The 56846-nt window shown below is 71.4% G+C and carries 51 protein-coding genes, 3 tRNA genes and 1 pseudogene; 26 read left to right on the forward strand and 29 right to left on the reverse strand.

Features of this window, described 5'->3' with window-relative positions; genetic code table 11:
- The 9 genes from E6R62_RS40300 to E6R62_RS24085 all read right to left on the reverse strand — a co-directional run.
- Positions 1-209 (reverse strand): hypothetical protein (locus tag E6R62_RS40300; RefSeq protein WP_206308829.1); only part of this gene is annotated, 209 nt, incomplete at its 3' end.
- Complete coding sequence (locus E6R62_RS24050) at positions 206-763, reverse strand: RusA family crossover junction endodeoxyribonuclease (protein WP_136215607.1); 558 nt, start codon at positions 761-763, stop codon at positions 206-208. The genes E6R62_RS40300 and E6R62_RS24050, both read right to left, overlap by 4 nt.
- Positions 763-1521 carry a hypothetical protein gene (locus tag E6R62_RS24055; protein ID WP_136215608.1) on the reverse strand — a complete coding sequence of 253 codons (759 nt, stop codon included), beginning with the start codon at positions 1519-1521 and terminating at the stop codon, positions 763-765. Before E6R62_RS24055 ends, E6R62_RS24050 begins: the two co-directional genes overlap by 1 nt.
- Positions 1514-1753: a hypothetical protein gene (locus E6R62_RS24060; RefSeq protein ID WP_136215609.1), complete on the reverse strand. Its 240-nt coding sequence runs from the start codon at positions 1751-1753 to the stop codon at positions 1514-1516. Before E6R62_RS24060 ends, E6R62_RS24055 begins: the two co-directional genes overlap by 8 nt.
- Positions 1750-2481 carry an exonuclease domain-containing protein gene (locus tag E6R62_RS24065; RefSeq protein ID WP_136215610.1) on the reverse strand — a complete coding sequence of 244 codons (732 nt, stop codon included), beginning with the start codon at positions 2479-2481 and terminating at the stop codon, positions 1750-1752. The genes E6R62_RS24060 and E6R62_RS24065 overlap by 4 nt, the downstream gene beginning before the upstream one ends.
- A 98-nt stretch (positions 2482-2579) precedes the next feature.
- Positions 2580-3575: a recombinase RecT gene (locus E6R62_RS24070; RefSeq protein ID WP_136215611.1), complete on the reverse strand. Its 996-nt coding sequence runs from the start codon at positions 3573-3575 to the stop codon at positions 2580-2582.
- A gap of 2 nt (positions 3576-3577) precedes the next feature.
- Positions 3578-4642 (reverse strand): YqaJ viral recombinase family protein, encoded by a 1065-nt coding sequence (locus tag E6R62_RS24075; RefSeq protein ID WP_136215612.1) that lies wholly within the window; start codon positions 4640-4642, stop codon positions 3578-3580.
- Between the two features lie 23 nt (positions 4643-4665).
- A complete protein-coding gene (locus E6R62_RS24080; protein ID WP_136215613.1) occupies positions 4666-4980 on the reverse strand; it encodes a hypothetical protein in 315 nt (104 codons plus the stop codon).
- Between the two features lie 87 nt (positions 4981-5067).
- Positions 5068-5418, reverse strand: a complete 351-nt coding sequence (locus E6R62_RS24085) for a helix-turn-helix transcriptional regulator (protein ID WP_136215614.1) — start codon at positions 5416-5418, stop codon at positions 5068-5070.
- Between the two features lie 221 nt (positions 5419-5639).
- Here E6R62_RS24085 and E6R62_RS24090 point away from each other — a divergent pair, with 221 nt between their 5' ends.
- Positions 5640-6026 (forward strand): hypothetical protein, encoded by a 387-nt coding sequence (locus E6R62_RS24090; RefSeq protein WP_168714156.1) that lies wholly within the window; start codon positions 5640-5642, stop codon positions 6024-6026.
- Between the two features lie 118 nt (positions 6027-6144).
- The gene (locus tag E6R62_RS24095) at positions 6145-6960 is read left to right on the forward strand and encodes a hypothetical protein (protein WP_136215616.1); all 816 of its coding nucleotides are present in this window, start codon (positions 6145-6147) and stop codon (positions 6958-6960) included.
- A 424-nt stretch (positions 6961-7384) separates the two neighbouring features.
- Here E6R62_RS24095 and E6R62_RS24100 read toward each other — a convergent pair.
- The 3 genes from E6R62_RS24100 to E6R62_RS24110 all read right to left on the reverse strand — a co-directional run bounded on the left by E6R62_RS24100 (position 7385) and on the right by E6R62_RS24110 (position 7783).
- Positions 7385-7458 (reverse strand) — tRNA-Ile (locus E6R62_RS24100).
- Positions 7459-7632: 174 nt separating this feature from the next.
- Positions 7633-7705: transfer RNA gene (locus E6R62_RS24105), tRNA-Asn, on the reverse strand.
- A gap of 5 nt (positions 7706-7710) precedes the next feature.
- Positions 7711-7783 (reverse strand) — tRNA-Asn (locus E6R62_RS24110).
- A 145-nt stretch (positions 7784-7928) separates the two neighbouring features.
- On the opposite strand from E6R62_RS24110, the gene E6R62_RS24115 reads away from it, so the two are divergent.
- The 4 genes from E6R62_RS24115 to E6R62_RS24130 all read left to right on the forward strand — a co-directional run bounded on the left by E6R62_RS24115 (position 7929) and on the right by E6R62_RS24130 (position 13589).
- Positions 7929-8231 carry a YtxH domain-containing protein gene (locus tag E6R62_RS24115; RefSeq protein ID WP_136215617.1) on the forward strand — a complete coding sequence of 101 codons (303 nt, stop codon included), beginning with the start codon at positions 7929-7931 and terminating at the stop codon, positions 8229-8231.
- A gap of 120 nt (positions 8232-8351) precedes the next feature.
- Positions 8352-9815 carry an FGGY family carbohydrate kinase gene (locus E6R62_RS24120; RefSeq protein WP_136215618.1) on the forward strand — a complete coding sequence of 488 codons (1464 nt, stop codon included), beginning with the start codon at positions 8352-8354 and terminating at the stop codon, positions 9813-9815.
- A gap of 121 nt (positions 9816-9936) precedes the next feature.
- A complete protein-coding gene (locus tag E6R62_RS24125; protein WP_136215619.1) occupies positions 9937-11670 on the forward strand; it encodes an ABC transporter ATP-binding protein in 1734 nt (577 codons plus the stop codon).
- Positions 11667-13589, forward strand: coding sequence for an ABC transporter ATP-binding protein (locus E6R62_RS24130; protein ID WP_136215620.1), 1923 nt, complete (start codon positions 11667-11669; stop codon positions 13587-13589). Before E6R62_RS24125 ends, E6R62_RS24130 begins: the two co-directional genes overlap by 4 nt.
- A 101-nt stretch (positions 13590-13690) precedes the next feature.
- On the opposite strand, the gene E6R62_RS24135 is transcribed toward E6R62_RS24130, so the two are convergent.
- From E6R62_RS24135 to E6R62_RS24150, 4 genes and pseudogenes are all read right to left on the reverse strand, one after another.
- Positions 13691-14878 (reverse strand): RNA polymerase sigma factor, encoded by a 1188-nt coding sequence (locus E6R62_RS24135; RefSeq protein WP_240801855.1) that lies wholly within the window; start codon positions 14876-14878, stop codon positions 13691-13693.
- 114 nt (positions 14879-14992) lie between these two features.
- Positions 14993-17074 carry a molybdopterin oxidoreductase family protein gene (locus E6R62_RS24140; protein WP_136215622.1) on the reverse strand — a complete coding sequence of 694 codons (2082 nt, stop codon included), beginning with the start codon at positions 17072-17074 and terminating at the stop codon, positions 14993-14995.
- A gap of 196 nt (positions 17075-17270) precedes the next feature.
- Positions 17271-18046 (reverse strand): annotated as a pseudogene (locus tag E6R62_RS24145) (glucose 1-dehydrogenase).
- Between the two features lie 41 nt (positions 18047-18087).
- The gene (locus E6R62_RS24150; RefSeq protein ID WP_136215623.1) at positions 18088-18786 is read right to left on the reverse strand and encodes a vancomycin high temperature exclusion protein; all 699 of its coding nucleotides are present in this window, start codon (positions 18784-18786) and stop codon (positions 18088-18090) included.
- Between the two features lie 379 nt (positions 18787-19165).
- On the opposite strand from E6R62_RS24150, the gene E6R62_RS24155 reads away from it, so the two are divergent.
- The 4 genes from E6R62_RS24155 (at position 19166) to dnaG (ending at position 24570) form a co-directional block, all read left to right on the forward strand.
- Positions 19166-19879, forward strand: a complete 714-nt coding sequence (locus E6R62_RS24155; RefSeq protein ID WP_240801856.1) for a sirohydrochlorin chelatase — start codon at positions 19166-19168, stop codon at positions 19877-19879.
- A 67-nt stretch (positions 19880-19946) separates the two neighbouring features.
- Positions 19947-21275, forward strand: a complete 1329-nt coding sequence (locus tag E6R62_RS24160) for a deoxyguanosinetriphosphate triphosphohydrolase (protein ID WP_136215625.1) — start codon at positions 19947-19949, stop codon at positions 21273-21275.
- A gap of 93 nt (positions 21276-21368) precedes the next feature.
- The gene (locus tag E6R62_RS24165) at positions 21369-22643 is read left to right on the forward strand and encodes an NAD(P)/FAD-dependent oxidoreductase (protein ID WP_136215626.1); all 1275 of its coding nucleotides are present in this window, start codon (positions 21369-21371) and stop codon (positions 22641-22643) included.
- 34 nt (positions 22644-22677) lie between these two features.
- Positions 22678-24570, forward strand: coding sequence for a DNA primase (gene dnaG / locus E6R62_RS24170; protein ID WP_136215627.1), 1893 nt, complete (start codon positions 22678-22680; stop codon positions 24568-24570).
- A 7-nt stretch (positions 24571-24577) separates the two neighbouring features.
- On the opposite strand, the gene E6R62_RS24175 is transcribed toward dnaG, so the two are convergent.
- Positions 24578-24994 carry a gamma-glutamylcyclotransferase family protein gene (locus tag E6R62_RS24175; RefSeq protein ID WP_136215697.1) on the reverse strand — a complete coding sequence of 139 codons (417 nt, stop codon included), beginning with the start codon at positions 24992-24994 and terminating at the stop codon, positions 24578-24580.
- Between the two features lie 370 nt (positions 24995-25364).
- On the opposite strand from E6R62_RS24175, the gene E6R62_RS24180 reads away from it, so the two are divergent.
- Entirely contained in the window at positions 25365-25907 is a 543-nt protein-coding gene (locus E6R62_RS24180; protein WP_168714157.1) for a hypothetical protein, read from the forward strand.
- Between the two features lie 127 nt (positions 25908-26034).
- Entirely contained in the window at positions 26035-26670 is a 636-nt protein-coding gene (locus E6R62_RS24185) for a class F sortase (RefSeq protein WP_136215628.1), read from the forward strand.
- Between the two features lie 44 nt (positions 26671-26714).
- On the opposite strand, the gene E6R62_RS24190 is transcribed toward E6R62_RS24185, so the two are convergent.
- A complete protein-coding gene (locus E6R62_RS24190) occupies positions 26715-27491 on the reverse strand; it encodes a TSUP family transporter (protein ID WP_136215629.1) in 777 nt (258 codons plus the stop codon).
- Positions 27492-27673: 182 nt separating this feature from the next.
- On the opposite strand from E6R62_RS24190, the gene E6R62_RS24195 reads away from it, so the two are divergent.
- The 3 genes from E6R62_RS24195 to nirD all read left to right on the forward strand — a co-directional run bounded on the left by E6R62_RS24195 (position 27674) and on the right by nirD (position 31853).
- Positions 27674-28924, forward strand: a complete 1251-nt coding sequence (locus E6R62_RS24195; protein ID WP_136215630.1) for an NAD(P)/FAD-dependent oxidoreductase — start codon at positions 27674-27676, stop codon at positions 28922-28924.
- 104 nt (positions 28925-29028) lie between these two features.
- Positions 29029-31518: a nitrite reductase large subunit NirB gene (nirB, locus tag E6R62_RS24200; RefSeq protein ID WP_240801861.1), complete on the forward strand. Its 2490-nt coding sequence runs from the start codon at positions 29029-29031 to the stop codon at positions 31516-31518.
- The gene (gene nirD / locus E6R62_RS24205) at positions 31515-31853 is read left to right on the forward strand and encodes a nitrite reductase small subunit NirD (protein WP_136215632.1); all 339 of its coding nucleotides are present in this window, start codon (positions 31515-31517) and stop codon (positions 31851-31853) included. The genes nirB and nirD overlap by 4 nt, the downstream gene beginning before the upstream one ends.
- A 19-nt stretch (positions 31854-31872) precedes the next feature.
- On the opposite strand, the gene E6R62_RS24210 is transcribed toward nirD, so the two are convergent.
- From E6R62_RS24210 to dusB, 4 genes are all read right to left on the reverse strand, one after another.
- On the reverse strand, positions 31873-32283 hold the full coding sequence (locus E6R62_RS24210; protein ID WP_136215633.1) for a VOC family protein: 411 nt from the start codon (positions 32281-32283) through the stop codon (positions 31873-31875).
- 166 nt (positions 32284-32449) lie between these two features.
- Positions 32450-33502, reverse strand: coding sequence for a helix-turn-helix transcriptional regulator (locus E6R62_RS24215; RefSeq protein ID WP_136215634.1), 1053 nt, complete (start codon positions 33500-33502; stop codon positions 32450-32452).
- Between the two features lie 443 nt (positions 33503-33945).
- Positions 33946-36654: a pyruvate, phosphate dikinase gene (ppdK, locus tag E6R62_RS24220; protein ID WP_136215635.1), complete on the reverse strand. Its 2709-nt coding sequence runs from the start codon at positions 36652-36654 to the stop codon at positions 33946-33948.
- Between the two features lie 376 nt (positions 36655-37030).
- Positions 37031-38173, reverse strand: coding sequence for a tRNA dihydrouridine synthase DusB (gene dusB, locus E6R62_RS24225; protein WP_136215636.1), 1143 nt, complete (start codon positions 38171-38173; stop codon positions 37031-37033).
- A 64-nt stretch (positions 38174-38237) separates the two neighbouring features.
- Here dusB and E6R62_RS24230 point away from each other — a divergent pair, with 64 nt between their 5' ends.
- The 4 genes from E6R62_RS24230 (at position 38238) to E6R62_RS24245 (ending at position 42359) form a co-directional block, all read left to right on the forward strand.
- Positions 38238-39644, forward strand: coding sequence for an MFS transporter (locus E6R62_RS24230; protein ID WP_136215637.1), 1407 nt, complete (start codon positions 38238-38240; stop codon positions 39642-39644).
- Positions 39645-39798: 154 nt separating this feature from the next.
- Positions 39799-40854, forward strand: coding sequence for an aldo/keto reductase (locus tag E6R62_RS24235; RefSeq protein WP_136215638.1), 1056 nt, complete (start codon positions 39799-39801; stop codon positions 40852-40854).
- A gap of 21 nt (positions 40855-40875) precedes the next feature.
- On the forward strand, positions 40876-41469 hold the full coding sequence (locus E6R62_RS24240) for a TetR family transcriptional regulator (RefSeq protein ID WP_136215639.1): 594 nt from the start codon (positions 40876-40878) through the stop codon (positions 41467-41469).
- Between the two features lie 179 nt (positions 41470-41648).
- Positions 41649-42359, forward strand: coding sequence for a VC0807 family protein (locus E6R62_RS24245; protein ID WP_136215640.1), 711 nt, complete (start codon positions 41649-41651; stop codon positions 42357-42359).
- A 90-nt stretch (positions 42360-42449) separates the two neighbouring features.
- On the opposite strand, the gene E6R62_RS24250 is transcribed toward E6R62_RS24245, so the two are convergent.
- Positions 42450-43832 (reverse strand): glycine--tRNA ligase, encoded by a 1383-nt coding sequence (locus E6R62_RS24250; RefSeq protein WP_136215641.1) that lies wholly within the window; start codon positions 43830-43832, stop codon positions 42450-42452.
- Positions 43833-43986: 154 nt separating this feature from the next.
- Between E6R62_RS24250 and E6R62_RS24255 the strand changes: the two genes are divergently transcribed.
- From E6R62_RS24255 to E6R62_RS24270, 4 genes are read left to right on the forward strand one after another with little or no spacing between them, the layout of a single operon-like run.
- Positions 43987-44952 carry a metal ABC transporter substrate-binding protein gene (locus E6R62_RS24255; protein ID WP_136215642.1) on the forward strand — a complete coding sequence of 322 codons (966 nt, stop codon included), beginning with the start codon at positions 43987-43989 and terminating at the stop codon, positions 44950-44952.
- Between the two features lie 32 nt (positions 44953-44984).
- Positions 44985-45776, forward strand: a complete 792-nt coding sequence (locus E6R62_RS24260; RefSeq protein WP_136215643.1) for a metal ABC transporter ATP-binding protein — start codon at positions 44985-44987, stop codon at positions 45774-45776.
- The gene (locus E6R62_RS24265) at positions 45776-46642 is read left to right on the forward strand and encodes a metal ABC transporter permease (protein WP_136215644.1); all 867 of its coding nucleotides are present in this window, start codon (positions 45776-45778) and stop codon (positions 46640-46642) included. The genes E6R62_RS24260 and E6R62_RS24265 overlap by 1 nt, the downstream gene beginning before the upstream one ends.
- A 51-nt stretch (positions 46643-46693) precedes the next feature.
- Positions 46694-47131, forward strand: coding sequence for a Fur family transcriptional regulator (locus E6R62_RS24270; RefSeq protein ID WP_168714158.1), 438 nt, complete (start codon positions 46694-46696; stop codon positions 47129-47131).
- Here the strand turns inward: E6R62_RS24270 and E6R62_RS24275 are convergent.
- From E6R62_RS24275 to leuA, 6 genes are all read right to left on the reverse strand, one after another.
- Positions 47128-47655 (reverse strand): hypothetical protein, encoded by a 528-nt coding sequence (locus E6R62_RS24275; protein ID WP_136215646.1) that lies wholly within the window; start codon positions 47653-47655, stop codon positions 47128-47130. The two genes, E6R62_RS24270 and E6R62_RS24275, sit on opposite strands and share 4 nt — an antisense overlap.
- A gap of 87 nt (positions 47656-47742) precedes the next feature.
- Positions 47743-48567, reverse strand: coding sequence for an isoprenyl transferase (locus E6R62_RS24280; protein ID WP_136215647.1), 825 nt, complete (start codon positions 48565-48567; stop codon positions 47743-47745).
- An 11-nt stretch (positions 48568-48578) separates the two neighbouring features.
- Positions 48579-49325, reverse strand: a complete 747-nt coding sequence (recO, locus tag E6R62_RS24285) for a DNA repair protein RecO (protein ID WP_136215648.1) — start codon at positions 49323-49325, stop codon at positions 48579-48581.
- Between the two features lie 99 nt (positions 49326-49424).
- Positions 49425-50969 carry a nucleobase:cation symporter-2 family protein gene (locus E6R62_RS24290; RefSeq protein ID WP_136215649.1) on the reverse strand — a complete coding sequence of 515 codons (1545 nt, stop codon included), beginning with the start codon at positions 50967-50969 and terminating at the stop codon, positions 49425-49427.
- 501 nt (positions 50970-51470) lie between these two features.
- The gene (locus E6R62_RS24295; protein ID WP_136215650.1) at positions 51471-52166 is read right to left on the reverse strand and encodes a TerB family tellurite resistance protein; all 696 of its coding nucleotides are present in this window, start codon (positions 52164-52166) and stop codon (positions 51471-51473) included.
- Positions 52167-52397: 231 nt separating this feature from the next.
- Positions 52398-54161, reverse strand: a complete 1764-nt coding sequence (leuA, locus tag E6R62_RS24300; RefSeq protein ID WP_136215651.1) for a 2-isopropylmalate synthase — start codon at positions 54159-54161, stop codon at positions 52398-52400.
- Between the two features lie 376 nt (positions 54162-54537).
- On the opposite strand from leuA, the gene E6R62_RS24305 reads away from it, so the two are divergent.
- From E6R62_RS24305 to E6R62_RS24315, 3 genes are read left to right on the forward strand one after another with little or no spacing between them, the layout of a single operon-like run.
- On the forward strand, positions 54538-55602 hold the full coding sequence (locus E6R62_RS24305; protein ID WP_136215652.1) for a M4 family metallopeptidase: 1065 nt from the start codon (positions 54538-54540) through the stop codon (positions 55600-55602).
- Positions 55603-55612: 10 nt separating this feature from the next.
- Complete coding sequence (locus E6R62_RS24310; protein WP_136215653.1) at positions 55613-55882, forward strand: protealysin inhibitor emfourin; 270 nt, start codon at positions 55613-55615, stop codon at positions 55880-55882.
- A 55-nt stretch (positions 55883-55937) separates the two neighbouring features.
- Positions 55938-56759: a GNAT family N-acetyltransferase gene (locus tag E6R62_RS24315; RefSeq protein WP_136215654.1), complete on the forward strand. Its 822-nt coding sequence runs from the start codon at positions 55938-55940 to the stop codon at positions 56757-56759.
- The last annotated feature ends 87 nt before the right edge of the window (positions 56760-56846 follow it).

A 56846-nucleotide genomic window follows, 5' to 3' on the forward strand; every position in this document is an offset into this window, starting at 1 on the left:
TGGCCGCGCCAGGCGACGACGGGCGTGCCGCGGTGGCCGGTCGCACCGGTCCAATGAAGATGGCCGCCATCGACGGCGACGGTCCGCAGCGCGAACGCGTCCTCCCACGAGGCGGCTGAACCGGGACGGCCCCGGCCGGGCGCAGCAGCGCCCGGCCGGGACTCGCCGGCGGAGTCGAGAGCGGCAGCGGTCTCCCCGGAGGTGGTCACGCCTCCACTGCCTTTGGCTGCTCGATGCGCCAGAGGCGGATGGTGCAGCCGGGGCCGTCGAGGACGCCCGGCACCAGTCCGTGGTCGGTGGTGTAGAACTTCCCGAGCTGCCGGTACTCCACGATCAGCGCGTCATCCCGGTACACCCCGGAGGTCGTCAGCGCGTCCTCGGTAGCCCGGACCAGCTTGGACAGGTCCGGAGTGACGTCCGGCCGCATTGGCGCCGACGGGCGCACGAGGCCGGCGTTCCGGCCGGTGCCCATGTGGCCCTTCGGCCGGTCGAAGCAGAACACCATGTCGGCCGCCAGGGGCCCGTCCAGCTTCGTGAAGCCCTTGATCTTCTGCCGGGCCGCGACCGCCATCCACACCACGGACTCTCGCCACGGCTTGACCTTCGCGGAGGACTCGATCATGCGTCCGCCGCCGACGTGCCGCTTACTGCCCTGGGGGCCAGGCAGGCCGCGAACAACGACCTCGAACGCGGGCGCCTTGGGCGCTTCGTCCTCGACCGCGGGGGCCGGGGCGTCCACCGCGAACAGCGGAACCGTCTCCATCACGCCTCACCGCCCGACGGGGCGCCGTCCACGCGCCCCGTCTCAGCCGCCGCCTGGTCCTCCTCGGCCGGCTCCGGCACATCCCCGCCAATCCAGGCCGCCGGCAACGGCGGCGCGAGATGCACGTCAGTGAGGACCACGTCGTCCGCGTGCTTCGTGTAGCAGTTGGCGTTGGCCTCCAGGAACCGGCCGGGCAGCTCCTCCGCCTTGAGCCCGGTCGCGCTGGTGAGCTGGTCCAGGAGCACGGTCACCGGGTCCGTCAGGCTCCACCCGACGACGATCACCCGCGCCGTCTTGGCGACCACATCAACCTTCTCCACCTCCACGGGGGTGGTGAACCTGGGCTCGTCCCGGGCCGCGAGGTACGTGGCCCCCAGTTCGGTGATGGCCGGGCGTGAGTCCTCGAACCCCACGTACCGGCGCAGCGAAAGGGCATTGATCTGCTCGGCGTGCTCGGTGACGTCCTCCTCGGCCGCGACCGCGCGCAGCGCCGCCTCGACGTCCACGGCCAGGGGGCAGTCCGCGGTGGCGTGCATAGTCACGCGCAGCTTCCCGGCCCTCCAGGCAGCCGTGCCGTGCGTCTCCTCCGAGGAGCACGGGCATCCCTGCACCGTGGTGCGGGCGTCTTCGCTGGTGAAGCCGAAGCACTCCAGGACGCTGGTCGCGCCCTTGGCGCACAGGTTGGCCGTGCAGCACCCGCAGCGAGGACAATCCGGCTGCGCGAGCCGGACGTACTCCGGGCCGAACGGCTCATCCATGAGTCTTCTCCTCTGACGTCGTTGTCGGGGTGGAGGTCTTGCAGGAGCGGCACCGGCGAACGCCGACGTCGAGCGTGTGCGGCGTCTCGCGGGCCTCAGCGGGACACCAGGCGAACAGCGGGCCGCGCCGGAACGGGGACTGGGCCGGGCGCCGGCGGGCGACCCGCACGAGGGGCACCAGCAGGGCGGTCACGGCGAGGGTGGCCATGGCACCGGCCAGGACGGTGGTCACCGGCCACACCCCGCACCGGAGTTCATCGCGGGGACGAGCGGCCATTCCAGCCGTACGGAGGCGGCCCACTCGCGCTTGCCGTCGGTCCGGGCGAAGTACTCCCGGAGCCCTTCGGCCTGCTCCCTGGCCCAGGTGACTTGCTGCTCGTGGAGGTCACCCAACTCCAGGCGGGTGAGCCACCGGTACCGGTTGGCGAGCTTCCACGACACCGCGCAGGCCGCGACCGCGTCGGCCTCCGCCGTGTGCGCCTCATCGAGCTGGACCACGTAGTGACGGCACAGGTCGGTCAAGGTCCGGCCACCCTTGCGGAACGGGTCGACCTTCTTGTCCAGCACGCGAGGGTCGATCACGCACGGGACCACCCGGTCGAACAGGGGCATCACGCCGTGGCGCCGCGCCTCACGGTCCAACATGGTCAGGTCGAACTGCGCGTTCATCGCCACGATGGGCAGGCCGGCCTCCGCCGCCTCTACCAGGGCGTCGGTGATCTCCGCGATGGCTTCGGCGGCCGGGCGGCCTGCAGAGCGGGCGTACTCCGTCGTGATGCCATGAAGTGCGGTCGCTCCGGCGGAGATCTCGACGCCCGGGTCAGCCAGCCACGATCGTCCGGTGGTGGGCTGGCCGCCGCCGTAGCGGACCACCGAGGCGGTCACGATGCGGTCGGTCTCCGGGTCGAGCCCGGACGTCTCAAGGTCGAAGCCACAGAAGGGCTTGCGGTGCCAGCTCATGGGGTTCCTTCCGGGGTGAAGAGACCGGGACCCCGGGGGGCCCGCCACGGCCGGGTGGCCGTGACGAGTCCCCACGGGGAGGGGCTGAGGGGCCGGAGTCACCGGCGCCCGCCCCGATTCCGCTTGGGCTTGGACCGGCGCAGGCCGCGCCCCTTCACGGGCAGCGGCCGGACGGCGGTGTCCTGGGGCGCCTCGGCGGCCCGGTGCGCCCGCTCCGCCTCGGCGACCAGAGCGGTCGTCTCGACATCCGGGGCGTGGATGATCTGGACCTCGCCCGCGTCCCCGGCCTCGTCCGCCTTGAGCAGGGCGACCAGCTCGGCGGACATCGGAACGACCTTGTGCAGGCGACGCAGCGCCGACTTCCGCCACATGGCGTCGAAGTCGGTGTGCCAGAACGAGTCAGCCTTGCCCGACTCCACCGCCCGCCGGTACGCCTGGCTGTACTCGTCGCGGATCGCCTCGGCGTCCGCGCGGGACAGGATGATCACCTGCGAGCGGGCACCCGACGTCATCCAGCAGAAGGCGTAGGCGAACCTCACCGGCCCGCGGTCCTTCTTCGACTTCTCCAAGGCCGGCCGGTGCGTGAAATCAAGCGGTGCCGGAGCGGAGGGTTCGTAGTTCCACTCGTCGCCCTCGTGGATCATCCCGACGTGGACCGAGCCGACCCGGCCCGAGCGGTACATCAGCTCGACGTAGCCCTGGGCCATCGGCACGAACACGGCCGTCTTGCCCTCGCGCTTGATAACCGCGTGGCGGCCGTCCGGGACGAGCCCGAACCGGGCGCAGGTCAGGAGCGCCTGGCGCAGCGACGCGGGGGTGCAGTGGACCAGGCCCGGCAGGGCGGCCCGCACGGCGGACAGGAACGCTTTGACGTCGATGTGCGAGGGCAGGGCCCGCGTGAAGTCGTCGCCGTACTGCTCCAGCCACGTCAGGGCCTTGTCGGCGACGTCGTCACCCTCGGCCTGAGCCGACGCGTGCAGCCGGTCCGGTGTCGACGTCTTCACGTCCTCGGCGAGGGCCCGCACGGTCGCGTCTGCGGCCGGCTGCTCGCTGGTGGCAGCGAGCACTCGGTCCTTCAAGGTGGAGAGAGACACGATCAGATTCCCTTCGCGGGGACGACGAGGCGGCGGGCGCGGAATGCGGCGTACGTCTCGGGCTGCTCTTCCTTGAGCCGGTCGACGTCGAGGGCGGGCACCATGTGCGTGTACTTCTCGACCAGGTCGGGGTGGGCCTCGGCGAACTGCTTCGACGCGAAGGTGCCGTTGCCCTTCCACGTCCACGCGGGCTTACCGCCCGCCTGCGCCACTTCGTTCTCGGCGGTGAGCAGCTTCATCTCGTTCTCTACGAGACGGAGTTCGTCCTTGATGGCCTTCTCGCGCGCCTTGATCTCGGCGTGCTTGGCGCGCAGCTCCTTGGCCTTCGCCACGTCGATCTCGGCGATGGTCTCGGCCTTCACCGACCAGAGCTTGGCCAGCAGGTCGGTGGTCGCCTCCAGGCCGTCGGCCGGCGGCTCGATCCCCTCGACCACGTGCCGCTGGAACCAGCGACCGCAGTAGTCGATCAGGTACTCGATCATTTCCTCGTCCCGCTCCAGGCGGGACCACCGGAGTTTGTTGCCGCCGACAAGCGCGGCCACGAAACCGTGGTCCCAGCCGCCGACAGCCATGCCCCAGTGGCACTGGATCGCGGGGGCGTCGGGGACAGCCCCGTCCTCCCACTGATCCGCCTGGTACTCGCTGCGGTTCTTGCACTCCAGCACGCCCGAGGCCGGGCCCGGCCGCTCGAAGGTGAACCGGTCGACGTTCACCCGCATCCACGAGTGCTCGACATGCACGAGCGTCCCGGGCGCCTCAGCGGTCGGGACCCCCGACCGCTTCGTGAACATGTGGGCGATGAAGTCCTCGATCTCGGACCCGATCTCGGCGGCCTCGTTGCCCTTGAACGTGCTCCGGCCGTGCTTCTCCTCGAAGACGTGACGCGGGCCGGTGTACTTCCCGCCCAACCCGAGGATTCCGGCGATGTTCGAGCCGCCGAGACCGAGTCGCCGGGTGGCCTCCCATACGTCACGCGGGGCGTCGGCGGGCAGCAGCAGGCGAGCGGTGGGCGCGTCGGCCAGACCGGCGGCCAGGGCCTGGGCCCCGGAGGCGGTGGTGATGGTCACGCGCGATCCCTCGATCAGGTCGCTCACAGCGCTCCCCCGATCGGGGCCTCGGGGTAGCTGGCCCAAACGTGCACCGGCACGTCGCGCCAGGTGGTGGTGAGCTGGGCCAGTCCCAGCCGGTCGCCGGCCCGGGAAAGGACGGTGTGGGCGGCGGTGCCGCCGAGGACCTGCGCGCAGTCGTCTACGACCTGGCCGTGGCCGGTCTCGGCGTGCTGCTCGCCTTCCAGGACGCCGAGCGTGTTGATCGACCACGTCAGTCCGACGACCTCGGGGTGCTCCGTAAGGAGCTGACTCAGCGCGGTGGCGGCGCTGGCCTGGGGATTAGAGTGTGCGGTCACGGTCCCTCGATTCACTGGGGTTGAGGTGACTGGGGTTGGCGGGGCTGGTCGGACCCGGCACGGTCCGGTCGGCCCCGTCCGCCGCTCTCACGCGGCGCGAAAGTCCCCTGACTGGGGATCAGAACTCGCCATAATCGGCGCGGAGTTGGGGGTCTCACCCCCCTCGTTGACCCCACTGGTCACGCCGCTGGCGGCAGTTACGCGCTTCGCCTCCAGGACGACCACGGGGCAGTTGAGCGCGGCCGCGAACTTGAGCAAGTTCTCGGGGGTGGCGTTACGCCGACCCGCCTCGATGTCTCCCATCAGTTGCTCGCTGATTCCGCACTTCGCGGCCAGGGCCCGTTTGGTGAGACCCGCCTTCTCGCGGGCGTACGTCACGGCCTCCGGCGCATGGTTAAAAGGGGCACCTTTACGGCGCCGCTTGCGCGGGTGGTTCATGATTCGAAACTAGCGCGTAGTAGCGCGTAGTGCAAGGAAGTGCGTAGTAGTACGGGGGAGGCGTGAAACTACGCGCTCGCGCGCCCCCAACACGCCACCCACCTCGGGGCGGCTAGCGCAGTAGCGCGTAGTCGTGCGAAGCTGCCCGCATGAATTCGAGTTCGCGACCTGCCCCCCCACTTGAGGCCGCGCTCATCTCAGAGGCGCTCAAGAGAACCCGCATGTCCGCCCGTAAGGCAGCAAGCCAGGCGGGCCTGAGTGATGCGCGCTGGCGCCAGATCGTCAGCGGCTACCAGTCGGTCAGCGGGGCCCATGTCCCGGTCCGAGCGCCGGCCGAGACCCTCGCCCGCATGGCCCAGGTTGTTGGCGTCAGCCCCGAGGAGCTGGCCGAGGCAGGCCGCGAGGACGCTGCCCAAGAACTCAGGGAGACGCGCAAGCCGTCGACAGCGTCGGGGAGTTACGCGAACGACTCGACCATCGACGCCATCGCCACCCTGTTGGCCACTCTCCCGCCCGAAGCGCAGGACGAGGTGCTGCGCCGCGTCGGCCGCGGGGAACCCAATCGCTCAACCGACCGAACGCACGGTCAGGAGCGTCAAGCCAGTTGACAGATGTCACAGGATCGTTACGTTGCGTACATCTACCGTTCCGCTTGGTGGAAAATATGCCCGTGTCAGGTACATGATGACCCCTTGGACAGGTAGAACCTGAACCTAGGGGGCGCATGTGGCAGACGTGCTGATAGCCGGAGTTCTTGGAGCTGCGGTCTTCGCGATCTTTCTCCTGTACCGGTCCCATGTGAAGCACACGCAACTCATCAACGAACTGCGCGCCGAACTCACCGCGCAGAAGATCGCCGCCCTGACGCAGACTCACCTTCGCGACCCCACGGTCGAAGTGGACTGCCTTGAAGAGGGCCGCGCGCGCCGAAAGGGCCACCTCACTCTGCTCTGTGGAGGAGGGGTGGCGTCCGCACTCGCATGCATCGGTGACCGGTGTCAATCCGCCTGGAAGGGCCACCGACGTCTCGCTGCAACAGTGGCAGCTACGACTGTTGCCGTAGCGGGTACCGCCGTAGTCGTCCTCGTAGTGGCCTCCGGTGACAGTTCAGGCGCGACCAACGCCCAGAAACCGGGCGCCACCGCGACCGCGACGGAAGTCGATCCGAGAGGGCCCAAGGAGCCGGGCCGGCGCGAACGACCCGCAGTGGTGGAGATTCAGGCGACCAACGCGGCTCAGCACAACACGACCGACAAGGAGGGCGGCGCTGCACCCCTCCTCCAGAAGGAAGGGCCGGCACCCAGCGCCGCCGGAGGCAGCGACGGGACGAGCACGGCGCCGAGCACGACGCCGGACCGGCGCGTGACGCCCACGCCGACCCCCACGCCGACGCCGGACCTTCCGGGCACCACGAGCCCGACTCCCTCGAAGCCCCCGACCACCACCGCCCCCACCCCGAAGCCATCTCCCCCGGCACCATCCACCCATGCCGAAGTCTGTGTCCTCGGTTTGCCCGTGCTCGGCCTCTGCCTCGCCAGCTAACCGACCCCCGGGAGGTGATGAACGTGGAAGCACACGCCCCACCCCCATTCGGAACAGCCCACTACGGCAGCCATAGATCAAACTGAGGGGCCCCGAACGCCGACCGGGGCCCCTCTTCCATTTCGGTGGCCAGGTGTCACAACCGCCCCGGTACGCCCACCGATGGACCGAACACCTCCCATGCGTGGCGTACGGCACACGGGGCCGCGTGCTCCCGCGAGCCGCCCAGTCCGGGAGCGTCCCACCTTGCCGAATCACGGCCGTGTGCGAACCCGCCGTTCGAGGAAGGGCCCGTGAACTTCCCCGACGGTTCGGGCGAGCATTGGGCGAGCTAACGATCTTGGAGGAAACAGAAAGACCCCCGCCGAAGCGGGGGTCTACCTGTACGCCCAGGTCAAACGGGTGAACCTGCGGCGTGTCGCTGTGGGGCGGGTGGGACTCGAACCCACGGCCGACGGATTATGAGTCCGCTGCTCTAACCGGCTGAGCTACCGCCCCTCTACGGCGTGGCGCGTACATGTGTGCGCGCCGTCTGCCGCAGCATAGCCGCTCATACGATCTGCTGCCTCGCATGATCGGCTTCGCCTGCCCAAAGAGACCGTGCCGAGCGCTGCCCGGTTCCGGTTCGGGGCAAAAAAGAAGAGGACCCACCCGGGGCCCTCGTCTTCCGTGCTCCCCCGACTGGACTCGAACCAGTAACCTGCCGGTTAACAGCCGGCTGCTCTGCCAATTGAGCTACAGGGGATCGCGCTCCCCCGACTGGACTCGAACCAGTAACCTGCCGGTTAACAGCCGGCTGCTCTGCCAATTGAGCTACAGGGGATTGCTGCGGTGCGCCGAACAGCCCACCTCCGGCCTTGCCGGGGGGCGAGCGCCCGTTGCGAGTCATAGATTAGCGCAAGCAGGGGGGTGCTCCGCCAATCGGTATCGGCAGTGGGCCGGGCACCACACGACGAAGGGTGGCAAGCATGCGGTACAAGGTCACGTTCGTGATCGGACTGGCCGTCGGGTACGTGCTCGGGACCCGGGCCGGGCGCGAGCGGTACGAGCAGCTGAAGAAGTCCGCACGCCAGGTCGCGCAGACGCCGGCGGTGCGCAACGCCGCCGAGACCGCCGGGCAGGCCGGGCGCGCCTACGCGGGCAAGGCGTTCGCCGTGGTCGGCGACAAGGTCGGCGACGCCATGCCCGAATCCCTCGCGGGACGGGTACGGACGCTGCGCGGGCGTCGCGGCTCCGGCGGCGAGGACGAGTGGGGTACCAGCAACACCTGACGCCGACGGCACCTGACGCCGACGTCTGAACACCGCGGGCCCCGGACTTTCCGGGGCCCGCGGCCGTCGGGTGCCTACTCGGCGGTCACGACCGGCGCGCGGTGCGGCAGAATTCTCCGCATGGGGATAGTCGCCGGGCTGGACAGCTCTTCCGCCTTCACTCGCATCGTCGTCTGCGACACCGACACGGGGGCCGTGCTGCGCCAGGGCTACGCGCCGCACCCGCAGCCGACCGGCGAGGCGGCCGGGGCGAATCCGCACGAGACCGATCCGCAGGCGTGGCTGCTCTCGCTGGGGGAGGCGGCCGGCAACGGACTCCTCGAAGGGGTCCAGGCCATCGGCGTCTCCGCGCAGCAGCACGGCCTGCTCCCGCTGGACACGCAGGGCGCCCTGGTCCGGCCGGCGTTGGTCGGCAACGACAAGCGCGGCCAGGTCGCGGCGGCCGACCTGATCGAGGCGCTGGGCGGGCGACAGGCCTGGGCGGAGGCCGTGGGTTCGGTCCCGCACGCGGCGCAGCCGCTGGCCAAGCTCGCCTGGCTGGCCCGGACCGAGCCGGAGGCGGCCCGGCGGGTGGCCGTACTGATGTCCCCGCACGACTGGCTGGTGTGGCAGTTGCTGGGCCGGCCCGCGCGCCGCACCACCGACCGCGGCGGCGCCTCCGGGACCGGCTACTGGTCGCCGGCCACCGGCAGCTACCGACCCGACCTGGTCGAGCTGGCGCTCGGGCACCAGGCACTGCTGCCCGAGGTGCTCGGCCCGGCCGACGCCGCCGGGACCACCCCCGAGGGGCTGCTGATCTCGGCCGGGACCGGGGAGACCATGGCCGCCGCGCTCGGGCTGGGGCTGGTCCCCGGCGACGCGGTGGTCTCGCTGGGCGCTTCCGGGTCCGTGATGGCCGTGCACCACCAGGCGGTCTTCGACCCGGGCGGCCTGATCACCTCGCTCGCCGACGCCAGCGGCATGCACCTGCCGGTGGTGAACACCTCCAACGCCGTACGGGCCCTGCGCGGCGCCGCCGAGCTGCTCGGCACCGACCTCCAGGGGTTGAGCGCTCTCGCGCTGAAGTCGACGCCGGGCGCGCACGGCCTCGTACTCCTGCCGTACCTGGAAGGGGAGCGGACGCCGAACCTGCCGCTCAGCGCGGGCACCCTGTCCGGGCTGCGCCGGGACTCGATGAAGCCCGAGCACCTGGCGCGGGCCGCGTTCGAGGGCATGCTGTGCGGGTTGGTCGACGCCCTCGACGTGCTGCGGCACCGCGGGGTGGAGATCCGCCGGGTGTTCCTGTTGGGGGCGGCGGCCGAGCTGCCCGCCGTACAGGCCGCCGCGCCGGGGCTGTTCGGGACGCAGGTGGTGGTCCCCGCTCCCGCCGACTACGCCGCGCTGGGCTCCGCGCGCCAGGCGGCGTGGGCGCTCGCCGTGGCGCAGGGCACTCCGACCCCGCACACCCCGCCGGTGTGGCCGGCCCCGGCAGGTCAGACCTTCGAACCGGGCGAGGAGTTCGCGGCGTGGCAGGCGGTGCGCCAGCAGTACGTCGCGACACGGGAGCAGATCCATCCCGGGGCGTTCCAAGGACCGGTGGCGTAGGACTCCCCGACGGGTGGACTACTCCTTTTGACCGGGCTTTGCGAAAAGCGTTGGGGTTCGGACCGCCGGTTGGCCGAAGATGGGGTGAACCCCCCTCGATCTTGCCGACCGGAGCCTGCGCGTGCTCATACGACTGCTGGGGACGCACCTGCGTCCTTATCGGAAACCCATCGCCCTCCTGGTCCTGCTGCAACTGCTGCAGACCAGCGCGAGCCTCTACCTGCCCACCCTCAACGCGGACATCATCGACAACGGTGTCGTCAACGGTGACTCGGGCTACATCCTGCGCTTCGGCGCACTGATGCTGGGCATCTCGCTCGTCCAGCTCACCTGCAACATCGGCGCCGTCTACTTCGGCGCGCGCACCGCGGCCGCCGTGGGGCGGGACGTCCGGGCCGCCGTCTTCGACCGGGTGCAGAGCTTCTCCGCCAGGGAGCTCAACCAGTTCGGCGCCCCCTCCCTGATCACACGTACGACGAACGACGTCCAGCAGGTCCAGATGCTGGTGCTGATGACCTTCACCCTGATGGTCTCGGCGCCGATCATGTGCGTCGGCGGCATCGCCATGGCGCTGTCGCTGGACGTGAAGCTGTCCGGGGTGCTGCTCGCCGTCGTCCCCGCTCTCGGCCTCTCCGTCGGCACGATCGTCTACAAGACGCGCCCGCTGTTCCGGCAGATGCAGACGCGGCTCGACATCGTGAACCGGGTGCTGCGCGAGCAGATCACCGGCAACCGGGTCATCCGCGCCTTCGTCCGCGACGACTACGAGAAGGAGCGCTTCCGCGAGGCGAACGCCGAGCTCACCGGGGTGTCGCTGGCCTCCGGCAAGCTGCTCGCGCTGATGTTCCCCGTCGTGATGTTCGTCGTGAACATCTCCAGCGTCGCCGTGATCTGGTTCGGCGCGATGCGCATCGACAGCGGGGGCATGGAGATCGGCCAGCTGACGGCCTTCCTCGCCTACCTGATGCAGATCGTCATGTCCGTGATGATGGCCACCTTCATGTTCATGATGGTGCCCCGCGCCGAGGTGTGTGCCGAGCGCATCCAGGAGGTCCTCGACACGGACTCCAGCGTGGTCCCGCCCACCGATCCGGTCCGCAAGCTCCTGCGCCACGGGCAGCTCGAACTGCGCGGCGCCGACTTCCGTTACCCGGGCGCCGAGGCGCCGGTGCTGCGCGGGGTGGACCTGACGGCCCGACCGGGCGAGACGACCGCCGTGATCGGTTCGACGGGCAGCGGCAAGTCCACGCTGCTCGGTCTGATCCCCAGGTTGTTCGACGCGACCGGCGGCGAGGTGCTCGTCGACGGGGAGGACGTGCGCCGGCTCGACCCGGAGCTGCTGGCCAAGACGGTCGGCATGGTTCCGCAGAAGCCGTACCTGTTCTCCGGCACCGTCGCCTCCAACCTGCGCTACGGACGCCCCGACGCGACCGACGAAGAGCTGTGGCAGGCCCTTGAGGTGGCGCAGGCGCGCGGCTTCGTCTCCGAGCTCGAAGGCGGTCTGGACGCGCCGATCACCCAGGGCGGTACGAACGTCTCCGGTGGCCAGCGCCAACGCCTGGCGATCGCCCGGACGCTGGTGCAGCGGCCGGAGATCTACCTGTTCGACGACTCCTTCTCGGCCCTGGACTACGCGACGGACGCGGCTTTGCGCGCGGCGCTGGCCCGGGAGACGCAGAACGCGACCGTCGTCATCGTCGCCCAGCGGGTGTCCACGATCCGCGACGCCGATCGGATCATCGTCCTGGACGAGGGTGCGGTGGTGGGCGAGGGACGCCACCACGAACTGATGGCCGGCAATGAGACCTACCGGGAGATCGTGCTCTCCCAGCTGACGGAGGCGGAGGCCGCATGAGCGGGCCCGGAGGACGGATGATGGTGGGGCCGGTCCAGCGGTCCCTGGATTTCAAGGGGTCGGGGAAACGGCTGCTGGGCCAGATCGCCCAGGACCGCGCCAAGATCTGGGGCATGGTCGCGGCCGTCGTCGGCAGCGTCGCCTGCTCGGTGGTCGGGCCGAAGATCCTCGGCAACGCCACCGACCTGGTGTTCGCGGGGATCGTCGGGCGGGCGATGCCCGCCGGGATCACCAAGGCGCAGGCGCTGGACGGTCTGCGGGCCAGGGGCCAGGGCGGTATGGCGGACATGCTGTCCGGCACCGACTTCACCCCGGGCGAGGGCATCGACTTCGGCGCCGTGGGCGTCGTGGCGCTGTGGGCCCTGTTGGTGTTCCTGTTGGCGGGCCTGCTGATGCTGGTCGCGACGCGGCTGTCCAACCACGTCGTGAACGGCACCGTGTACCGCATGCGCGAGGAGCTCCAGGGGAAGCTGTCGCGGCTGCCGCTGTCGTACTTCGACCAGCAAAAGCGCGGCGAGGTGCTGAGCCGGGCGACGAACGACCTCGACAACATCGGGCAGACGCTCCAGCAGACGATGGGGCAACTGTTGAACTCGCTGCTGACGATCGTCGGTGTGCTGGCGATGATGTTCTGGATCTCGCCGCTGCTGGCGCTGGTCGCACTGGCGACCGTACCCGTGTCGATCTTCGTCGCGGCGAAGATCGGCAAGAAGTCGCAGCCGCAGTTCGTGGCGCAGTGGAAGACCACCGGCACGCTCAACGCGCACATCGAGGAGATGTACTCGGGGCACTCGCTGGTCAAGGTCTTCGGGCGGCAGAAGGAGTCGGCGGCGGTCTTCGCCGAGCAGAACGAGGCGCTGTACCGGGCCTCGTTCAAGGCGCAGTTGGTCAGCGGCGTCATGCAGCCGGTGATGTTCTTCATCTCGAACATCAACTACGTGCTGATCGCCGTGGTCGGCGGTCTGCGGGTGGCCTCGGGCACCCTGTCGATCGGTGACGTGCAGGCCTTCATCCAGTACTCGCGCCAGTTCTCGATGCCGCTGACGCAGGTCGCCTCGATGGCGAACCTGGTGCAGTCCGGTGTCGCCTCGGCGGAGCGGGTGTACGAACTGCTGGACGCGCGGGAGCAGGAGCCGGACGCGGAGGTCCCCGAGCGGCCGGAGCGGCTGCGGGGTCAGGTCACCCTCGACAAGGTGGCGTTCCGCTACGAGACGGACAAGCCGCTCATCGAGAACCTCTCGCTGAGCGTCGAGCCGGGCCAGACGGTCGCGATCGTCGGCCCGACCGGCGCCGGCAAGACCACGCTCGTCAACCTGCTGATGCGCTTCTACGAGGTCACGGGCGGCCGGATCGCCCTGGACGGCGTGGACATCGCGAAGATGACCCGCGAGGAACTGCGCACGGGCATCGGCATGGTGTTGCAGGACACCTGGCTGTTCGGCGGCACCATCGCGGAGAACATCGCCTACGGGGCCTCGCGGGAGGTCACCCGCGAGGAGATCGAGGAGGCGGCGCGCGCCGCGCACGCGGACCGGTTCGTCCGTACCCTCCCCGACGGCTACGACACGGTGCTGGACGACGAGGGCGCGGGCGTCAGCGCGGGCGAGAAGCAGCTGATCACGATCGCGCGGGCGTTCCTGTCGGACCCGGTGATCCTGGTGCTGGACGAGGCGACGAGCTCGGTGGACACCCGTACCGAGGTGCTGATCCAGAAGGCGATGGCGCGCCTGGCCCACGGCCGTACGTCCTTCGTGATCGCGCACCGGCTCTCCACCATCCGCGACGCGGACGTGATCCTGGTGATGGAGAACGGTTCGATCGTGGAACAGGGCACGCACGAGGAGCTGCTGGAGTCGGACGGCGCCTACGCCCGGCTGTACACGGCGCAGTTCGCCCAGGCGGTCGCCGAGGTGGACTAGTACCCCACGGCGTCGATCGGGTCGGCCTCGTCGGCCACAAGGGGTGCCCTCGTACGGGGGCACCCCTTCGGCGTCCCCGACCGGTCGGCCGGCGGGGCCGGTCAGTCGAGGTAGCCGCGCAGTTGGTCGGCGAAGGCGTGGTCGCGCAGTTTGTTGAGCGTCTTGGACTCGATCTGTCGGATGCGCTCGCGGGTCACGCCGAAGATCCGCCCGATCTCCTCCAGGGTGCGCGGGCGGCCGTCGGCGAGGCCGTAGCGGAGCTGGACCACCTTGCGTTCGCGCTCGCCGAGGGTCGACAGGACCGCTTCGAGGTGTTCGCGGAGCAGGAAGAACGCGGCGGACTCGACGGGTGAGGCGGCGTCCCCGTCCTCGATGAGGTCCCCGAGGGCGACGTCGTCCTCCTCGCCGACGGGCGCGTGCAGCGAGACCGGCTCCTGCGCGAGGCGGAGCACCTCCAGCACCCGCTCGGGGGTCAGTTCCAGGTGGGCGGCGACCTCGTCGGCGGTGGGCTCGTACCCGCGCTCCTGGAGCATGCGGCGCTGTACGCGCACGACGCGGTTGATCAGTTCGACGACGTGTACGGGCACCCGGATGGTCCGGGCCTGGTCGGCGAGGGCCCGGGACATCGCCTGCCGGATCCACCAGGTGGCGTAGGTGGAGAACTTGTAGCCGCGGGCGTAGTCGAACTTCTCGACGGCCCGGATCAGCCCGAGGTTCCCCTCCTGGACGAGGTCGAGCATGGTCAGCCCGCGGCCCACGTACCGCTTGGCGACGGAGACGACCAGGCGCAGGTTGGCCTCGATGAGCCGGCGCTTGGCCATGCGGCCCATGACGACGAGCTTGTCCAGGTCGAGGGTGAGCTGGAGGTCGAGCCCGGAGGCGACGGCCAGCTTCTCCTCGGCGAAGAGTCCCGCTTCGACGCGCCGGGCGAGTTCGACCTCCTCGGCGGCGGTCAGCAGCGGGATCCTGCCTATCTCGCGCAGGTACTGCCGGAAGAGGTCCGCGGACGGACCGGACCCGGCCGAGCCCCCCGATCCGCCCGACCCGCCCGCCTGGTTGCCGCCGCGTCCGCGCTGCTCGGGCACCTGCCCGAGCAGGTCGAGCGCCTCGGGCTCCTCCCGCTCCTCCGCCTCCTCCGGCTCCGTGTCCACGGCTTCGGCCTCCGCGTCGGCGGGTTCGTCGGCCTGGGCGGGGTGACTCACGTTCACGGTCAGGGTCTGGGTCTGCACGGGGGCGACCTCCAGGGCTCCGAGGACGGGGGCACCGGATCTCAGTGTGGGGTACGACACATCGCGGCCACGAGGGGCGTGCGAGCACTTTCTGAGACCGGTGCGTGACCGGATGGTTACCCCTCGCCGGCAGGCCCGAAGCCGCCCGGACGCATGTCCGAGCGGACCCGCGGTTCAGGCCGCTTCGACACGGACCGCGCAGACCTTGAACTCCGGCATCCGCGAAGTCGGGTCCAGGGCGGGGTTGGTGAGAGTGTTCGCGCGCCCCTCCCCCGGCCAGTGGAACGGCATGAAAACCGTGTCCGCCCGGATCGTGTCGGTGATGCGGGCCGGGGCCACGGCGCGCCCGCGCCGGGACACCACCGCCAGCGGGGCCCCCTCGGTCACACCCAGCCGGGCGGCGAGCCGGGGGTGGAGTTCCACGAACGGGCCGGGTGCGGCGGCGTTGAGCTCCGCGACCCGCCGGGTCTGGGCCCCGGACTGGTACTGGGCCACGACCCGGCCGGTCGTGAGCAGCAGCGGGTACTCGGCGTCGGGGACCTCGGCCGCGTCGCGGTGCGCGACGGGCACGAAGCGGGCCCGGCCGTCGTCGGTGGCGAAGCGGTCCAGGAACAGGCGGGGTGTTCCCGCCGAGCCCTCGGGGCAGGGCCAGAACACGCCCTGCTCGGCCTCGACGCGGGTGTAGGAGATCCCCGAGTAGTCCGCCGGCCCGCCCGCCGAGGCCAGGCGGAGCTCCTCGAACACCTCCTCGGGGTCGGTGGGGAAACCCTTCTCGACCCCGAGTCGGGCGGCCAGCCCGTGCAGGACCTCCAGGTCGGTGCGGACGCCCGGCGGCGGGGTGAGGGCCCGGCGGCGCAGCAGGACGCGGCCTTCCAGGCTGGTGGTGGTCCCGCACTCCTCCGCCCACTGGGTGACGGGGAGCACCACGTCGGCCAGTTCGGCCGTCTCGGAGAGGACGACGTCCGCGACGGCGAGGAAGTCCAGGGAGCGGACGCGGCCTTCGATGTGGGCGGCGCGGGGTGCGGAGACCACCGGGTTGGAGCCCATCAGCAGGAGCGCCTTCACCTCGGTGCCGAGGGCGTCGAGGAGTTCGTAGGCGCTGCGGCCCGGGCCGGGGAGGCTGTCGGGGTCGACACCCCAGACCCCGGCGACATGGGCGCGCGCCGCCGGGTCGGTCAGCTTGCGGTATCCGGGGAGCTGGTCGGCCTTCTGGCCGTGCTCCCGGCCCCCTTGGCCGTTGCCCTGGCCGGTGAGGCAGCCGTATCCGGAGAGCGGGCGGCCGGCCCGGCCCGTGGCCAGGCAGAGGTTGATCCACGCGCCGACGGTGTCGGTCCCCTTGGAATGCTGCTCGGGGCCTCGGGCGGTCAGCACCATGGCGGATTCCGGGGCGCAGAACATCCCTACCGCCTCCCGCAGCCGGGGTACGGGAACTCCGGTGATCCGCTCCACCAACTCCGGCCAGTGCGCCATCGCGGCGGCCCGCGCCTCGGGCCAGCCGCTGGTGCGCTCCGCGATGAACGCCTCGTCGGTGTGCCCGCCGGCGACGACGAGGTGCAGCAGGCCCAGGGCGAGGGCGAGGTCCGTCCCGGGGCGGGGGGCGAGGTGCAGGTCGGCCTGTTCGGCGGTGCGGGTGCGGCGCGGGTCCACCACGATCAACGTGCCGCCGTTGTCCTTGAGTTCCCGCAGGAAGCGCAGGGCCGGCGGCATGGTTTCAGCCAGGTTGGAGCCGACGAGGATCACGCAGCCGGTGCGCGGGACGTCCTCCAGCGGGAACGGCAGACCCCGGTCGAGGCCGAAGGCGCGCTGGTGGGCGGCGGCGGCCGAGGACATGCAGAAGCGGCCGTTGTAGTCGATCTGGGAGGTGCGCAGGGCGACGCGGGCGAACTTGCCCAACGCGTAGGCCTTCTCGTTGGTCAAGCCGCCGCCGCCGAACACGCCGACCGCGTCCGGCCCGTGCGCCCGACCGGTGCGGGAGAGTCCCTCGGCGACGGCGTCGAGGGCGTCGTCCCAGCCGGCGGGTTCCAGTCGTCCGGAGCGGGCGCGCACCAGCGGCTCGGTCAGGCGCACCCGCGAGGAGAGCACGGCGGGGGCGGTGCGTCCCTTGCCGCACAGGGCGCCCCGGTTGACGGGGAAGTCGGGCCGTTCCTCGACGACCACGCCGCCGGCCGCCCCGGCGCGCAGGTTCATGCCGCACTGCAGGGCGCAGTACGGGCAGTGCGTGGCGGTGACGGGTCCGGCGGTGTCCTCGGTGCTCATACGGCCACGGTGCGCCGCCGGTGTTACACGGGCCGCCGCGTCCGGTTACGCCTCCTGTACGGCGACCTCAGCGCGCCCGTCGGTGCCCGGTGAGGACCGGCGGCCCCCGGCGGGTCGACCGCCCCGCGTCACCGCCGAAGGCCGACCCGCCGGGGGCCGTCCCGCCGGCGCAGTCCGGTCCGGGGCGCCGGCCCGGTCATCCGCCGGTCAGTTGCCCGAGGGTCGGGCCCGCCGTCCAGCCGCCGTCGACCGCGAGTTCGGCGCCCGTGATGTAGGCGGCGGCGTCGGAGAGCAGGAAGGCGACGGCGGCGGCGATCTCGTCCGGGACACCGACGCGGCCCATCGGGGTGCCGGGGTAGTTGCCCTCGCCGGTGCGGATGCCGACGGAGGCGGTCATCTCCGTGTACGTCATGCCGGGGTGGACGGAGTTGACGCGGATGCGGGACTCGGCCAGTTCGACGGCCCCGATCTTGGAGAGGCCGCGTACGCCCCACTGGAGGCGCCGTAGCCGCCGGTGAGCGGGAGCCCGGTGAGCCCGGCGGCCGAGGAGATGTTGACGATGGAGCCGCCGCCGGCCGCGCGCATCAGCGGCACGGCCGCCTTCACGCCGATGAACACGCCGATGAACACGCCGACCAGGTTGATCTCCAGGACCCGGCGGAAGTGCTCGACGCTCTCCTCTTCCAGCAGTGGGCCCGAGGCGATGCCGGCGTTGTTCACCAGGCCGTCCACCCGGCCGAAGGCGCCGATCGCGTGGTCGAGGGCCGTCCGCCAGTCCTCCTCGCTCGTGACGTCGTGGCGCAGGAAGTGGGCGGTGTCCCCGAGTTCCGCGGCCGTCCGGGCACCCTCCGCCTCCGACACGTCGGTGATCAGCACCCGGCCGCCGCCCTCGACGACGGCCCGCGCGGCCGCGGCGCCGAGACCGCGCGCCCCTCCGGTGACGACGACGGCCTTGTCCTTCAGGTCCACCACGGTGCCCCCACTCCCCGAGCCTGGCAATTCGCGCCAGGCTGTCAGAGCGTCAGGGCCCGCGACACCCCGTCCTCCCTGGGCCCGAGGAACGTCGGGTTCGGCTTGAACACCGCGTCCAGCGCTGCCTTCCCGGCCGCGAAGACCTCGCGGACGCCGCCGTAATACCAGGTGGCGTCGTGTACGTCCTGCACCCCGACCCCGTACGAGTCGACCCCCGCCGCCTGGCACAGGGCGACGGCCCGCCTGATGTGGAAACCCTGACTGATCAGCACCGCGTGCCGCACGCCGAAGATCCGGCGGGCCCGGACGCAGGAGTCCCAGGTGTCGAACCCGGCGAAGTCGCTGACGATCCGGTCGTCCGGGACCCCGTGGCGGGTCAGGTAGGCGCGCATCACGTCCGGCTCCGAGTACTCCGTGCGGCTGTTGTCACCGGTGACCAGGACGACCCTGACCTTTCCGGCGCGGTACAACTCGGCGGCCGCGTCGAGCCGGTCGGCCAGGTACGGGGTGGGACGGGCGCCCAGCAGGCCCGCGCCGAACACCACGGCCACCGGGGCGGCCGGCGCCCGGGCCGTGCTGCCGAGCCGGTCGGCCGCGACCGCGTGGGTCCAGGCCGAGGGCAGGAGCGCCAGCACGCACAGCGCCATCACGACCCGCACCGCGCGCCGTCTGGCCCGTACGGTACGGGGCAGCAGCCCGCGCACGCCGCCCGCGATCCGGCCCAGGCGCGCTCCGCGCATGACGTCCCCCCTCTGCTCGTCGCCCGGTTCCTGTCGTCGCCCGGTCTCCGCTGGTCAGGACGCGGACGGCACCGCCGTGGTTTCACCCGCCGCCGGGCGGGGCCGGCCCGCGCGCTGTGAGCACCCGGAAAAGACCCGGCACCGCGGTCGCAACGCGGCGGCAATCCGCGACCCGCAGGATCGGTGTGCGACGGAGGCCGCGCACCCTCCCGAACCCCCGTCGCGTCCTTCCCGGACCCCGGTCCGGGACCCTCCCGCACCCCGTCCCTCCCGCACCCCGTCCCTCCCGCTTTCCCGGCCATCGCCGACGAGCAGCCGACCCGCGCCACCCGGCCCGGACACCGCGCGTCCGCCGGGGCCCGGCCCTACGGAGCCACGCATGCAGCCCACTCTCGTCGCCGTCGCCCACGGCAGCCGCGACCCCCGCGCCCTCGGCAGCGTCCGGGCCCTCTTGGACCGGGTCCGCGAGCTCCGCCCCCGCCTCGACGTCCGCCTCGGGCACATCGAGCTGAACCGGCCGCTGCTCGACGAGACGCTGGCGGGGGCCACCGGTTCGGCCGTCCTCGTCCCGCTGCTGCTGAGCCGCGGGCACCACGTCAAGCGGGACCTCCCCGCGGCCGCCGCCCGCGCCGACCACCTGCGCACCCGCGTCGCCGCCCCGCTCGGCCCGCACCCGTTGCTGGTCGAGGCCCTGTACGAGCGCCTCCTGGAGGCCTCCTGGGTCCCCGGGACGGCGGTGGTGCTGGCCGCCGCCGGCTCCCGCGACCGGGACGCCGCGGACGACACCCGCCGCACCGCCGCCCTGCTGTCCGAGCGCCTCGGCGGGGTGCCCGTCGTGGCCGCCTACGCCTCCGCCGCCGCCCCCGGCGTCCCCGACGCGCTGCGTGCCCTCGCCGCCCACGGCCACCACCGGACCGCCGTGGCCTCCTACTTCACCGCCCCCGGCCGCTTCGCCGCCCAGAGCGCCGCGGCCGCGCCCGGCCCGGCGGCGGCTCCGCTCGGCGACCACCCGGCCCTCGCCCGGCTCGTCCTCCTGCGCTACGACGAGGTCCTCGCCCGGCGGCGGACCCCGCTGGAACTCGCCACCGCCTGAAACAGCACGCGGATCGGGGCCGCCCGGATCACCCGCCTTGTCGGCTCTTCCGGTTAACGTCTGATACATGGAAGGCATGGAAGGCACCCCCCGCACCACCCCCCGCCCCACCCCCTACGAGCCGGCCGACACCGAGCGCTGGGCCGCCGAGCCCGACAAACGGCCCGGCCGCACCGCCTTCCAACGCGACCGTGCCCGCGTGCTGCACTCCGCCGCGCTGCGCCGTCTCGCGGGCAAGACGCAGGTCGTCACCCCCGGGACCCGTTCCTACGACTGGGACGCCAGCCCCCGTACGCGCCTGACCCACTCCCTGGAGTGCGCGCAGGTGGGCCGTGAGCTGGGCTGGGCCCTCGGCTGCGATCCGGACCTGGTCGAGACCGCCTGCCTCTCCCACGACATGGGCCACCCGCCCTTCGGGCACAACGGCGAGGAAGCCCTGAACGAATTCGCCAAGGACTGTGGCGGTTTCGAGGGAAACGCCCAGTCGCTGCGCCTGCTGACCCGGCTGGAACCGAAGCGGTTCGTGCCCGACCCGGCCACGGGTGAACTCGTCAGCGTCGGCCTCAACCTCACCCGGGCCTCGCTCGACGCGGCCACCAAGTACCCCTGGCCGCGCGGCGGGCACCCCACCGACCCCGACTCGGTGAAGTTCGGCGCCTACGAGGACGACCTGCCGGTCTTCGCCTGGCTGCGCCGGGGTGCGCCCGACGACCGCAAGTGCTTCGAGGCGCAGGTGATGGACTGGGCGGACGACGTCGCGTACTCCGTCCACGACTTCGAGGACGGTCTGCACGCCGGGCACCTCGACCCCAACATGCTCTTCGCCGAGCCGGACCGCGAGGCGATCTGGCGGGTCGCGATCGGCCGGTACGTGCCCGCGGACACCGCGCCGGAGGAGCTGCGGGAGGCCCTGGACCGGTTGATGGGACAGGAGTGGTGGCCGCACGGCTACGACGGCTCGGCCGTCGCCCAGGCCCGGCTCAAAGACGCCACCAGCCAGCTGATCGGCCGTTTCTGCCTGGCCGCGGAGGGGGCGACGCGCGAGGCGTACGGAACCGGCCGGCTCACCCGGTACGCGGCCGAGCTGGTGGTCCCCCGGGAGGCGCGCAACGAGTGCGCCGTCCTCAAGGCGGTCGCCGACCTGTACGTGATGCAGCGCGACGAGCAGGAGCGGTTGCGGGCGGACCAGCGCATCGTCCTGGCCGAACTCGCCGAGGCGCTCAGCGCCCGGGCACCGGAGGGCCTCGACCCCCAGTCCCGGGCCGTCTTCGAGGCCGCGCCGGACGACAAGGCCAGGAAACGCGCGGTCATCGACCAGATCGCGGCCCTCACCGATGCCTCGGCCCGCTCGTTGCACAGCCGTCTCACCAGGCGGCCGCGACGCGCCGAAGGGTGAGCTGATCGGGCCACTCCCCCTTCCCGGGGCAGGCTCGTTGCGGGACGCTCGCATGTGGTCGCATGTGGCGCAGAGGTTATGAGGAGGCATCAGGTGGTCGACGCACACCGGACGTTCGTCATCGTCGGCGCGGGTCTCGCCGGGGCCAAGGCGGCCGAGACCCTGAGGTCCGAGGGGTTCACGGGCAGGGTGATCCTGATCGGGGACGAGCGTGACCATCCCTACGAACGCCCTCCCCTGTCCAAGGGGTACCTGACGGGCAAGGAGGAGCGCGAGAGCGTCTTCGTCCACGAGCCGTCCTGGTACGCGCGCGCCGACATCGAGCTGCACCTGGGCCAGCCCGCCGTCCAGCTGGACCGGGACGCCAAGAAGGTCGTCCTCGGCGACGGCACGGCGCTGCACTACGACAAGCTGCTGCTGGCGACCGGGGCCGAGCCGCGCCGCCTCGACGTCCCCGGCACCGGCCTGGTGGGAGTGCACCACCTGCGGCGGCTCGCGCACGCGGAGCGGCTCAAGGGGGTGCTGGCCGGGCTGGGCCGGGACAACGGCCACCTGCTGATCGCGGGGGCCGGCTGGATCGGTCTGGAGGTCGCGGCGGCGGCCCGCGGGTACGGCGCCGAGGTGACGGTGGTCGAGCCGCTGGCGACGCCCCTGCACGCGGTGCTGGGGCCGGAGATCGGCCGGCTCTTCGGGGACCTGCACGCCGAGCACGGGGTCCGCTTCCACTTCGGCGCGCGGCTGACCGAGATCGTCGGGCAGGACGGGATGGTGCTGGCCGCCCGGACCGACGACGGCGAGGAGCACCCGGCGCACGCGGTGCTCGCCGCGATCGGAGCCGCGCCCCGTACCGCGCTCGCCGAGACCTCGGGGCTGGCCCTGGTGGACCGGGAGCACGGAGGGGGGATCGCCGTTGACGCGTCGCTGCGGACGTCCGACCCCGACGTCTTCGCCGTCGGGGACGTGGCGGCCGCCCACCACCCGGTGCTGGGGACCCGGCTGCGGGTGGAGCACTGGGCCAACGCCCTCAACGGGGGACCGGCCGCCGCCAAGGCGATGCTGGGGCAGGAGGTCTCCTACGACAGGGTTCCCTACTTCTTCTCCGACCAGTACGACGTGGGCCTGGAGTACTCCGGGTACGCGCCGGTGGGCGGCTACGACCAGGTGCTGATCCGCGGGGACGTGGGCAAGCGGGAGTTCATCGCGTTCTGGCTGTCGCAGGGGCGGGTCCTGGCCGGGATGAACGTCAACGTGTGGGACGTGACCGAGCACATCCAGGCCCTGATCCGCTCCCACGCGCCGGTCGACCGGGAGAAGCTGGCGGACCCGTCGGTTCCGCTTTCCTCCCTGGTGGCGGCGGAGGGCGCCTGACGGGTTTGTCGGCTCCCCACCGTAGACTTCACGCGTGGCAGGACGGATCAACGACGACGACGTGAAGGCGGTACGGGACGCGGTCCCGATCGACGCCGTGGTCTCCGACTACCTCCAGCTGCGCAATGCCGGTGGCGGCAACCTCAAGGGCCTGTGCCCCTTCCATGACGAGAAGTCCCCGTCCTTCCAGGTCAGCCCCAGCAAGGGGCTGTACCACTGCTTCGGCTGCCAGGCGGGCGGGGACACCCTCGACTTCGTCATGAAGATCGACCACCTCTCCTTCTCGGAGGCGGTCGAGCGGCTCGCCGGCCAGGCGGGCATCACCCTGCGGTACGAGGAGGGCGGCTACACCGCCGGGACCAGCGGCCGCGGCGAGCGCATCCGGCTGGTCGAGGCGCACAAGGCCGCCGCGCAGTTCTACGTCGACCAGCTGGGCGGCGCCGAGGCGGAGATCGGCCGCAAATTCCTCGCGGAGCGCGGCTTCGACCAGGCCGCGGCCGCGCACTTCAGCGTGGGGTACAGCCCGGCCGGCTGGGACCACCTGACCCGGTTCCTGCGCGGCAAGGGCTTCAGCGACAAGGAGCTGATCAGCTCGGGTCTGGCGCAGGACAGCCGCAGCGGCAAGCCGATCGACCGTTTCCGCGGCCGGCTGATGTGGCCCATCCGGGACATCAGCGGCGAGGTCGTCGGCTTCGGCGCGCGCAAACTGCGCGACGACGACAACGGCCCCAAGTACCTGAACACCCCCGAGACGGCGATCTACAAGAAGTCCCAGGTGCTCTACGGCATCGACCTGGCGAAGAAGGAGATCGCGAAGACCTCGCGGGCGGTCGTGGTCGAGGGCTACACCGATGTCATGGCCTGCCACCTGGCCGGGGTGACCACCGCCATCGCGACCTGCGGCACGGCCTTCGGCGGGGACCACATCAAGATCCTCCGCCGATTGCTGATGGACAACGCCACGGCCGAGGTGATCTTCACCTTCGACGGGGACGCGGCGGGCCAGAAGGCCGCGCTGCGCGCCTTCGAGGACGACCAGAAGTTCGCCGCGGAGACCTCGATCGCGATCACCCCGGGCGGCATGGACCCCTGCGACCTGCGGCTCGCGCAGGGCGACGCCGCCGTCTCGGGGCTGGTGGAGTCCCGGACCCCGCTGTTCGAGTTCGCGCTGCGCCACATCGTTTCCCGGCACAACCTGGAGAACCCGGCGGGCCGCGCGGCCGCGCTCGACGAGGCGGCCCCGGTCGTCGCCCACATCAAGAACATCGCCATCCAGCACGAGTCGGCGGTCCAGCTGGCCGGGATGCTGGGCATCCGCGACGAACAGTTCGTGGTCAAGCGGGTCGCGCAGCTGGCCCGCTGGGCGCGCGAGCGGGGCGGCCGGCCCGAGCAGGGCGGGCGCGGCCGTGCGTACGAGGCCGCCCCGGCGCCCGCGGCGGCGGGGGGCCCGGCCCTGAACCTGCGCAGCCCCGCCCACCGCACGGAACGCGAGCTGCTCAAGCTGGCCCTGCAACGACCGGCGCTGGTATCCCCCGCCTTCGACGCGTACGGGATCGACGAGTTCACCGCCCCGCCCTACGCGGCGGTCCGCCAGGCCATCCAGGACGCCGGGGGCGCCGCCCTGGGCACCGAGGACTACCTGACCCGGGTCCGCGCGGCGGCGCCCAACGACACCGTCCGCGCGCTGGTCACGGAACTGGCGGTCGAAGCCATCCACGCGAAGACCGTGGACGAGGTCTACGCGGGCGTCCAGCTGGTCCAGGTGCGGCTGCGGGCGGTGGATCGCCGGGTGCACGAGATCCAGGGCACCCTCTCGCGGCTGGGGCCGCAGGCTCCGCCGGAGCAGTTGGCGGCGGTCCAGGAGGAGTTGTGGGTCCTCCAGCAGTACGGGCAGCGGCTGCGCAACCGCGGGGCCGAGGGACTGTAGCGGGCGCTCACCCGGGCCGGCCGCGGTCTCGCCAGTCCCCGCCCGGGATCTCGGTCCCGGAGCGGGCGAGGGCCCGGGCCAGCGCTGGGGCGGCCAGGTACACCCAGGCCAGGACCGGGGTGCCGTCGGGGCGCAGGGCCTCGCGGGCGACCCGGTCGTACACGTTCCCCGGGCGGCCCGGGCCCCGGTACTCCTCCAGCAGGTCGAGGGCGACCAGCAACTCGGCGTAGCCATCGGGGGCGGGCGTGATCAGCTCGCCCCGGATTCCCGGGCCGGGATGCGAGACGGCGTACGGGTATCCGGGCCCCTCGTACAGCGCGGCGTCCGGCAGCAGGGCCGGTTCCTCGGCGGCCGTGCGGCCCCGGAGGAACAGGTCGTGGTTGACCTCGCCGGGCCGCAGGGTCCCGTACACGAAGAACGGCAGGGCGGCCGGGGCGGTTCCCGGCCGATGGGGCGCCGTGGCGTCGAGCGGTGTCGCGTCGGGCGGTGTCACGTCGGGCGGTGTCACGTCGGGCGGTGTCACGGGGCCCTCCCTGGCCTGCCGGCGCGGTACGGGCGGTCCCGCCGCGCACCCCCACCGTACGCATCGCGGCGGTGCCGCCGTAAGCCCTCCGTCGCACGCGCCGGCGGCTGTTGTCACCCGGACGGGCAGGGTCCCCCGGACGGCCCAAGCGAGCCGGTGTGAGCTGCGGGAACACCGGCCCGACCGGAAAAGCTGACAGGGCATCAGGAGGCGCGGCGCGGCCGGGACCGGTTATCTCGGGACCACGACCCCGCGTTTCCCAGGAGCCCTCATGCGCCGCCGCACCGCCCACGTGCTGACCGCCACCGCGCTGACCGCCGTCGCCTTCGCCGGCCCGGTCGCCGGTGCGGTCGCCGCCGCGGAACTGGGCATGCCCGGATTCGCGCCGGGGGACTTCGCGACGCTGGAGGTCTGGCCCAAGTCCGCCTCCCCGGGCGTGACCGTGACGGTGAACACGAGCGCCTGCGGCCCTTCCGGCCGCGCCGAGGGCGATGCCACCACCGTCGGCGGGGGCCGCTTCAAGCTGTCGCCGGGCACCCGCAAGGAGGTGGTCACGGGACAGTTCCAGGTCGCCCGCGACCTGCGGCCCGGCACCTACGACATCGGTGCGACCTGCGCGAACGGCAAGTTCGCCACCGGCGACCTGACCATCACCGACCGTGGCCCGCAAGGCCACGTACGGACCGGGGTCGGTGGTGGCACGACCACCACCACCGACCCCGCCAAAGTCACGGCGGGAGCGGCCTTGCTGGCCGCGGTCGCCGTCGGCGGTACCTGGCTCCTGCGTCGCCGGGCGAGCGGCACGCGGGGCTGACGGACCCTCGCGGCCCCGGCCGCGGTCCGAGGTACCGTCCCCGTCGCCCGCCCCGCGAGGTCCCCCCGTTCGCGGGGCCGGGCGACGGCCAGTCATACGCACGGGAAGCGAGCACGAGGGGGCAGGCATGGTGGGCACCTCCGGCGTCGCCGGCCGCGGCGGGCTCCTGGCCCTCGCCGCCTGCGTGGGGATCTGGCTCGTCGGCAGCGGCTCCTCGGAGACCGTCGGGCCGCCGCTGCCGTCCCCCGCGGAGGCGTTGAGCGCGCTCGGCGGCCAGGCCCCGTACGCCGGCAGCATCGCACCGCTGCCCGGCTCCCCGCCCACCCGTCTGCGCATCCCGTCGATCCGCGTGGACGCCCCGCTCACCGGGCTGGGGCTCCAGCCCGACGGCAGTCTCGAAGTCCCGCCGCCGGCCCGGCGCGACCTCGCGGGCTGGTACCGCGACGGCACCACCCCGGGCGCCACCGGCACCGCGCTCATCGCGGGACACGTCGACCACGCCACCGGCCCGGCCGTCTTCTACCACCTGGGCGCCCTGCGCCGCGGCGCCTCGATCGAGGTGGTGCGCGCGGACGGACGGACGGCCGTGTTCACCGTCCACGCCGTCGAGGTGTACGACGCCAAGGCCTTCCCCGACTCCCGGGTGTACGGGCCCTCACCGCGCGCGGAGCTGCGGGTGATCACCTGCGGGGGCGGCTTCTCACCCCGGACCGGCTACGAGGGCAACGTGGTCGTCTTCGCCCACCTGACGGGGACGTACTGAACCCTCCCGGAAGCCGGGACGCCCTCCCGGACTGCGGGAGCGGCTCAGCCCCACTGCTCGATGCCGAGCTTCACCACCAGGGCCCCGACGACCGTCAGCAGGACCGTCCGGACGAACGCGCTGCCCTTGGTCAGCGCCATCCTGGCCCCGATCATGCTCCCGGCCAGGTTGAAGGCCGCCATCAGCGCGGCCAGTTGCCACAGCACCATCCCCTGGTAGGCGAACATCGCGAGCGCCCCGGCGTTGGTGCAGCAGTTGACGATCTTGGCGGTGGCGGAGGCGGTCACCAGGTCGAGGTGGAGCAGCGCGGTGAGGGCGAGCACGAGGAAGGTGCCGGTGCCGGGGCCGATGAGGCCGTCGTAGAAGCCGATGCCGAGTCCGGCCAGGCCGATGGCGAGCAGGACGCGGCGGCGACTGACGGGCGCGGCGGAGGGGGCCGCCCCGAAACCGGGTTTGAAGATCACCACCGCGGCGACGACCACCAGCACCCCCATGATCAGCGGGCGCAGCGCGTCCTTGCTGATCCCCCCGGCCAGCGCGGCGCCGCCCATCGACCCGGCGAGCGCGGCCAGGCCGATGCGGACGGCGAGCTTCACGTTCACCGGCGCCTTGCGGGCGTAGGTCACGGCCGCTCCGGTGGTGCCCACGATGGCCACCGCCTTGTTGGTGCCGAGGACGGCGGCGGGGGGCGTGTGCGGGAGACCGAGCAGCAGGGCGGGCAGGAGCAGCAGGCCGCCGCCCCCGACCACGGCGTCGATCCAGCCGGCCGCCGCGGCTGCCAGGCACAGCACGATGATCATCACGGTTGAAATGTCAGGCACGGCCACGACCCTACGGAGCGTGCGGCGGCCGGGGTCCCGGACGCCGGAAATTTGCGCGAAGGTTGAGGTTCGGGCGGGGTCCGAGGGCCTCACGGGCCGCCGGACCGGGTGCTGAGGCGCGCGTTCCGTCCGGGTAACAACGGCGATGCGACGGGGAAACAGCGGGCCCGCAGGCTCGTGCCATGACCTCGAATCGGCGTGTGGTGGTGATCGGCGGCGGCCTGGCGGGCCTGCGGTGCGCCGCGCGGCTGGCCACCGGTGGCGCGGCGGCGGTCACGGTCCTCGGCGAGGAACCGCACGCCCCCTACAACCGGGTGCTGCTGGCCGAGATCCTGGCCGGCCGCTACGACCCCGAGGTGACCGCGCTCCCGGACCCGGGCCCGGCGCTGCGCCGAGGCGTGCGCGCGGTCCGCGTCGACCGCGCCGACCGGACGGTGCGCTGCGACGACGGGACGGTGCTCGGGTACGACACCCTCGTCCTGGCCACCGGCTCGAACCCGGTCCTGCCCCCGTTGCGCGGCCTGTTCGAGCCGGACGGGCGGGAACTCCCCGAGGGGGTCCACGCGTTCCGCACCATGGACGACTGCCTGGCCCTCTCGGCTGCCGTACGTCCCGGCGTGCGCGCCGTGGTGATCGGCGGCGGTCTCCTCGGGGTCTCGGCGGCCCGCGCCCTCGCCGCCCGCGGCGCCCAGGTGGTGCTCGCGCAGCAGGCCGAGCGGCTGATGGAACGCCAATTGGACGCGGACGCGTCGGCCCTCCTGCACACCCACCTGACGGCTCTGGGCGTCGAGATCCACACCGAGTGCCGGGTGCGCGGCCTGACCAAGGCCGCGCCCGCCCAGGGGGGCGGGACTTTGGTCACCGGCGTCGAACTCGCCGACGGGTACCGGCTCGACGCCGACCTGGTGGTGCTCGCCTGCGGTGTGCGCCCGCGCATCGGGCTGGCCCAAGCCGCCGGGCTCGACGTGCGCAAGGGCGTCGTCGTGGACGACCGGCTGCGCACCTCCGACCCCCGTATCCACGCCATCGGCGACTGCGCCGAGCACGACGGTCGGGTGTACGGGCTGGCCGGAGCCGCGCTGGAGCAGGCCGACGCCGTGGCGGCCTTCCTCACCGGCACCGGCGACCCCGCCGGCACCTCCCCCTACACCGGCACCCGCGCCCTGACCCGGCTCACCCTCACCTCCGGCGACGACGGCCCCCTGGACCTCGCCGCCTTCGGGCAGGCGACCCCGCTGCCCGGGGACGACGTCATCCGCCTCGCCGACGCCACCCGCCGGACCTACCGGAAGGTCGTCGTGCGCGGCGACCGCCTGGTCGGCGGGGTCCTCCTCGGCGAACTGTCCACCGTGGCGGCCCTGGCCCGCTCCTGGGAGGACGGGGAAGCCCTGACCGACTTCTCGCACCTGCTCACCGACGACGGAGGCTCCTGATCATGGCCGCAGTCCCGCCCACGCCCACCCCCGCAGCCGGTACCGACTCCGCCCCGGCGGACGCCCCGACCGCCGGCCCCGCCCTCGTGCTCGTCGGCCACGGCATGGTCGGCCAGCGCTACCTGGAGGCCCTCGCCGAGCGCGGGATCACCGGCTCGCACCGCGTCACCGTCCTGTGCGAGGAGCCCCGCCCGGCCTACGACCGGGTCCACCTGACCTCCTACTTCTCCGGCAGCACCCCCGAGGACCTGTCGCTGACCCCGGACGACTTCATGGCGCGGCACGGGATCGACCTGCGCCTCGGCGACCCCGCCGAGACCATCGACCGTGACGCCCGCACCGTCACGTCCCGCTCCGGGCGGGTGTTCCCGTACGACGTCCTCGTCCTGGCGACCGGCAGCTACCCCTTCGTGCCGCCCGTGCCCGGCAAGGACGCCCCCGGCTGCTTCGTGTACCGCACCATCGAGGACCTCCTCGCGATCGAGGCGTACGGGAAGGGTCGCACCGACGGCGCCGTCGTCGGCGGCGGTCTCCTCGGCCTGGAGGCGGCCGGCGCGCTGCAGGGGCTGGGGCTGGCCACCCGCGTCGTGGAGTTCGCGCCGCGCCTGATGCCCGTGCAGGTCGACGACGGCGGCGGCGCCGCGCTGCTGCGGACCATCGAGTCCATGGGTCTGACCGTCCACACGGGCGTCGGGACGCAGGAGGTCCTCACCGGCGAGGACGGCTCGGTGAGCGGCATGCGCCTGTCCGACGGCTCGACCGTCCCCACCGACCTGGTCGTCTTCTCCGCCGGCGTCCGCCCCCGCGACCAGCTGGCCCGCGAGTGCGGTCTGACGGTCGGCGAGCGCGGCGGGATCCGCGTCGACGCCCGGTGCCGCACCTCAGACCCCCGGGTCTACGCCATCGGCGAATGCGCGCTGGCCGCCGACGGCCGGGTCTACGGCCTGGTCGCCCCCGGCTACGAGATGGCCGAGACGGCCGCCGACGACCTGCTCGGCCGCGACCGGGAGTTCACCGGGGCCGACCTGTCCACCAAGCTCAAGCTGCTCGGCGTGGACGTGGCCTCCTTCGGCGACGCCCACGGAACGACCCCCGACTGCCTGGACGTCGTCTACTCCGACTCCCGCTCGGGCGTGTACAAGAAGCTGGTCGTCTCCCCCGACGGCGTGCTGCTCGGCGGGGTGCTCGTCGGCGACGCCGACTCCTACGGTTTGCTGCGCCCCCTCACCGGCAGCGTTCCGCCGGTCGCCCCCGAACAGCTGGTGCTGCCCGCGGGCATCGGCCCGGCCGCGCAGCTCGGGCCCTCCGCGCTGCCCGACACGGCGGTGATCTGCTCCTGCCACAACGTGACCAAGAAAGAGATCACCGCCTGCTCCTCGCTCCCCGAGGTCAAGAAGTGCACCAAGGCGGGCACCGGTTGCGGCGGCTGCCTCAAGGTGATCGGGCAACTGCTGCCCGCGGCCGCCGACAAGGGGTTGTGCGGCTGCTTCCCGTACACCCGCGCAGAGCTGTACGAGATCGTCCGCACCCGCCGCCTGACCTCCTACCGGGAGATCCTCGACGGCCACGGCCGCGACGGCGCCAAGGGCGGCGAGGGCTGCGAGGTCTGCAAGCCGGCCGTCGCCTCGATCATCGCCTCGCTGGCCGCGACGCTGGGCGCGAGCGGCTACGTGCTGGACGGGGAGCAGGCCGCCCTCCAGGACACCAACGACCACTTCCTGGCGAACATGCAGCGCAACGGCTCCTACTCGGTCGTTCCCCGCATCCCGGGCGGTGAGATCACCCCCGAGAAACTCATCGTGATCGGCGAGGTGGCCCGCGACTTCGGCCTGTACACGAAGATCACCGGTGGTCAGCGGATCGACCTCTTCGGGGCCGCGGTCGACCAGCTCCCGCGCATCTGGGCGCGGCTGGTGGACGCCGGCTTCGAGTCCGGACACGCCTACGGGAAGGCGCTGCGCACGGTGAAGTCCTGCGTGGGCCAGACGTGGTGCCGCTACGGGGTGCAGGACAGCGTGCGCATGGCCATCGACCTGGAGCTGCGCTACCGGGGCCTGCGCTCACCGCACAAGCTGAAGTCGGCGGTGTCCGGCTGCACCCGCGAGTGCGCGGAGGCGCAGAGCAAGGACTTCGGGGTCATCGCGACGGCGAACGGCTGGAACCTCTACGTCGGCGGCAACGGCGGAGCCACCCCGCGCCACGCGGACCTGCTCGCCCAGGACCTGTCGGACGCGGAACTGGTCCGGCTGATCGACCGGTTCCTGATGTTCTACATCCGCACCGCCGACCGGCTGGAGCGGACCTCGACCTGGTTGGAGCGCCTGGAGGGCGGCCTGCCCCACCTGCGGGACGTGATCGTGCACGACTCGCTCGGGCTGTGCGCGGAGTTGGAGTCGCTGATGGCCGACCACGTCGCGCACTACCGCGACGAGTGGGCCGAGACCCTCCGGGACCCCGAGCGGCTGCGCCGGTTCGTGTCCTTCGTCAACGCGCCCGGCGCCCCGGACCCGAGCGTGCGGTTCGTGGCGGAACGCGACCAGGTCAAGCCCGACCTGACCGTCTTGACCCTTGAGCCCGTGGGAGGAAACCGGTGACCATCGAGTTGGAAGTGGACGGCGGCTGGCTGACGGTGTGCGACCTGTCGCACCTGACCCCGGGGCGCGGGGTCGCGGCCCTGCTGCCCGACGGGAGCCAGGCCGCGGTGTTCGTGGACCGCGCGGGTCGCGCGTACGCCATCGGCAACCGGGACCCCTTCACCGGCGCGCAGGTGCTCGCCCGGGGGCTGGTGGGCGCGGTGACCGGACGTCCCTTCGTGGCCTCTCCGCTGCTCAAGCAGCGGTTCGACCTGGAGTCGGGGCGCTGCCTGGACGACGACGCGGTGGCGGTCCGGACCTACCCGGTGCGGACCGCCGTGACCTCGCCCGCCTGAGGCTGCGACGGCGGCCGGACTACCGGCCCTGGACGGCCGCCGGGTCCATCCACATGATCTCCCAGGTGTGGCCGTCCAGGTCCTCGAACGCGCGCCCGTACATGAACCCGTGGTCCTGTGCGGGGCGGGGCTCGGCGCCGCCCGCGCCGACAGCCGCGTCGACGAGTGCGTCCACCGCGTCGCGGCTCTCGGCGCTCAGACACAGCAGTGCCTCGGTGGTGGTGGAGGTGTCCGCGATGGCCTTGTGGGTGAAGTCCTTGAAGCGGGCCTCGGTCAGCAGCATCGCGTAGATGGTGTCGCTGATGACCAGGCAGGCGCCGTTCTCGTCGCTGAACTGCGCGTTGCAGGAGTAGCCGAGCTTGCCCCAGAAGGCCTTGCTCGCCTCCAGGTCCTTGACGGGCAGGTTGACGAAGATCATGGTGGCGGACATCCCGGTTCCTCTTCTCTCGTGGTGGTGCGTACGAGGGGATAGACCGGGCCGCCCCGCGAAACTCATCGCCGCGCGGAGAAGTTTTTCCGCCCCTCCTCCCGGTCCTCCTCCTCGCCGCACCGCACGACCCTGCGCGGCGGCGCGCGCCGTCGGGACGCCACCGCGCTCAGGACGCCACCGCGCCGCCCTTCAACAACGCCGCGCCCAGCGGGGTCACGGTGTGCAGGACGGCGTTGCCCCGGCGCAGGGTGGTGACCAGGCCCGCCTCCCGCATCACGCAGGCGTGCTGGCTCGCGGACGCCAGCGACACCCCGGCCCGGCGGGCGAGTTCGCTGGTGGTGGCTCCGTCGCCGATGGCCCGCAGCACCACCGAGCGGGTGTGCCCGACGAGCTTGCCCAAGGTCCGCTGGCGCTGCTCCTCCGCCGGGCGGGCCGCCTCCCCCTGGGCCGGGGCCGAGGCGAGCTGCGCCGCCGCCGGGTACACCAGGACCGGTGGCAACTCCGGGTCGTGCAGGGTGACGGCGGTGCGGCGGCAGAAGAAGGACGGCTGGAGCAGCAGTCCGCGTCCCCGCAGGCGCACGTCCCGGTCCACCGGGTAGTCGCACTCCAGGACCGGCGCCCGCCACCGCAGCATCGGCGGCAGCGAGGCGAGCAGCTCGTCCGCGCCGCCGTCCAGCAGCGCTCGGCCGCGGGCGGCCCGCTCGGCCTCGATCTGGGCCTGGATGTGCGTCCAGTAGGGCTCCACGGCCACCCGGTGATACGCGCGTAGCTCCGCGAGCACCCTCGGCATGTGCTTGGCCGCGTCGTCCATGAACTCGCGCAGCCGGCGCGGGACGAGGGTGTCGCCCCCGCCGCCCGCGCCCGCGGGCATGCCGAACGCCGCGCCGACGCGCGCTCCCGCCCCCAGCAGCGACAGCTCGCGCCGTACCCGCTCGGGGCGTATGCCGCGCAGCGCGTCGAGGCCGACGTCCCACCCGTACTGCCCCTCGACCGGGGTCAGGAAATCGGGGAAATAGCCGCGTCCCGGTATCAGCGCGCCGAGGAGCCTTGTTTCACTATTCAACCGGGTACGGGTTTCCGTGCGCCATTCACCGAACAACCGGGCATCTCGCCGATCCCTTAAACGGTGAAAGCTGAGAATCGTTTCCCACAACGCATCGGGACGTCCCGCCATCCGTACGCGTGCGAGGTCCACTCCCGTGAAATGGATACGAAGCACCGAACCCCCACCTGTGCAACCGCAATCCCCCCGCCTCTTGAGTATGCACGCCGTCACACGTGGTCACCACGCCCTTTCAGCCACAGTTGAAACCCCTTTCGGCAGGAGCGTGACAACCGAAATCCTGTACTCCGCCGGGCACACTCCGGTGCGACCGAAACGCTCCGTGAAGGCCGTGGGGGGCTTTGCGGGGCCTGGCGGTCGGTCGCACAGGGAAGCGCCGACGTGCCCGGCGATAGGCGGCAGGCGGTGGACGGGTGGGGATCCGTCCACCGCCTGGTGCCGTAAAGGCGACTTGGTTGAATACGGTCCTTGAACGCAAAGCAGGCTGCGCCCGCTTCCGGGGGTCAGGGAAACCGGAAGCAGGCGCAGCCTCAGGAACCGGTGCCGCCCGGCCGGGTTCGTGCCCGGCCGAGCCGCGCCGGAACCCGGCACGGGGGGGCTCAGCGGCTGTCGGAGCCCTTCGACTCGGCGGCCGCGCGGCCGGCCTCCAGGCGCGCCACCGGAATCCGGAACGGCGAGCAGGAGACGTAGTCGAGGCCGACCTCGTGGAAGAAGTGCACCGACTCGGGGTCGCCGCCGTGCTCGCCGCAGACGCCGAGCTTGAGGTCGGGGCGGGTCGCCCGGCCGGCCTCGACCGCGCTGCGGACCAGCGAGCCGACGCCGTCCTTGTCGATGGTCTCGAAGGGCGAGACCCCGAAGATGCCCTTCTCCAGGTAGGCGGTGAAGAAGCTGGCCTCGACGTCGTCGCGGGAGAAGCCCCACACCGTCTGGGTCAGGTCGTTCGTGCCGAAGGAGAAGAACTGCGCCGCCTCGGCGATCTGACCGGCGGTCAGCGCGGCGCGCGGCAGCTCGATCATCGTGCCGATGCTCAGCTTGAGGCTGGTGCCGGTGGCGGCCTCGATCTCGGCGATGACCTGGTCGGCCTCCTCGCGGACGATCTCCAGCTCCTGGACGGTGCCGACGAGCGGGATCATGATCTCGGCGCGCGGGTCGCCCTTGGCGTTCTTGCGCTCGGCCGCGGCCTCGGCGATCGCCCGGACCTGCATGGCGAACAGGCCGGGGATGACCAGACCGAGGCGGACACCGCGCAGACCCAGCATCGGGTTCTGCTCGTGCAGCTTGTGCACGGCCTGGAGCAGGCGCAGGTCGTTCTCGTTGGCGTCCTTGCGGGACTCGGCGAGGGCGACGCGCACCGACAGCTCGGTGATGTCGGGCAGGAACTCGTGCAGCGGCGGGTCCAGGAGACGGACGGTGACGGGCAGCCCGTCCATCGCCTCGAACAGCTCGACGAAGTCCTTCTTCTGCAACGGGAGCAGGGCACTGAGTGCCCCTTCGCGCTCGTCGTCGGTGTCGGCGAGGATCAGGCGCTCGACCATCTCGCGGCGCTCACCGAGGAACATGTGCTCGGTGCGGCACAGTCCGATGCCCTGGGCGCCGAAACGGCGGGCGCGCGAGGCGTCCTCGGCGTTGTCGGCGTTGGCGCGCACCCGCAGCCGGCGGACGCGGTCCGCGTAGGCCATGATCCGGTGCACGGCGGCGACCAGCTCGTCGGCGTCGTCGGCGCCGGCGTGCATGCGGCCCTCGAAGTACTCGACCACGGGGGACGGTACGACGGGTACCTCGCCGAGGTAGACCTTGCCGGTGGAGCCGTCGATGGAGACGACGTCGCCCTCTTCGATGACCGTCCCGCCGACCGTCATGCGGCGGCGCTTGGTGTCGACTTCGAGGTCCTCGGCGCCGCAGACGCAGGTCTTGCCCATGCCGCGGGCGACGACGGCGGCGTGGGAGGTCTTGCCGCCGCGCGAGGTCAGGATGCCCTCGGCGGCGATCATGCCGTCCAGGTCGTCCGGGTTGGTCTCACGGCGGATCAGGATGACCTTCTCGCCGGAGCGGGACCACTTGACGGCCGTGTACGAGTCGAAGACGGCCTTGCCGACCGCCGCGCCCGGGGAGGCGGCGATGCCGCGACCGAGCAGCGTGGTCTTGGCGTCCTCGTCGAAGCGGGGGAACATCAGCTGCGCGAGCTGGGCGCCGTTGACGCGCTGGAGGGCCTCGGCCTCGTCGATCAGGCCCTGGTCCACGAGCTGCGTCGCGATGCGGAAGGCCGCGCCCGCGGTGCGCTTGCCGACGCGGGTCTGGAGCATCCACAGCTGGCCGCGCTCGATGGTGAACTCGATGTCGCAGAGATCCTTGTAGTGGGTCTCCAGCGTCTCCATGATCGTCATGAGCTGGTCGTAGGAGGCCTTGTCGATGCCCTCCAGATCCGCCAGCGGGACGGTGTTGCGGATGCCGGCCACGACGTCCTCGCCCTGCGCGTTCTGCAGGTAGTCGCCGTAGACGCCCTGGTGGCCGGTGGCGGGGTCGCGGGTGAAGGCGACGCCGGTGCCGGAGTCCGGGCCGAGGTTGCCGAAGACCATGGAGCAGATGTTGACGGCGGTGCCCAGGTCGCCGGGGATGCGCTCCTGGCGGCGGTAGAGCTTGGCGCGGTCGGTGTTCCAGGAGTTGAACACCGCCTCGACGGCGAGGTCCATCTGCTCGCGGGCGTCCTGCGGGAACTCGCGGCCGGCCTCCTTCGCCACGATCTTCTTGAAGACCTTGACGAGCTTCTTGAGGTCGGCGGCGTCGAGGTCGGTGTCGACGGTGACCTTCTTGGCGGCCTTGGCCTCGTCGAGCGCGTCCTCGAAGAGCTCGCCCTCCACGCCCAGCACGGTCTTGCCGAACATCTGGATGAGGCGGCGGTAGGAGTCCCACGCGAAGCGCTCGTCGCCGGCCTGGGTGGCGAGGCCGACCACGGACTCGTCGGAGAGGCCGATGTTGAGGACGGTGTCCATCATGCCGGGCATCGAGAACTTGGCGCCGGAACGAACGGAGACCAGCAGCGGGTCGTCCGACTGGCCGAGCTTCTTGCCCATCTTCGCCTCGAGGGCCGCCAGGTGGGCGCTGACCTCGTCGCGCAGCGCGGACGGGGCCTCACCGCTTTCGAGGTAGACCTTGCAGGCCTCGGTGGTGATGGTGAAGCCGGGAGGCACCGGGAGACCAAGGTTGGTCATCTCGGCGAGGTTGGCTCCCTTGCCGCCGAGAAGGTCCTTGAGGTCGCGGTTTCCCTCGGTGAAGTCGTAGACGAACTTCTGATCTTTGTTTTCCGACACGGGTCTCGACTCCTCGAGGACTCGGGTGGCTGCCCTGACGGCCAGGAACATACCCAGATCGAAGGCGTCTGGGTATGTCCACTTAGGCGTCATACGGCTGTAACCACCCGTGTGCCAGCCAATCGAAAGTAACCGATAAGTAATGCCGACCGGCCCGCAGCGTTCACATCCCGAAGGGGGAAGTGGCCCCTGAGGCCATCTGCCGCTCGGATGAGCGATCATCGATACATTTGCGTTCAACACTTGAACACACAAAGGGTGGCACCCAGTGCCACCCTTTGGAAGTCATACCCGTGACTTGAGCGCTCATCTGAGCGAAACCTCTCCCATGCGTGGCGTATATCACGCTACACCGAGGGCGATTTGTCGGCCGTCGTCAGCCTCCGGAAGTGTCCAGCTCGGCGTCTTCGGTCACACCGGCGCAGTCGTACGGATCTTTCAACCAGCCCTCGGGCAGGACAACTCGGTTGTTTCCGGACGTCCGGCCCCGGGGACCATCGGCACTCTCGGGCCAGGCCTGATCCAGATCGAGCTCGCTCAGATGAGCGTCCAGTTCGGCCAGGGAAGAGGTCACCGCCAGCTTCTGGCGCATCTCGGACCCCACGGCGAAGCCCTTGAGGTACCAGGCCACGTGCTTACGGAAGTCGATCACCCCGCGCGCCTCGTCGCCGATCCACTCGCCCAGCAGCTGGGCATGGCGGTGCATGGTGGCCGCGACCTCGCGCAGGGTGGGCTTGTGGAAGTCCTCGGGGCGCCCCTCGAAGGCCGCGACCAGGTCGTTGAACAGCCACGGCCGCCCCAGGCAACCGCGCCCGACGACCACTCCGTCGCAGCCGGTCTCTCGGACCATGCGCAGCGCGTCCTCGGCGCACCAGATGTCGCCGTTGCCGAGCACCGGGATCTCCGGCACGTGCTCCTTCAGGCGCGCGATGGCGTCCCAGTCGGCGGTGCCGCCGTAGTGCTGGGCCGTGGTGCGCCCGTGCAGGGCGATGGCGGTGACGCCCTCCTCGACCGCGATGCGGCCGGCGTCGAGGTAGGTGAGGTGCTCGTCGTTGATGCCCTTGCGCATCTTCATGGTGACGGGCAGGTCGCCGGCGCCGGCGACGGCCTCGCGCAGGATCGCCCGCAGCAGGTTCCTCTTGTAGGGGAGGGCCGAGCCGCCGCCCTTGCGGGTGACCTTGGGGACCGGGCAGCCGAAGTTGAGGTCGATGTGGTCGGCGCGGTCCTCCTCGACGATCATGCGGACCGCCTTGCCGACCGTCGCGGGGTCGACCCCGTACAGCTGGATCGAGCGGGGCTTCTCGGTCTCGTCGAAGTGGATCAGCTGCATGGTCTTCTCGTTGCGCTCGACCAGGGCGCGCGTCGTGATCATCTCGCTGACGAACAGCCCCTTGCCGCCGCTGAACTCGCGGCACAGGGTGCGGAACGGGGCGTTGGTGATACCGGCCATGGGTGCGAGCACCACCGGGGGCTGCACGGTGTGCGGGCCGATCGCGAGGGGCGGGGGGAGCGTGGTCATCCCCCCATTGTCGCCCAGCCGGGCCGTGTCCCGTATTTCATTAGTTAGGCGTACTATCGGAGCCATGCGCACCCTGAGCCCCAGGCGTCGCGGCCTCGTGCTGGCCATCTGCTGCATGAGCCTGCTGATAGTCAGCCTGGACACCACCGTCCTGAACGTCGCGCTCCCCTCCATCAGGGAGGACTTGCACGCCTTGGTCTCAGGCATGCAGTGGACGATCGACGCGTACACGCTGGTCCTGGCGTCGCTGCTGATGCTGGCGGGGTCCACCGGCGACCGGATCGGGCGCCGCAAGGTGTTCGCCACGGGACTGATCGTCTTCACGGCCGGTTCCGTACTGTGCTCGTTGGCGCCGAGCCTGGAGTGGCTGATCGTGTTCCGGATGGTCCAGGCCGTGGGCGGCTCGATGCTCAACCCGGTGGCCATGTCGATCATCACCAACACGTTCACCGAGCCCAAGGAGCGCGCCCGCGCCATCGGCCTGTGGGGCGGGGTCGTCGGCATCTCGATGGCCGCCGGCCCGCTGATCGGCGGCGTACTGGTCGACTCGGTCGGCTGGCGGTCCATCTTCTGGGTCAACCTGCCCGTGGGGCTCGCCGCCCTCGTCCTGACCCTGCGCTACATCCCCGAGTCCCGGGCCGAGCACCCCCGCCGGCCGGACCCGGTCGGCCAGCTGCTGGTCGTGGCCCTGCTGGGGTCGGTGACGTACGGGATCATCGAGGCCCCCTCGGCCGGGTGGGGTTCCCCGACGGTCCTCGGGTGCGCGGGGCTCGCGGTGGCGGCCCTGGTGGGGCTGCTCGCCTACGAGCCGCGGCGGGACGAGCCGTTGATCGACCCGAGGTTCTTCCGCAGCGCCCCGTTCAGCGGGGCGACCGTGATCGCGGTGAGCGCCTTCGCCGCCCTCTCGGGGTTCCTGTTCCTGAACACCCTCTACCTCCAGGAGGTGCGCGGGCTGGACGCCCTGGAGGCGGGGTTGTACATGCTGCCGATGGCGGCGCCGGCCTTCTTCTGCGCGCCGCTGTCGGGGCGGCTGGTCGCCGCAGTGGGACCGCGGCTGCCCCTGGTGGTCGCGGGGACCGCGATGGGGGCGAGCGGGCTGCTCTTCGCCGTGTTGTCGGCGGAGGCGTCGGACCCGTTGATGTTCGCCGGATACGTGCTCTTCGGGATCGGGTTCGGCATGGTCAACGCGCCGATCACCAACACGGCGGTGTCCGGGATGCCGCGCGCCCAGGCCGGGGTGGCGGCGGCGGTGGCGTCGACCAGCCGGCAGACCGGGGGGACGCTGGGCGTGGCGGTGATCGGCGCGGTGCTGGCGGCCGGACTCTCCGGCGGGGGCGGATTCGTCGCGGCGGCCCTGCCGGCCTGGTGGATCATCACGTTGTGCGGGGCGCTGGTGTTGGCGGTGGGCGTGGCCACGACCGGCGGCTGGGCGCTGCGCACGGCGCGGCGAACGGCCCACGCCCTCGGCTAGGCCATCCCGCTCGGACCGCCCCGGCCCACGACACCCCGGCACGACATCCCAGGCACGACACCCCGGCACGCGCCCCGCTGCCGGGGTGCGCGCTTTCCAGTCCTGACGAGTGACAGATATTGAAATCTGTCACTCGTCATGCCATTCTCGTTGCATGACCACGAACGAGAACACCCGGACAACCGTCACGACGACCCTCGGTGCCGCCGGCCCCGCCGTCTTTCCGCTCGGGCTCGGCTGCATGGGCATGTCCGCGCTGTACGGGGAGGCCGACCGGGCCGAGTCGATCGCGACCATCCACGCCTATCTGGACGCCGCCCCCGAGGGCATGGACACGCTGCTCGACACGGGCGACTTCTACGGCATGGGCCACAACGAACTGCTGATCGGCGAGGCCCTGCGCACAGCGCCCGCCGCGCTGCGCGAGCGGGCGTTGACCAGCGTGAAGTTCGGCGCCCTGCGCACGGTGGAGGGTGGCTTCACCGGGGTGGACGGTCGGCCGGAGGCCGTGAAGAACTTCCTGGCCTATTCGCTCCAACGACTGGGCCGCGACCACATCGACATCTACCGGCTCGCCCGCCTGGACCCGAACGTGCCGATCGAGGAAACGGTCGGCGCGCTCGCCGAGGCGGTCGAAGCCGGGCACGTGCGGCACATCGGGCTCTCGGAGGTCGGTGCGGACACCCTGCGTCGGGCCGCCGCGGTGGCCCCGATCGCCGACCTCCAGATCGAGTACTCGCTGATCTCGCGCGGGATCGAGGCGGAGATCCTCCCGACCGCGCGTGAGCTCGGCATAGGCATCACGGCGTACGGGGTGCTGTCCCGGGGCCTGATCAGCGGTCACTTCAGCCGGGATCGCCGGCTGGCCCCCGGCGACTTCCGCGGGATGAGCCCCCGCTTCCAGGGCGAGAACCTCGACCGGAACCTCGATCTGGTGGAGGCCCTGCGCAAGGTGGCGCGGGAGAAGGGAGTGAGCGTCGCGCAGATCGCCATCGCGTGGGTGCTCGCCCAGGGCCCCAAGCACCGGGTCGACATCGTCCCGCTGGTGGGTGCCCGGCGCCGGGACCGGCTGGAGGAGGCATTGGGCGCCCTTCGGGTGGAGCTGAGCGCCGCCGATCTGGCCGCCGTCGAGGCGGCGATACCCGCCGGGGCCGCGGCCGGCGAGCGTTACCCGGCGGCGCAGATGGCCCACCTCGACAGCGAGCACTGACCGGGCGGTACGGTCGTACTCATGCCCTCCGCTGCTGCCGAACCCCTGACCCCCGAGCGCATCCTCGCAACCACCGAGGAGGTGCTGCGGCGCTTCGGCCCGACCAAGGCGACCGTGGTGGACGTGGCGCGCGCCCTGGGCGTCAGCCACGGCAGTGTCTACAGGCACTTCCCGTCGAAGGCGGCGCTGCGCGAGGCCGTCACGGACCGCTGGCTCGCCAAGAGCGTGGTCCGGCTGGAGGAGATCGCCTCGGCTCCGGCCGAGCCGGCGCCCTCCAAGCTGGAGGCCTGGTTGGAGGCGCTCTTCGAAGCCAAGCGGCACAAGGCGGGCGACGACCCGGAGTTGTTCGCGACGTACACGGTGCTCCTCGCCGAGAACAGCGGCGTGGTGGATCACCATCTGAGCGAGCTGATCGGACAGTTGACCCGGATCATCTCCGAGGGTGTCGCGGACGGGACGCTGGCCGCGCGGGACGTCCCGGCCGCCGCTCGCGCGGTCTTCGACGCCACCGGGCGCTTCCACGATCCGCAGTACGCGGCCGACTGGCTCTCGCCCACGATCATCGCCGAGTTCGAGGCGGTCACCTCGCTGGTCATCCGGGGTCTGCGGGCCTGAATCGGCGCCCCGAGCGGCCGTTTGGGCCCATACCGGCCCCTGTCCATCCCTCGCCGGCGCCGGACTGGCTCATTCCGGCCGGACTTGGTGATCATTTGGGCCGGGGGGTCCTGTCGCGGCCCGCACGCCCTGCCCTAGGTTCCCCCCGAACACACCACCAGTGATCCTCAGGGGGAAGCATGTCCACATCTCAGCCGCAGGTCGGTCGCCCGGCGCCACCCGCACGGTCGGCCGGCGCCGCCGCGTTCGGCTGGATCTTGACCATCGGTCTCAACGTGGTCGCACCGATCATCACCTACAACCAGCTGCACGACCACGGCTGGAGCGAGTTCGGCGCGCTGTTGGTCAGCGGCGCGTGGCCGGTGCTCGACAGCGCGATCAGCGTGGCCTGGCGCCGCAAGCTCGACGAGTTCGCCGTCGTCACCCTGGTGTTCCTCGTCATCACGGCCGTCGTCTCGCTGGTCGGCGCGCACTCGGCCCGCGCGCTGCTGATCAAGGACTCATGCGTGACGGGGCTGTTCGGGCTGCTGTGCCTGGTCACCCTGCTCGCCCCCCGGCCGCTGATGTTCTACTTCGGCCGCAAGTTCGCCACCGACGGCACTGCGGAGAGCACCGCCTGGTGGAACGGCCTGTGGCAGTACGAGGGCTTCCGCCGGACGTTGACCGTCATGACCACGGTCTGGGGTGTGGCGTACCTGGCCGAGGCCGCGGTGCGCGTCGCGCTGACGTACGTCCTCGACACCGACACGATGGTCACGGTCAGCCCGATCATGATCTACACGGTGCTCGGCTTGCTGGCCCTGTGGACCGCGCGCTATGGCAAGCGTTCCCAGGCGGAGGGCGAACGCCGCACCGCGGCGGCCGCCGCCGCCCACGCGGGGGCCGTCTGACGGCGAAGGCCGGCCGGCGGACAGCCGTACGGAAAAGCAAAGTGGCCCGGTGCGCACAGCGCACCGGGCCACCGGTCTTCCGGGCGGCGACTAGCAGCCGAGCAGGCGGCTGCCGAGGTAGCTCTGGATCTGGTCCAGGGAGACGCGCTCCTGCTTCATGGTGTCGCGCTCGCGCACGGTCACCGCGTTGTCGTCCAGGGTGTCGAAGTCGACGGTGACGCAGAACGGCGTACCGACCTCGTCCTGGCGGCGGTAGCGGCGGCCGATGGCGCCCGCGTCGTCGAACTCGATGTTCCAGTTCTTGCGCAGGTCGGCGGCGAGGCCCTTGGCCTTCGGCGACAACTGCGCGTTGCGGGACAGCGGCAGGACGGCGACCTTGATCGGGGCCAGGCGCGGGTCGAGGCGCATGACGGTGCGCTTCTCCATGACGCCCTTGGCGTTGGGGGCCTCGTCCTCGTTGTACGCGTCGAGCATGAAGGCGAGCATGGCGCGGTTGACACCGGCCGCCGGCTCGATGACGTACGGGGTGTAGCGCTCGCCGGCCTCCTGGTCGAAGTACGACAGGTCCTGGCCGGAGGCGGCGGAGTGGGCCTTCAGGTCGAAGTCCGTACGGTTGGCCACGCCCTCCAGCTCGGAGAACTCATTGCCACCGAAGTTGAAGCGGTACTCGATGTCGGCGGTGCGCTTCGAGTAGTGGGACAGCTTCTCCTTCGGGTGCTCGTACCAGCGGATGTTCTCCTCTCGGATGCCGAGGTCGCGGTACCAGTTCCACCGCTCGGCCATCCAGTACTCCTGCCACTGCTCGTCCTCGCCCGGCTTGACGAAGAACTCCATCTCCATCTGCTCGAACTCGCGGGTGCGGAAGATGAAGTTGCCGGGGGTGATCTCGTTGCGGAAGGACTTGCCCATCTGCGCGATGCCGAACGGGGGCTTCTTGCGCGAGGTGGTCTGCACCGTGGCGAAGTTGGTGAAGATGCCCTGGGCGGTCTCGGGGCGCAGGTACGCCTTGGAGCCGGTGTCCTGGGTCGGGCCGAGGTGCGTCTCCAGCATGCCGGAGAACTGCTTCGGCTCGGTGAACTGACCCTTCACACCACAGTGGGGGCAGTTGATGTCGGCGAGACCGTTGGCCGGCGGACGGCCGTGCTTGGCCTCGTACGCCTCTTCCAGGTGGTCCGCGCGGTGGCGCTTGTGGCAGGCGGTGCACTCGGTCAGCGGGTCCGAGAAGGTCGCGACGTGGCCGGAGGCCTGCCAGACCTCGGGGGCCAGGATGACGGAGGAGTCGAGGCCGACGATGTCCTCACGACCGGTGACCATGGCCTTCCACCACTGGCGCTTGATGTTCTCCTTGAGCTCGACACCGAGCGGACCGTAGTCCCAGGCAGCCCTGGAGCCGCCGTAGATCTCACTGCACGGGAAAACGAAGCCACGGCGCTTGCTCAGGCTGACGATGGTTTCGATCTTGTCGGCGGCCACGGTGCTCTCTTCATTACGAGGACGAACGGCGAAGACCCAAGGTTACCGGCGCCCGCACCCCCGCTTTCAAATCGGGACCCCCTTCAACGGCCTCGCGGGGCCCGCCTACCTGGCTTTTTGACAATCGTTTCCATCTTTGATGAAAATGGATGTCATGAACGGACGACGCCTCATACCGACCGCCGCCCTCGCGGGAGCCGTGACTCTCGCGGCGACGGCCCTCACCGCCTGTTCCGGCGCGGCCGCCGCTGACGGCGGCAAGGACGGCAAGCTCGGTGTCATGGCGTCTTTCTACCCGCTGCAGTACCTCGCCGAACAGATCGGCAGAAACCACGTGAAGGTCGACATCCTGACCAAGCCGGGCGTCGAACCGCACGACCTGGAGATCAGCCCGAGGCAGACCGCCCGGCTGGGCGAATCCGACGTGGTGCTGTACCTCAAGTCCCTCCAGCCCGGCGTAGACAAGGCCGTGGCCCAGGCCGGCGTGAGGAACACCGTCGACGCCGCCACCCTCACCACGCTGGAGAAGCACGGCGCCTCCGGGCACGACCACCACGCGTTCGAGGGCGAGGAGGCCGGCCACGAACACGGCGAGGCCGGCGCGGACCCCCACGTGTGGCTCGACCCGAACAAGTACGCGCAGATCGCCAAGGGCGTCGGCGCCGCCCTGCGGAAGGCCGACCCCGACCACGCGGCCGACTACCGGAGGAACACCGACGAACTGGTGGCCAAGCTGACCGCGCTGGACACCGAATACAGGAACGGCCTGGCGAACACGGCCACCAAGACCTTCATCACCACCCACTCCGCCTTCGGCTACCTGGCCGAGCGCTACGGCCTCGACCAGGAGGGCATCTCCGGCGTCGACCCCGAGTCCGAGCCCAGCCCGGCCCGGATGAAGGACATCCAGGCCATCGCGAGGAAGGACCACGTGTCCACCGTGTTCTTCGAGACCCTGGCCAGTGACAAGACGGCCAAGACCCTCGCCTCCGACACCGGCCTGAAGACCGATGTCCTCGACCCCCTGGAGGGGATCACCGCCTCCTCGCAGGGCGCCGACTACTTCGAGGTCATGCGGTCCAACCTCAAGAACCTGCAGAAGGCGCTCGGCACCAAGTGATGACAGCAACACCGGCAACGGAGGCGCGAGCCATGGAGTCCACCACCACATCGACGACCGAGCAGCCCGTCATATCCCTGCGCGGGGCAACCGCCTCGCTCGGCTCCCGCCCCGTGCTGCGCGGGGTCGACCTCACCGTCCGCCGCGGCGAGGTCGTCGCCCTCCTCGGCGCCAACGGATCGGGCAAGTCCACGGCCGTCCGCGCCGTCGTCGGCCAGGTCCCGCTCACCGACGGCGAGCTCTCGCTCTTCGGCACCGACTTCAAGCGCTTTCGCCAGTGGTCGCGGATCGGTTACGTCCCCCAGCGCACCACCGCCGCCGGCGGCGTCCCCGCCACCGTCCGGGAGGTGGTCTCCTCCGGCCGGCTGGCCCGCTCCCGCTTCGGCCTGCCGCGCAAGGCCGACCGGATCGCCGTTGAGCGCGCGCTCGACCTCGTCGACATGGGCCCGTACGCCGACGCCTCCGTCAACGCGCTGTCCGGCGGCCAGCACCAGCGCGTGCTCATCGCCCGTGCGCTCGCCGTGGAGCCCGAACTGCTGATCATGGACGAGCCGATGGCGGGCGTCGACCTGGCCAACCAGGAGGTGCTCGCCAAGGCCGTACGCCGCCAGGTGGCCGCCGGCGCGACCGTCCTGCTCGTCCTGCACGAACTGGGCGCCCTGGAGCCGCTGATCGACCGGGCCGTCGTCCTGCGCGACGGCTGCGTCGTCCATGACGGCCCGCCCCCGCAGGCCGTCGGCCAGCACGCCCTGCCCGGCCACGACCACGTACACCCCCACGCGGCGCACGACGCCGAGCCCCTGCGGACGGGACTGCTGAGCTGATGGAACTCCTCCACTACCCCTTCATGGTGCGGGCCCTGATCGCCGCCGCCCTCGTCGGCATCACCGCTCCGGCGATCGGCACGTACCTGGTCCAGCGGCGGCAGGCCGTCATGGGCGACGGTCTCGGCCACGTCGCCATGACGGGCGTCGCCCTCGGCTACCTGCTCAACACCAGCCCGGTGTGGATGGCGACACTGGTCGCCGTCCTCGGCGCCGTCGCCATGGAGATGATCCGCTCGCGCGGCAAGACCAGCGGCGACGTGGCGCTCGCGATGCTCTTCTACGGCGGCCTCGCGGGCGGTGTCCTGCTCATCAACATGGCTCCCGGCGGCTCCACGACCAACCTCGTCAGCGCCATGTTCGGCTCGATCACCACGGTCTCCTCCGCGGACGTGACCGCCGTCGTGGTCCTGGCGGCGTTCGTCATCGCGGTGACCATCGGTCTGCGCAGGCAGCTCTTCGCCGTCTGCCAGGACGAGGAGTTCGCCCGCGTCACCGGCCTGCCGGTGCGCGCCCTGAACCTGCTGATCGCGATCACCGCCGCGATCACCGTGACCGTCGCGATGCGCATCGTCGGCCTGTTGCTGGTCAGCGCCATGATGGTGATCCCGGTCGCCGCCGCGCAGCGTCTGACGCGCGGATTCGCCGCCACGCTGGGCCTGGCCATCGCGATCAGCCTGACCGTCTCCGTCGGCGGGTCGGCGGCGACGTACTACATGGACAAGCCCTCGGGCGCCACGATCGTGCTGCTCGCCATCGGCGTCTTCATGGTGGTGACCGCCCTGTCCACGCCGCTGGCCCGGCGCCGTGCCAAGGCCGCGCGGGCCGCCGAAGCGGTCTGTACGCGGGACGATGTGAAGGTCTAGAACGGTCGGCCGCCTGGCACAATGGGCCGAGGCCGACACGAGGAGGAACCGGTGGGGACTGCGCCTGGCGAGACCGCGCCAGTACGAGGACGATCCACCCGGCAGCGCGCCGCCGTGGCGGCGGCGCTGGACGAGGTGGACGAGTTCCGCAGTGCCCAGGAGCTGCACGACATGCTCAAGCACCGCGGTGACTCCGTGGGCCTGACCACCGTCTACCGCACCCTCCAGTCCCTCGCCGACGCCGGCGAGGTGGACGTGCTGCGCACCAGCGACGGCGAATCCGTCTACCGGCGCTGCTCCACGGGCGACCACCACCATCACCTGGTGTGCCGCAAGTGCGGCAAGGCGGTCGAGGTCGAGGGCCCGGCGGTGGAGAAGTGGGCGGAGGCCATCGCGGCCGAGCACGGCTATGTGAACGTCGCCCACACGGTGGAGATCTTCGGCACCTGCTCGGACTGCGCGGCCTCGACCGCCCCCGAGAGGGGCTAGATCCGCCGCAGGTTCCGGTCGAGGATCGCCCGGAGCCGGTCGATGTCGGCCGGGTCCTGGGCGCCCCGCTTGGGCAGGACGGTGAACGCGACGGCCCCCTTGGTGTCACTGAGCAGGGCGAACACCCCTTCCGTCTCCACGTACGTCGGCTGCGCGACCCAGCGGACGTGGGTGTCGCAGGTCGCCGCCACCAGGTGTACTCCGCGATCGTCGATGACGGCCCGCGTCTCCCCCGCCTTCTCCAGCAGCGCGCCGAAGGCACGGGCGTTGAGCCGGGGGCCGAGCAGAGTGAGCACCCACAGCGTCACCCCGCCCGCGAGGAGGCCCACCGCGGCGGGGAGGTGGCCGCCCTGCCTGAACAGCAGGACGGCCAGGAGCACCGTCATCGTCCCCACCGTCGGGATCACCCACCGACTGCGGCGACCCGACGTGGTCCGCGCCCTCCGGGCGCGCAGAACCTCCGCGATATCCGCCGTGGTGGTCCGGTAGACGAACTCGACCGTCTGATCTGCTGCTATGTCCATGACAGCGAACCCTACGGCCGCCGGTGGTCCGGACGGGACCGGGCCCCGACCGGATCGGGGACCGGACGGGCCGACGGGACCGGCGGGTCAGCGGGGGGTGTTCGCAGCCGGCTGGTTGGGGACGGCGCCGCCGAAGCGGCGGTCGCGCTGGGCGTACTCCAGGCAGGCCCGCCACAGGTCGCGGCGGTCGAAGTCCGGCCACAGCACGTCCTGGAAGACCATCTCGGCGTACGCGCTCTGCCAGATCAGGTAGTTGGAGGTGCGCTGTTCGCCGCTCGGCCGCAGGAACAGGTCCACGTCGGGCATGTCCGGGTAGTAGATGTACTTCGCGAAGGTCTTCTCGTTGACCTTCGAGGGGTCCAGCTTGCCCGCGGCGACGTCACGGGCGATGGCCTGCGCCGCGTCCGCGATCTCGGCGCGGCCTCCGTAGTTGACGCAGAAGTACAGGGTCATCGCGTCGTTGTCGACGGTCTGCTCCTGCGCGATCTGGAGCTCCTGGACGACGGACTTCCACATCTTCGGCATCCGGCCGACCCAGCGGATGCGGATGCCGAGCTCGTTCATCTCGTCCCGGCGACGGCGGATGACGTCCCGGTTGAAGTTCATCAGGAAGCGGACCTCCTCGGGCGAGCGCTTCCAGTTCTCCGTCGAGAAGGCGTACAGGGACAGGTTCTTGACGCCCATCTCCAGGCAGCCCTTGAGCACGTCGAGCACGACGCCCTCGCCCACCTTGTGGCCCTCGGTGCGCGGCAGCCCGCGCTCCTTGGCCCAGCGGCCGTTGCCGTCCATGACGACCGCGACGTGGTTGGGGACGAGCTCGCCGGGGATCTTCGGCGGGCGCTCACCGGACGGGTGCGGCTCGGGAACCTTGTACTCGCGGCGAGAACGTCCCAGAATCCCGCGTCGTGCCATGTGCCCAGCTCCTATTTCTCGACGTATCGCAGGGAGCGTAGCCCGCGCTCCAGATGCCAGTGCAAATAGGCCGAGACCAGCCCGCTGCCCTCCCGCACGTGACGCGCCTCGCAGGCGTCCGCGTGACCCCAGTCGCCCGTCAGCAACGCGCTGAGCAGAGCGATGGCCTCCGACGAGGGTACGACGCTGCCCGGCACCCGGCAGTCCCCGCATATGACGCCGCCGGCGGCGACGGAGAAGTGCCGGTTGGGTCCGTGGATGCCGCACTTCGCACAGTCCTCGAAGCTCGGCGCGTAGCCGTTGACGGCCAGCGAGCGGAGCAGGAAGGCGTCCAGGATCAGGTGGGGGTCGTGTTCGCCGCGCGAGAGCGTGCGCAGGGCGCCGATGAGCAGCAGGTACTGCTGGACGGCCGGCTCGCCCTCGTTCTCGGTGAAGCGCTCGGCGGTCTCCAGCATCGCGGTGCCGGCGGTGTAGCGGGCGTAGTCGGTGACGATGCCGTTGCCGTACGGGGCGATGATCTCGGTCTGGGTGCACAGCGGGAGGCTGCGGCCGACCAGATCACTGCCACGCGCGAAGAACTGCACGTCGGCGTGGGAGAAAGGTTCCAGCCTGGCGCCGAACTTGGACTTCGTACGCCGCACCCCGCGCGCGACGGCCCGCACCCGACCGTGGCCTCGGGTGAGGAGCGTGATGATGCGGTCCGCCTCACCCAGCTTCTGGGTGCGCAGCACGATGCCGTCGTCGCGGAACAGACTCATGGCCCCATTGTCCCCTGTGCGGGAACCCGCTCGGGGCCGGCGGCAAGGAGGTGAGGGCCTCCTCCGGGGGGATGGAGGAGGCCCTCGGCTTCAGGAGGGTCAGGAGGCGGGGGCCGCGGCCTGGTCCGCCGGGTCCGGGGCTACGGCGACCGCAACCGGTTCCCGCCCCTCGGTGGCCTCGGGCTCGGTCGCCGGGTCGACCGGGCCGTCCGGGTCGACCGGGTCGTCCGACCCGTCCACCGTCGCCCGGGCCGGCAGGGCCAGTTGCGGGACGTTGTGCGCGTCGCCCTTGGCCAGTCCGTTGAAGAGCAGGTTCAGGACGATCGCCGCCGTGGCGCCGAGCGTGACACCGCTGTTGAGCAGCGAGGACAGGTCCGCGTTCAGGTGCTTGTCGAAGTACGCCGGGACGGTGGCGGGGAAGAGGGCGAAGGCGATGGAGACACCGACGACGAGCGCGTTCTTCTCCTCCCGGAGCTCCACCTTGCCCAGCGTCTGGATACCGGCCAGCGCGACCATGCCGAACATGACGGTAGCGGCGCCGCCCAGTACGCCGGGCGGGATCGCGGCGACGACGGCCGCCGCCTTGGGCAGCAGGCCCAAGATGATCATGACGACGCCGGCGGCGACCACCACGAACCGGCTCTTGACCTTGGTGACCCGGACCAGGCCGACGTTCTCGGCGAAGGCCACGTACGGGAAGGAGTTGAGCAGACCGCCGATGGCGGTGGCCGCGCCGTCGGCCCGCAGGGCGCGGGCCACGGTCTCGCTGTCGATGTCCTTGCCGACGATCTCGCCGATCGCGTAGGTGTCACCGGTGGTCTCCACCATGGTGATCAACATGACGATCAACATGAGGAGTACGGGGAACCACTCGAACTTGGGGGCGCCGAAGTGGAAGGGGGTGCTCACCCCGACCCAGTCGGACGTCTTGATCGCGTCGAGCTTCGCGTCCCCGAGGACGAACGCGAGGAGGGTGCCGGCGACCAGGCCGAGCAGGACCGCGATGCTGGACAGGAAGGGCCGGCGCAGCCGCATCACCACCAGGACGAACAGCATCGTGCCGATGGCGTAGGCCAGTTGCCTCGGGTCGCCGCCGTCGCCCACGAGCGGTGCGCCGCCCACGGCGTCCTTGAGGGCGACGGGGAGCAGGACGATGCCGAGGATGGTGATGACCGTGCCGGTGACGACCGGCGGGAAGAGCGACATCACGACGCGGAAGAACCGTGCGGGCATCCAGGCGAAGGCGAACGTGGCCAGTCCGGCCGTGATGACCGCGCCGTAGATGACGAGCAGTGCGGCCGTCCCGCCGCCCGCACCGAGGCCGATGGCGATCATCGGGGAGACGGCGGTGAAGGTGACGCCCTGGATGATCGGCAGCCGGGCGCCGATCCGGCCGATGCCCCATGCCTGGATGATCGAGGCGATTCCGCAGGTGAAGAGGTCCGCGTTGATCAGGTAGATCAGGTCCTGGGGGCTCAGCTTGAGCGCGCTGCCGACGAGGATCGGAACGATCACCGCGCCGGCGTAGAAGGCGAGTACGTGCTGGAAGCCGTACAGCGCGAGCTTGGGGAGGGGGAGCACCTCGTCGACCGGGTGCGTGCTCTGCTCTCCGTCGACGGGGAGCCGGGCGGCGACACGTGCCATCTCTGCCTTGCCCTTCAAGGTAGGTAAGTGAGAGGAGATCTGGTTGTCCCGGCCGAAGTGGTCTCCCCCAGCGCGTGCTGGGCTCCGTTGATCCGGCGGGGTTTCAGTGGAGTTCACGTGAATCGCAGCCCCGCTGTGTTATCGGCGGCGTCTCGTCGTGTGACCGGAATTGAACGCCTGTGGGTGGGCTCACAGATATCGTCGACTTCGACAAAGTGTTGACGCTTTGGGGCGCTCGATTAGGAGGTTCCTCCACTGGCGCGACAGCGGTCGACGGGCGTAAGGGACCCGGCTCCCGCCTGGTCCCCCGGCGCCGCCTCGCCGCACCTGACGCCACCGCTCTGACCTGCGGCGCGAGGCCGGGCAGCGGTGGGCGGGCCCGTGGTCGAGCGGGCGTTCGGGACCGTCCGAGGGGTGGACACGCCGCCTCGCGCGGTAAGGCCCCTCCGTCCGTGACGCGGATGACGGAGGGGCCGGGACCGGCCTTGTGTGGCCGGATCGTTACGGGGCTCGGACCGCCGACAGCAGGCGGGTGACCTCGTCGGCGCCCATGTGCAGCGCGGCGCCCACGGTGGCCAGCACCTCGCGCTCGGCGGGGATGTACGGCCCGTCGGCGAGGGCGATCCGGGCGCCTTGGAGCAGGAGAGACGCCCGCCCCGGTCCGGCCAGGTGCGGGGCGAGCGGCTCCAGCGCCTCGTGCAGCTCGATCGACAGCGCGGCTCCGCAGCACTCGGGGCCGTCGTACAGGCCCAGCCGCCCCTCGTCGGTCGCCAAGGCGTCCACCACGGCCTCCAGCTGCTCCTCGGTGCAGTCCTGGAACCCGGCGCCCCGCACGGCCGTCACGGCCGCCTCCAGGGCGCTGCGGGAGGCGGTCCCGCCGGCGGTGAGGACGGCGAGCGTCACGGTGTGCACGGCGTCGCGCAGCATCGCCGAGAAGCGGGTGGTGGTCAGGTGGTCCAGCACGTCGGTGTCGAAGCGCTCCTTGCAGGCCTGGCACTCCACCACCGGCCCGGCGGTCCCGCGCGGCAGCAGCGGTACGCCGAGGACGGCGAACCGGCGTCGGCCGGTGCGCCGGCGGTAGTTGCGGTCACCACCACAGCCCGGGCAGAAGAACTCCCCGTCGGCCACGGTGCTCCAGGTGGTACGGATGCCCCATACGGTCAGCTTTCGGCCGTCCCCACCCCGAACTGGCAGCACGTCGCACCTCCGTATACGGACCCCATGGCGCCATCGCCGGGTGGGCGTGATGTTAGCCACATCCGTGAGTGTGTGTCAGGCGTGTGACGAGACAACCTGGTCCCGGAACCGGAGTTGGCCGATCTGCGCCCCCGCCGCGGCCCCTCCCGGGCGCGCGGCCACACCCGGGGAAAACGGAACCCCGCACCCCCTCCGAGGGGGTGCGGGGCACGCCGTGCGGAGCCGGTGGGATCAGCGGCCCGCGCGGTTGACGGCGGAGATGACGGCCTTCAGCGAGGCGCGGGTGGTGTTGGCGTCGATGCCGATGCCCCACAGGACGCGGCCGTCGATCGCGCACTCGATGTAGGACGCGGCGACGGCGGAGGCGCCCTCGCTCATCGTGTGCTCGGTGTAGTCCAGCAGGCGGGCGTCGACGCCGATGCCGGCCAGCGCGTCGAAGAAGGCCGAGATCGGACCGTTGCCGGTACCGGTCAGGACGGTCTCGACGCCGTCCACCACCGCCTCGACGGTCAGCGTGTCGGTGCCGTCCTTGTCGGTGGCCGTGGAGCCCGAGCGCAGCTGGATGCGGCCCCACGGGTTCTCCGGGTTGGGCAGGTACTCGTCCTGGAAGACGCCCCAGATCGCCTTGGGCGTGACCTCGCCGCCCTCGGCGTCGGTCTTGGCCTGGATGATCCGGGAGAACTCGATCTGCATGCGGCGCGGCAGGTCCAGCTTGTGGTCGTTCTTCAGGACGTAGGCGATGCCGCCCTTGCCGGACTGCGAGTTGACGCGGATGACGGCCTCGTAGGAGCGGCCGACGTCCTTCGGGTCGATCGGCAGGTACGGCACGGCCCACTCGATCTCGTCCACGGTCTTGCCCTGGGCCGCCGCGTCGGCCTCCATGGCGTCGAAGCCCTTCTTGATGGCGTCCTGGTGGGAGCCGGAGAAGGCGGTGTAGACCAGGTCGCCCGCGTAGGGGTGGCGCGGGTGGACCTCCATCTGGTTGCAGTACTCGCTGGTGCGGCGGATCTCGTCGATCTGCGAGAAGTCGATCTGCGGGTCGATGCCCTGCGAGAACAGGTTCATCCCCAGCGTGATCAGGTCGACGTTGCCGGTGCGCTCGCCCTGCCCGAACAGGCAGCCCTCGATGCGGTCGGCGCCGGCCATCAGGGCCAGTTCGGCGGCCGCCACGGCGGTACCGCGGTCGTTGTGGGGGTGGACGGAGATGCAGATGTGCTCGCGGCGGGTCAGGTTGCGGGCCATCCACTCGAAGCGGTCCGCGTGGGTGGACGGCGTCGAGCGTTCCACCGTGGCGGGCAGGTTCAGGATGATCTCGCGGCCCTCGCCGGGCTGCCACACGTCGCACACCGCCTCGCAGACCTCCAGGGCGAAGTCCAGCTCGGTGTCGGTGAAGATCTCGGGGCTGTACTGGTAGCCGAAGGTCGTCTCGGGGCCCAGCAGCTTGTCGGCGTACTCCATGACCAGGCGGGTGCCGTCGACGGCGATCTGCTTGATCTGCTCCTTGGAGCCGCGGAAGACGACCCGGCGGAAGGTGGGGGCGGTCGCGTTGTACAGGTGGACGGTGGCGCGCTTGGCGCCGATCAGCGACTCCACGGTCCGCTCGATCAGGTCCTCGCGTGCCTGCGTCAGTACCGAGATGGTGACGTCGTCGGGGATCGCGCCCTCTTCGATGATGGAGCGGACGAAGGCGAAGTCCGTGTCACCGGAGGAGGGGAAGCCGACCTCGATCTCCTTGTAGCCCATGCGCACCAGCAGGTCGAACATCTCGCGCTTGCGGGCGGGGGTCATCGGGTCGATCAGCGACTGGTTCCCGTCGCGCAGGTCGGTGGACAGCCAGCGGGGGGCCTTGGTTACGCGGGCGTCGGGCCAGGTGCGGTCCGGGATCTCCACCTGCTCGTAGAAGCCGTACTTGTGGATGGGCATCCCGGACGGCTTCTGCGTATGGGTCGCGTTGGTGATGGGCGTGGGGCGACCTGCGAAAGTGTGCTGACTCATGGCGTGGGGCTCCTCGCGTGTCCGCGTGTAGTTCGCTGGGACGGCCGACGGCGGTCGTAAATCCGCAACACCAAACTCCGCGGGGAGGGGGCCGGCCTACGACTACAGACCCTCGCCGCGGCAGCTAAGGAGAAGCAGCCCGAAACGCATGATGGGCCGAGCCTAGCGGAGCCGCGCCGTAACGCGAGGACCTGTTTCAGTATGCAAGACCTCCTGGTCCGTTTTGTACCCCTTTGTGAGTTAAGACTCGCTTTGGATCGCCGAGGGCGGGAGATCTCCGGTCGATCCGTCAACGCGGTGCGACGCCTTTCAGACAACCGAATGAATCATGGTCGCGATTAGTGACAGAGTCGTCACGCACTGCCACATTGCGCACATGGATGCTACTCTTCGTCCCGGCCGGCCCGTCTTCTGCACGGTCGTGCCTCCTCACCTGCTCGACCGCATCGCCCGCTCGCGGGACGAGCGCCGCGCCGACACCGCCCAGCGCACCCTCGAACACGACGCCGCCCTGCGCACCCGTCGCCGGGTCACCACCGTCCGCGGCGTCGCCCCGGCAGCGGCGACGCCCGTCACCGACGAGCCGCGGCGGACGGTGTACGACGCCGGGCACCGCACCCGGCTGCCGGGCGCCCGGGTGCGCGGCGAGGGCGACGAACCGACCGGCGACGCCAGCGTCAACCGCGCGTACGCCGGGCTGGGAGCCACGTACGACTTGTTCCTCAAGGGGTTCGGGCGCCACTCGATCGACGACGCGGGCCTGCCGCTGGACGCGAGCGTCCACTACGGCGAGGACTACGACAACGCCTTCTGGGACGGCCGCCAGATGGTCTTCGGGGACGGCGACGGCGACCTCTTCCTCGACTTCACGGTGTCCGTGGACGTGATCGGACACGAACTGACCCACGGCGTCACCCAGTACACCGCCAATCTGGAGTACCGGGGCCAGTCGGGCGCGCTGAACGAGTCGATGTCGGACGTGTTCGGCTCGCTGATCAAGCAGTACTCGCTGGGACAGACCACCGACCAGGCGGACTGGCTGATCGGCGCGGGTCTGCTCGGACCCGCCGTCACCGGGGTCGCGCTGCGCTCGATGAAGGCGCCGGGGACGGCGTACGACGACGACGAGCTGGGCAAGGACCCGCAGCCCGCGACGATGGACGGCTACGTGACCACGCACGGCGACAACGGCGGCGTGCACATCAACTCCGGCATCCCCAACCACGCGTTCTACATCGTGGCGACCGAACTGGGCGGCAAGGCCTGGGAGCGGGCCGGGCGGATCTGGTACGACACGCTGACCGGCGGCGCGCTCGCCCCCGACGCCGACTTCGCGGACTTCGCCCGGCTCTCGGTCGCGGCGGCGGTCGCGCGCTACGGGGAAGGCGGCGCGGAGCACCAGGCGATGCAGAAGGCGTGGTCGGCGGTCGGCTTGGGGTAGAAGGGCCGACATGCGGATTCTGGTGGTACGGACGGGCGGCTTCACGGGCATAGAGCGCCGGGTCGAGGTGGACACCTCGGGCCGGCCCGACGAGAAGGAGTGGCAGGCGCTGGCGCTGCTGGCGCTGCGCCCCGGGCCGCCGGGGCACGGACCGGACCGGGTGCGGGACGGGTTCTCGTACCGGATCACGGTGGACGGGCGGACCGTGTCCTGCTCGGAGCCGTACCTCTCGGAGGCCCAGCGGAGCCTGATCACGCGCGTGCTCAAGGAGGGTGCGTAGCGGCGCCGGGGTGAAATCGGATGACCGGCACCCGGCGCTTTGCTTGGATGACCGGATGACCACACAAACGATCTTGACCGCGCTGGAGCGGTACTACGACGCGGCGCCGCGCGCCGGCGGCGCCCGGGCGGAGGACTTCGGGCCGTTGACCCTCTTCGTACAGGAGGGCGCGGGCTGGCCGTACTACGCGCGGCCCGCGCTCGGCGGCCCCGATGCCTCCGTGGCGGACGTCGAACGGGTCCTTGCCCGCCAACGGGAACTCGGACTGCCCGAAGCCTTCGAATGGGTGGCCGAAAACAATCCCTCGCTCCGCGCCTCGGTGGAGGCCGCGGGCCTCCACGTCCACGCCCACCCGCTCATGGTCCTGGACACCTCCGAGCCGCTCCCGACCCCGACGGCGGACGCGCGGGTGCTCGGCGCGGACGACCCCTTGCTGACGGCCGCGGTGACGGTGCCGATGCTGGCCTTCGCGACGCCGGGCACGGGCCTGGGCGAGGCCGGTCCGGCGGAACTCGCGGCCGCGACCGCGGACGCGGCGGTGGAGGTGCGCCGCGCGGCGGTCGCGCGGAACATCGCGTCGGGCCGCACCGTCCTGGCCGCCGCCGTCCGGGACGGGGTCGTGCTGTGCTCGGGCCAGTACAACCCGGTGGGCGACGTCGCCGAGATCGTCGGCGTGGGCACCCTTCCGGCGGCCCGCCGCCGGGGACTGGCCCTCGCGGTCACGGCGACCCTGGTCGCCGAGGCCCTCGCGCGCGGCGTCCGCACGGTGTTCCTCTCGGCGGGCGACGAGGACGTGGCCCGGATCTACGGTCGGGCCGGCTTCCGTCCGGTGGGCACGGCCCTGATCGCGGAGCCCCCGGCACCGGTCGGCGGCTGAGGCGCGGCCCCCGCCCGGAACCGCGGTTTGCCGGAACGGCAAGGTTGTTTGCGCCCGCACCCCGGCCGGGCGGACGATCGGCGTATC

It is taken from the genome of Streptomyces sp. A1136, from assembly GCF_004795055.1.
In the GTDB taxonomy this organism is placed as follows: domain Bacteria; phylum Actinomycetota; class Actinomycetes; order Streptomycetales; family Streptomycetaceae; genus Streptomyces.

What these genes read in the sequence shown, in the direction of transcription:
- E6R62_RS24050 (WP_136215607.1), bottom strand. Translation starts at nt 763, where the DNA reads ATGGAGACGGTTCCGCTGTTCGCGGTGGACGCCCCGGCCCCCGCGGTC.
- E6R62_RS24055 (WP_136215608.1), bottom strand. Translation starts at nt 1,521, where the DNA reads ATGGATGAGCCGTTCGGCCCGGAGTACGTCCGGCTCGCGCAGCCGGAT.
- E6R62_RS24065 (WP_136215610.1), bottom strand. Translation starts at nt 2,481, where the DNA reads ATGAGCTGGCACCGCAAGCCCTTCTGTGGCTTCGACCTTGAGACGTCC.
- E6R62_RS24085 (WP_136215614.1), bottom strand. Translation starts at nt 5,418, where the DNA reads ATGAACCACCCGCGCAAGCGGCGCCGTAAAGGTGCCCCTTTTAACCAT.
- E6R62_RS24090 (WP_168714156.1), top strand. Translation starts at nt 5,640, where the DNA reads ATGTCCGCCCGTAAGGCAGCAAGCCAGGCGGGCCTGAGTGATGCGCGC.
- E6R62_RS24115 (WP_136215617.1), top strand. Translation starts at nt 7,929, where the DNA reads ATGCGGTACAAGGTCACGTTCGTGATCGGACTGGCCGTCGGGTACGTG.
- E6R62_RS24120 (WP_136215618.1), top strand. Translation starts at nt 8,352, where the DNA reads ATGGGGATAGTCGCCGGGCTGGACAGCTCTTCCGCCTTCACTCGCATC.
- E6R62_RS24130 (WP_136215620.1), top strand. Translation starts at nt 11,667, where the DNA reads ATGAGCGGGCCCGGAGGACGGATGATGGTGGGGCCGGTCCAGCGGTCC.
- E6R62_RS24140 (WP_136215622.1), bottom strand. Translation starts at nt 17,074, where the DNA reads ATGAGCACCGAGGACACCGCCGGACCCGTCACCGCCACGCACTGCCCG.
- E6R62_RS24150 (WP_136215623.1), bottom strand. Translation starts at nt 18,786, where the DNA reads ATGCGCGGAGCGCGCCTGGGCCGGATCGCGGGCGGCGTGCGCGGGCTG.
- E6R62_RS24155 (WP_240801856.1), top strand. Translation starts at nt 19,166, where the DNA reads ATGCAGCCCACTCTCGTCGCCGTCGCCCACGGCAGCCGCGACCCCCGC.
- E6R62_RS24160 (WP_136215625.1), top strand. Translation starts at nt 19,947, where the DNA reads ATGGAAGGCATGGAAGGCACCCCCCGCACCACCCCCCGCCCCACCCCC.
- E6R62_RS24180 (WP_168714157.1), top strand. Translation starts at nt 25,365, where the DNA reads ATGCGCCGCCGCACCGCCCACGTGCTGACCGCCACCGCGCTGACCGCC.
- E6R62_RS24185 (WP_136215628.1), top strand. Translation starts at nt 26,035, where the DNA reads ATGGTGGGCACCTCCGGCGTCGCCGGCCGCGGCGGGCTCCTGGCCCTC.
- E6R62_RS24195 (WP_136215630.1), top strand. Translation starts at nt 27,674, where the DNA reads ATGACCTCGAATCGGCGTGTGGTGGTGATCGGCGGCGGCCTGGCGGGC.
- nirB (WP_240801861.1), top strand. Translation starts at nt 29,029, where the DNA reads ATGGTCGGCCAGCGCTACCTGGAGGCCCTCGCCGAGCGCGGGATCACC.
- E6R62_RS24210 (WP_136215633.1), bottom strand. Translation starts at nt 32,283, where the DNA reads ATGTCCGCCACCATGATCTTCGTCAACCTGCCCGTCAAGGACCTGGAG.
- dusB (WP_136215636.1), bottom strand. Translation starts at nt 38,173, where the DNA reads ATGACCACGCTCCCCCCGCCCCTCGCGATCGGCCCGCACACCGTGCAG.
- E6R62_RS24230 (WP_136215637.1), top strand. Translation starts at nt 38,238, where the DNA reads ATGCGCACCCTGAGCCCCAGGCGTCGCGGCCTCGTGCTGGCCATCTGC.
- E6R62_RS24235 (WP_136215638.1), top strand. Translation starts at nt 39,799, where the DNA reads ATGACCACGAACGAGAACACCCGGACAACCGTCACGACGACCCTCGGT.
- E6R62_RS24240 (WP_136215639.1), top strand. Translation starts at nt 40,876, where the DNA reads ATGCCCTCCGCTGCTGCCGAACCCCTGACCCCCGAGCGCATCCTCGCA.
- E6R62_RS24245 (WP_136215640.1), top strand. Translation starts at nt 41,649, where the DNA reads ATGTCCACATCTCAGCCGCAGGTCGGTCGCCCGGCGCCACCCGCACGG.
- E6R62_RS24255 (WP_136215642.1), top strand. Translation starts at nt 43,987, where the DNA reads ATGAACGGACGACGCCTCATACCGACCGCCGCCCTCGCGGGAGCCGTG.
- E6R62_RS24260 (WP_136215643.1), top strand. Translation starts at nt 44,985, where the DNA reads ATGGAGTCCACCACCACATCGACGACCGAGCAGCCCGTCATATCCCTG.
- E6R62_RS24265 (WP_136215644.1), top strand. Translation starts at nt 45,776, where the DNA reads ATGGAACTCCTCCACTACCCCTTCATGGTGCGGGCCCTGATCGCCGCC.
- E6R62_RS24275 (WP_136215646.1), bottom strand. Translation starts at nt 47,655, where the DNA reads ATGGACATAGCAGCAGATCAGACGGTCGAGTTCGTCTACCGGACCACC.
- E6R62_RS24280 (WP_136215647.1), bottom strand. Translation starts at nt 48,567, where the DNA reads ATGGCACGACGCGGGATTCTGGGACGTTCTCGCCGCGAGTACAAGGTT.
- recO (WP_136215648.1), bottom strand. Translation starts at nt 49,325, where the DNA reads ATGAGTCTGTTCCGCGACGACGGCATCGTGCTGCGCACCCAGAAGCTG.
- E6R62_RS24290 (WP_136215649.1), bottom strand. Translation starts at nt 50,969, where the DNA reads ATGGCACGTGTCGCCGCCCGGCTCCCCGTCGACGGAGAGCAGAGCACG.
- leuA (WP_136215651.1), bottom strand. Translation starts at nt 54,161, where the DNA reads ATGAGTCAGCACACTTTCGCAGGTCGCCCCACGCCCATCACCAACGCG.
- E6R62_RS24305 (WP_136215652.1), top strand. Translation starts at nt 54,538, where the DNA reads ATGGATGCTACTCTTCGTCCCGGCCGGCCCGTCTTCTGCACGGTCGTG.
- E6R62_RS24310 (WP_136215653.1), top strand. Translation starts at nt 55,613, where the DNA reads ATGCGGATTCTGGTGGTACGGACGGGCGGCTTCACGGGCATAGAGCGC.
- E6R62_RS24315 (WP_136215654.1), top strand. Translation starts at nt 55,938, where the DNA reads ATGACCACACAAACGATCTTGACCGCGCTGGAGCGGTACTACGACGCG.